At 38.2% G+C, this 57,671-nt stretch carries 46 protein-coding genes (2 of these 46 cut by a window edge); 13 read left to right on the top strand and 33 right to left on the bottom strand.

What is annotated here, in order from left to right; all coding sequences use genetic code 11:
• Positions 1–362: the 3' portion of a Crp/Fnr family transcriptional regulator gene (locus DN064_RS04670; RefSeq protein ID WP_115461746.1), read on the top strand. Its footprint begins 316 nt before the window's first position; 362 of the gene's 678 nt are visible here — the last part of the coding sequence; the start codon falls outside the window, past its left edge; its stop codon occupies positions 360–362.
• A gap of 110 nt (positions 363–472) precedes the next feature.
• Here DN064_RS04670 and DN064_RS04665 read toward each other — a convergent pair whose 3' ends face one another.
• Together DN064_RS04665 and DN064_RS04660 are read right to left on the bottom strand one after the other, a co-directional pair.
• Positions 473–1,066, bottom strand: coding sequence for a hypothetical protein (locus DN064_RS04665; protein WP_115461469.1), 594 nt, complete (start codon positions 1,064–1,066; stop codon positions 473–475).
• A 129-nt stretch (positions 1,067–1,195) separates the two neighbouring features.
• Positions 1,196–4,390 (bottom strand): VPS10 domain-containing protein, encoded by a 3,195-nt coding sequence (locus DN064_RS04660; protein WP_115461468.1) that lies wholly within the window; start codon positions 4,388–4,390, stop codon positions 1,196–1,198.
• Positions 4,391–4,502: 112 nt separating this feature from the next.
• Here DN064_RS04660 and DN064_RS04655 point away from each other — a divergent pair, with 112 nt between their 5' ends.
• Both DN064_RS04655 and DN064_RS04650 read left to right on the top strand, forming a co-directional pair.
• A complete protein-coding gene (locus tag DN064_RS04655) occupies positions 4,503–5,633 on the top strand; it encodes a vWA domain-containing protein (RefSeq protein ID WP_115461467.1) in 1,131 nt (376 codons plus the stop codon).
• 2 nt (positions 5,634–5,635) lie between these two features.
• Complete coding sequence (locus DN064_RS04650) at positions 5,636–7,099, top strand: MoxR family ATPase (protein ID WP_115461466.1); 1,464 nt, start codon at positions 5,636–5,638, stop codon at positions 7,097–7,099.
• Here DN064_RS04650 and DN064_RS04645 read toward each other — a convergent pair.
• From DN064_RS04645 to DN064_RS04615, 7 genes are all read right to left on the bottom strand, one after another.
• On the bottom strand, positions 7,086–7,772 hold the full coding sequence (locus tag DN064_RS04645; protein WP_262509038.1) for a DUF2490 domain-containing protein: 687 nt from the start codon (positions 7,770–7,772) through the stop codon (positions 7,086–7,088). The two genes, DN064_RS04650 and DN064_RS04645, sit on opposite strands and share 14 nt — an antisense overlap.
• Before the next feature lie 143 nt (positions 7,773–7,915).
• The gene (locus tag DN064_RS04640; protein ID WP_115461464.1) at positions 7,916–9,427 is read right to left on the bottom strand and encodes an arylsulfatase; all 1,512 of its coding nucleotides are present in this window, start codon (positions 9,425–9,427) and stop codon (positions 7,916–7,918) included.
• A gap of 117 nt (positions 9,428–9,544) precedes the next feature.
• Complete coding sequence (locus DN064_RS04635) at positions 9,545–10,120, bottom strand: YdeI/OmpD-associated family protein (RefSeq protein ID WP_198659404.1); 576 nt, start codon at positions 10,118–10,120, stop codon at positions 9,545–9,547.
• Positions 10,110–11,744, bottom strand: a complete 1,635-nt coding sequence (locus DN064_RS04630) for a M1 family metallopeptidase (RefSeq protein WP_115461463.1) — start codon at positions 11,742–11,744, stop codon at positions 10,110–10,112. Before DN064_RS04630 ends, DN064_RS04635 begins: the two co-directional genes overlap by 11 nt.
• Before the next feature lie 3 nt (positions 11,745–11,747).
• Complete coding sequence (locus tag DN064_RS04625; RefSeq protein ID WP_115461462.1) at positions 11,748–13,091, bottom strand: M28 family peptidase; 1,344 nt, start codon at positions 13,089–13,091, stop codon at positions 11,748–11,750.
• Positions 13,092–13,154: 63 nt separating this feature from the next.
• Positions 13,155–13,778: a TMEM175 family protein gene (locus tag DN064_RS04620; RefSeq protein ID WP_115461461.1), complete on the bottom strand. Its 624-nt coding sequence runs from the start codon at positions 13,776–13,778 to the stop codon at positions 13,155–13,157.
• An 8-nt stretch (positions 13,779–13,786) separates the two neighbouring features.
• Complete coding sequence (locus tag DN064_RS04615) at positions 13,787–15,988, bottom strand: bifunctional alpha,alpha-trehalose-phosphate synthase (UDP-forming)/trehalose-phosphatase (protein ID WP_115461744.1); 2,202 nt, start codon at positions 15,986–15,988, stop codon at positions 13,787–13,789.
• Between the two features lie 75 nt (positions 15,989–16,063).
• On the opposite strand from DN064_RS04615, the gene DN064_RS04610 reads away from it, so the two are divergent.
• Positions 16,064–17,863 (top strand): glycoside hydrolase family 15 protein, encoded by a 1,800-nt coding sequence (locus tag DN064_RS04610; protein ID WP_115461460.1) that lies wholly within the window; start codon positions 16,064–16,066, stop codon positions 17,861–17,863.
• 2 nt (positions 17,864–17,865) lie between these two features.
• Here DN064_RS04610 and DN064_RS04605 read toward each other — a convergent pair whose 3' ends face one another.
• A complete protein-coding gene (locus DN064_RS04605) occupies positions 17,866–18,615 on the bottom strand; it encodes a sugar-binding protein (protein WP_115461459.1) in 750 nt (249 codons plus the stop codon).
• Positions 18,612–19,076, bottom strand: a complete 465-nt coding sequence (locus tag DN064_RS04600; RefSeq protein WP_115461458.1) for a DUF6265 family protein — start codon at positions 19,074–19,076, stop codon at positions 18,612–18,614. The genes DN064_RS04605 and DN064_RS04600 overlap by 4 nt, the downstream gene beginning before the upstream one ends.
• Positions 19,077–19,361: 285 nt before the next feature.
• On the opposite strand from DN064_RS04600, the gene DN064_RS04595 reads away from it, so the two are divergent.
• Positions 19,362–19,709 carry a hypothetical protein gene (locus DN064_RS04595; protein WP_157962232.1) on the top strand — a complete coding sequence of 116 codons (348 nt, stop codon included), beginning with the start codon at positions 19,362–19,364 and terminating at the stop codon, positions 19,707–19,709.
• A 97-nt stretch (positions 19,710–19,806) separates the two neighbouring features.
• Positions 19,807–20,904 (top strand): acyloxyacyl hydrolase, encoded by a 1,098-nt coding sequence (locus DN064_RS04590; protein WP_115461456.1) that lies wholly within the window; start codon positions 19,807–19,809, stop codon positions 20,902–20,904.
• Positions 20,905–20,908: 4 nt separating this feature from the next.
• On the opposite strand, the gene DN064_RS14310 is transcribed toward DN064_RS04590, so the two are convergent.
• From DN064_RS14310 to DN064_RS04550, 9 genes are all read right to left on the bottom strand, one after another.
• Entirely contained in the window at positions 20,909–21,037 is a 129-nt protein-coding gene (locus DN064_RS14310) for a hypothetical protein (RefSeq protein ID WP_262509014.1), read from the bottom strand.
• Between the two features lie 167 nt (positions 21,038–21,204).
• Positions 21,205–21,342, bottom strand: coding sequence for a T9SS type A sorting domain-containing protein (locus DN064_RS14350; RefSeq protein ID WP_115461743.1), 138 nt, complete (start codon positions 21,340–21,342; stop codon positions 21,205–21,207).
• A gap of 154 nt (positions 21,343–21,496) precedes the next feature.
• Positions 21,497–22,180: a DUF4476 domain-containing protein gene (locus DN064_RS04580; protein ID WP_115461455.1), complete on the bottom strand. Its 684-nt coding sequence runs from the start codon at positions 22,178–22,180 to the stop codon at positions 21,497–21,499.
• 378 nt (positions 22,181–22,558) lie between these two features.
• Complete coding sequence (locus DN064_RS04575) at positions 22,559–23,752, bottom strand: nuclear transport factor 2 family protein (RefSeq protein WP_115461454.1); 1,194 nt, start codon at positions 23,750–23,752, stop codon at positions 22,559–22,561.
• 88 nt (positions 23,753–23,840) lie between these two features.
• Complete coding sequence (locus DN064_RS04570) at positions 23,841–25,643, bottom strand: acyl-CoA dehydrogenase family protein (RefSeq protein WP_115461453.1); 1,803 nt, start codon at positions 25,641–25,643, stop codon at positions 23,841–23,843.
• A 20-nt stretch (positions 25,644–25,663) separates the two neighbouring features.
• On the bottom strand, positions 25,664–26,854 hold the full coding sequence (locus DN064_RS04565; protein WP_115461452.1) for an acetyl-CoA C-acyltransferase: 1,191 nt from the start codon (positions 26,852–26,854) through the stop codon (positions 25,664–25,666).
• 4 nt (positions 26,855–26,858) lie between these two features.
• Positions 26,859–29,267, bottom strand: coding sequence for a 3-hydroxyacyl-CoA dehydrogenase/enoyl-CoA hydratase family protein (locus DN064_RS04560; RefSeq protein WP_115461451.1), 2,409 nt, complete (start codon positions 29,265–29,267; stop codon positions 26,859–26,861).
• Positions 29,267–29,722, bottom strand: coding sequence for a MarR family winged helix-turn-helix transcriptional regulator (locus tag DN064_RS04555; RefSeq protein WP_115461450.1), 456 nt, complete (start codon positions 29,720–29,722; stop codon positions 29,267–29,269). Before DN064_RS04555 ends, DN064_RS04560 begins: the two co-directional genes overlap by 1 nt.
• A 136-nt stretch (positions 29,723–29,858) precedes the next feature.
• Positions 29,859–31,631 carry an AMP-dependent synthetase/ligase gene (locus DN064_RS04550; protein WP_115461449.1) on the bottom strand — a complete coding sequence of 591 codons (1,773 nt, stop codon included), beginning with the start codon at positions 31,629–31,631 and terminating at the stop codon, positions 29,859–29,861.
• Positions 31,632–31,967: 336 nt separating this feature from the next.
• Between DN064_RS04550 and pflB the strand changes: the two genes are divergently transcribed.
• The 3 genes from pflB to DN064_RS04535 all read left to right on the top strand — a co-directional run bounded on the left by pflB (position 31,968) and on the right by DN064_RS04535 (position 36,292).
• Positions 31,968–34,193 carry a formate C-acetyltransferase gene (gene pflB, locus DN064_RS04545; protein WP_115461448.1) on the top strand — a complete coding sequence of 742 codons (2,226 nt, stop codon included), beginning with the start codon at positions 31,968–31,970 and terminating at the stop codon, positions 34,191–34,193.
• A gap of 40 nt (positions 34,194–34,233) precedes the next feature.
• A complete protein-coding gene (gene pflA / locus DN064_RS04540; protein WP_232827384.1) occupies positions 34,234–35,007 on the top strand; it encodes a pyruvate formate-lyase-activating protein in 774 nt (257 codons plus the stop codon).
• A 73-nt stretch (positions 35,008–35,080) separates the two neighbouring features.
• Positions 35,081–36,292 carry an L-lactate MFS transporter gene (locus DN064_RS04535; protein ID WP_317047360.1) on the top strand — a complete coding sequence of 404 codons (1,212 nt, stop codon included), beginning with the start codon at positions 35,081–35,083 and terminating at the stop codon, positions 36,290–36,292.
• Positions 36,293–36,306: 14 nt separating this feature from the next.
• Here DN064_RS04535 and DN064_RS04530 read toward each other — a convergent pair whose 3' ends face one another.
• The 5 genes from DN064_RS04530 to DN064_RS04510 form a co-directional block, all read right to left on the bottom strand.
• Positions 36,307–37,101: a universal stress protein gene (locus DN064_RS04530; protein ID WP_115461447.1), complete on the bottom strand. Its 795-nt coding sequence runs from the start codon at positions 37,099–37,101 to the stop codon at positions 36,307–36,309.
• Positions 37,102–37,335: 234 nt separating this feature from the next.
• On the bottom strand, positions 37,336–40,998 hold the full coding sequence (purL, locus tag DN064_RS04525; RefSeq protein ID WP_115461446.1) for a phosphoribosylformylglycinamidine synthase: 3,663 nt from the start codon (positions 40,996–40,998) through the stop codon (positions 37,336–37,338).
• Between the two features lie 111 nt (positions 40,999–41,109).
• A complete protein-coding gene (locus DN064_RS04520; protein ID WP_115461445.1) occupies positions 41,110–41,973 on the bottom strand; it encodes a fructosamine kinase family protein in 864 nt (287 codons plus the stop codon).
• A 3-nt stretch (positions 41,974–41,976) separates the two neighbouring features.
• Positions 41,977–43,845, bottom strand: a complete 1,869-nt coding sequence (locus DN064_RS04515) for an endonuclease (protein WP_115461444.1) — start codon at positions 43,843–43,845, stop codon at positions 41,977–41,979.
• Entirely contained in the window at positions 43,838–45,058 is a 1,221-nt protein-coding gene (locus tag DN064_RS04510) for an RsmB/NOP family class I SAM-dependent RNA methyltransferase (protein WP_115461443.1), read from the bottom strand. Before DN064_RS04510 ends, DN064_RS04515 begins: the two co-directional genes overlap by 8 nt.
• Before the next feature lie 173 nt (positions 45,059–45,231).
• On the opposite strand from DN064_RS04510, the gene DN064_RS04505 reads away from it, so the two are divergent.
• The gene (locus DN064_RS04505) at positions 45,232–46,248 is read left to right on the top strand and encodes a beta propeller repeat protein (RefSeq protein WP_232827382.1); all 1,017 of its coding nucleotides are present in this window, start codon (positions 45,232–45,234) and stop codon (positions 46,246–46,248) included.
• Positions 46,249–46,252: 4 nt separating this feature from the next.
• On the opposite strand, the gene DN064_RS04500 is transcribed toward DN064_RS04505, so the two are convergent.
• The 7 genes from DN064_RS04500 to DN064_RS04470 all read right to left on the bottom strand — a co-directional run bounded on the left by DN064_RS04500 (position 46,253) and on the right by DN064_RS04470 (position 53,215).
• Positions 46,253–46,708, bottom strand: coding sequence for a Spy/CpxP family protein refolding chaperone (locus DN064_RS04500; protein WP_157962231.1), 456 nt, complete (start codon positions 46,706–46,708; stop codon positions 46,253–46,255).
• Positions 46,709–46,715: 7 nt separating this feature from the next.
• Positions 46,716–47,213 (bottom strand): hypothetical protein, encoded by a 498-nt coding sequence (locus DN064_RS04495; protein ID WP_115461440.1) that lies wholly within the window; start codon positions 47,211–47,213, stop codon positions 46,716–46,718.
• A gap of 31 nt (positions 47,214–47,244) precedes the next feature.
• Complete coding sequence (locus DN064_RS04490; protein ID WP_115461439.1) at positions 47,245–47,787, bottom strand: RNA polymerase sigma factor; 543 nt, start codon at positions 47,785–47,787, stop codon at positions 47,245–47,247.
• A 293-nt stretch (positions 47,788–48,080) separates the two neighbouring features.
• Complete coding sequence (locus DN064_RS04485) at positions 48,081–49,904, bottom strand: ABC transporter ATP-binding protein (protein ID WP_115461438.1); 1,824 nt, start codon at positions 49,902–49,904, stop codon at positions 48,081–48,083.
• Between the two features lie 3 nt (positions 49,905–49,907).
• The gene (locus DN064_RS04480; RefSeq protein ID WP_115461437.1) at positions 49,908–51,626 is read right to left on the bottom strand and encodes a phospho-sugar mutase; all 1,719 of its coding nucleotides are present in this window, start codon (positions 51,624–51,626) and stop codon (positions 49,908–49,910) included.
• 74 nt (positions 51,627–51,700) lie between these two features.
• Complete coding sequence (locus tag DN064_RS04475) at positions 51,701–52,648, bottom strand: glycosyltransferase family 2 protein (protein WP_115461436.1); 948 nt, start codon at positions 52,646–52,648, stop codon at positions 51,701–51,703.
• A 51-nt stretch (positions 52,649–52,699) separates the two neighbouring features.
• Positions 52,700–53,215, bottom strand: coding sequence for a DUF4199 domain-containing protein (locus DN064_RS04470; protein ID WP_115461435.1), 516 nt, complete (start codon positions 53,213–53,215; stop codon positions 52,700–52,702).
• Positions 53,216–53,377: 162 nt separating this feature from the next.
• On the opposite strand from DN064_RS04470, the gene DN064_RS04465 reads away from it, so the two are divergent.
• Both DN064_RS04465 and DN064_RS04460 read left to right on the top strand, forming a co-directional pair.
• A complete protein-coding gene (locus tag DN064_RS04465; RefSeq protein ID WP_115461434.1) occupies positions 53,378–53,629 on the top strand; it encodes a type B 50S ribosomal protein L31 in 252 nt (83 codons plus the stop codon).
• Between the two features lie 76 nt (positions 53,630–53,705).
• Entirely contained in the window at positions 53,706–54,884 is a 1,179-nt protein-coding gene (locus tag DN064_RS04460) for a GlmU family protein (protein ID WP_115461433.1), read from the top strand.
• On the opposite strand, the gene DN064_RS04455 is transcribed toward DN064_RS04460, so the two are convergent.
• The gene (locus tag DN064_RS04455) at positions 54,881–56,506 is read right to left on the bottom strand and encodes an ABC transporter substrate-binding protein (RefSeq protein WP_115461432.1); all 1,626 of its coding nucleotides are present in this window, start codon (positions 56,504–56,506) and stop codon (positions 54,881–54,883) included. The two genes, DN064_RS04460 and DN064_RS04455, sit on opposite strands and share 4 nt — an antisense overlap.
• Before the next feature lie 45 nt (positions 56,507–56,551).
• Here DN064_RS04455 and mtaB point away from each other — a divergent pair, with 45 nt between their 5' ends.
• On the top strand, positions 56,552–57,671 hold the 5' portion of the coding sequence (gene mtaB, locus DN064_RS04450; protein ID WP_115461431.1) for a tRNA (N(6)-L-threonylcarbamoyladenosine(37)-C(2))-methylthiotransferase MtaB. It continues 230 nt past the right edge of the window; 1,120 of the gene's 1,350 nt are visible here — the first part of the coding sequence; the start codon lies at positions 56,552–56,554; the stop codon falls past the right edge of the window.

Here is a 57,671-nt window from a genome sequence, read left to right as displayed (position 1 = left end):
GTTTTATTCCTAGGAGTGAGATCATGCAAGATCTCAAAAAGAACCCCAACTTTACTATGGATGTTCTTAAGCGCATGGCTGAAGATTTGTTGGCTTCAGATGACAATATTGTCAACATGGCTCAGAAATCTGTTAGGAGACGTATGTCTGAAACCTTAATGTACATTCACGATGAATTTGGAACAGATGAGGATGGATTTTTAACTATTGTTATGAGTCGTGAGGATTATGCGAGTATCGTTGGAACCGCTACGGAGTCTGCCATTAGAATCTTATCGCAATTCAAAAAAGAGGGCATCATCTCGACCAAAGGAAAACGTATTAAAATTGAGGATTACAATAGCCTCAAGTGGATGGAATAATATTTTCTGAAAATTCTTAAATAGGATTTAAATCATTCTGTTGTTCAAAAGGATAAAAAACGCTTGTTTTATTTGAGAAATTCCTGTTAGTTTCTTTAAGTTTTTAAATACTACAGTTTTTCAAATACATACGCAAAAGTATAATCGTCAACAAAAACTGCCCCTGTAGAAAATACCATCCTGTCTTCTGTAAGTTCTGATAATTGATACGATGTCCTGGAAGTAATAGTTAAATTATCTGCTTCCTCATATCTGGAATACTCTAGAATAAGAGTTACTTCAACAACTTCTTCGTCGTTTAAAAGGTAAGGTACATAGAGCAGCTGTGCATTGAAACTCTCTGAATCGCTTATTTCGTTAAAGCATGGGGATTCTCCCAAACTAATAATAACAGGTTCTATACTTTCATTCGTGGCTGATGCTGTAAAAGTATAAACGTCATCTGATACACATGAACTATTTGGAAGTGAGGGGTAATCTTCATAACCTGAAGGAACTATAACTTCAGTGAAACGCCACGATTTTTCATCACCTCCATGCATTTTAATTAATTCGTCAGCTTTAAAATCGGAGATAATAATTCTTTGTAGATCATTATCATTTCTATCACAGCCAGTGATACTTGTAATTGAAATGACGAAAATTAAAAGTGTTTTGAATTTAAGGCAGTATTTGACTGCCAATTTTGATGTGATTGTTTGCATTTTTTGATTGATTTTTGATGCGGTAAAAATAGCAATAGTATGCTGAATGTATACAAAGAATAATTAGAAAATTCTCAAGCAAAAAAAGCGAATCTCGTGATTCGCTTTTTATTTTTAAATTCTAATTAGTTAATCCAGACTAAAGGACTTTATCTCCTTAAAAGGATCTGGTTTGACGTCTTTCATTGATGATTGGTAAGTTGCCCAGTCTTCTCTGAAAAACGCATTGACTTCACCTAATGCTTTAGCCATGGCATCCTTGGCATGCTTAATTAATGTAGTCTCGGTACTTGTGATACCTGTTTGACTATTATAGACATAATTATTAGCTAGGCCAAGTCTTTGCATCACTGTTACTTCAGGATTTCTAGTGATTCCCTGACGATCATCTGGTGTTCCAAGAAACTTGTTAACTAGACTATCAATTGATTTTTGGATTTCCTTCGAAGATTTAATCTGCTCTTTGAAAGCCTTTTTATCTAGTTTCGCCAACTGAGTCTGATAGCCTTTAGCAACAGTCTTACTTTCCAAAAGCTGTTTCACGGCATCGGCAGCAGTTTGCTGCATTTTCTCTAATTGCTTAGCTGTAGCATAAACTTCATCAATATTTTTTTGAGAAACCTCAAGTCTTGGATCCGAGGCAACTGTTATGTTGGTTTCGGAGGTCTTATCACCATAATGTAAAACCGCGCGATAAGTGCCAGGCTTAACACTAACTCCTCCTGGTTCACGGTTTCTGTTTCTAGTGCGACGGGACGGATAATCTACCCCAGCTTCATCCATATACCAGGTCCAGTTGTGTAGACCGTTTTCCTTTGGAACTGTACGTTTTAGGGTTCTAATGAGTCGGTCTCCGTCATAGATTTTTAAGTGAAGCGAATCCCAATTGACTTTTTTCTCAGTTTCTTCTTCTGAAGCTTCCTTTTGTACATCATCATTGGATGTATCCTGTTCCATTTTATTAAATAGATAGCTAAATCGCGCACCCCCAGGTCTGTTTTCTCCATGGTACATTGCGTCTGCTCCAAATCTGCTTCCCGTAGGTTGCTGATAAGCGGCTTGATATCCTGTTGGTGGATCAAATAGCGTAATGTTTTCATCCATAACAGATTTGTCCTTTGCCATAGCTCTTAAAGGTCTAATATCGTCCAGAACCCAAGCTGCTCTTCCAAATGTCCCAATAACCAAGTCATGCTCTCTTGGATGAATCACCAAATCCTTTACGGAAGTAGTTGGGAATCCTTCGGTCCACTTAGTCCAATTCTCTCCTGCATTTAAAGAGACATATAAACCATCATCCGTTCCTAAAAACAATAGGTTTGGTTCTACTAAATCTTCTACAATAGCAAGAGTGTAGCTTTTAACATCAGTTTCATCTACAATCCGTTCCCAGGATTTCCCGTAGTTTTTGGTCCTGTAGGCATAAGGAGTGTAGTTATAACGTCTGTAATCATTAGCAATTAACAGCGCTTCTCCTTTGTTTTTATTAGAGGCTTTAATTTGCGTGATCCAGCTTCCTTCTGGCAATCCTTTTAGGTTCTTTGATACGTCGGTCCAATTGGCACCTCCATCAGTAGTGTAATGTACGCGTCCATCATCAGATCCTGCCCAGAGCATATCTTGTTCTAATGGTGAAGGTTCGATTACCAGAATACTACAGTGGTTTTCCGCCCCAGTAGCATCCATTGTTAACCCACCACTCTCAGATTGTTTTTGTTTCTCCGGATCGTTAGTTGTTAGATCTTGGGAAATCACGGTCCAGGTTTCTCCTTTGTCAGTCGATTTATGAACAAATTGACTTCCAAAGTAAATGGTGCTGGTATCAAAAGGATCAATATTGATAGCTGAATTCCAGTTGAAGCGCAAGCGTACCTCAGGATCAGGATGGGTAGGTCTAACTCCAAAATTATTTCCTGTTTGCCAGTCGTAACGACTTACGTATCCCTGCTGGCTCATCGACCAGCCGTATCGGGAGTCCACTGGGTCTGGAACCACGTCGAATCCATCACCAAAGCTAATTTCTTGCCAGTAGCTATTTCTTATGCCTTGAGCACGCCACACATAGGCTGGGCCTCTCCACGATCCATTATCCTGCATGCCGCCATACACATTGTACGGGAATTCATTATCTACCGCTATATGATAAAACTGCGCCACTGGCAAGTTGCCAATAAAACGCCATGTTTTTCCACCATCTCGTGTCATGTTCATTCCACCGTCATTACCATCGATCATAAAACTACCATCCTCAGGATGTATCCACCAGGCATGATGATCTGGATGAACACCATTATTAGCACCATAGGCAGGCATTAATTGACTAAAGTTTTTTCCTCCATCTTCAGATACATTGACATAGGTAAAAATCGAATACACTCTATTTTCATTTTGGGGATCTACATAGATCTCTGAGTAATAGAACGGACGGTTACCAATGTCGTTTTTATTATTGATCATCTTCCAAGTGAAGCCACCATCGGTACTTTTATAAAGGGCATTCTTTTTTGATTCGACAAGGGCATAAACAACGTTTGTTTTTCCTGGCGCAATTGCCACACCAATTCGTCCTAAGTTACCTTTAGGAAAGCCATCGTCACTTCCAATTTTTTTCCAGGTTTGTCCACCATCATGGGTCATATGTAACCCAGAACCTTCTCCACCAGAATTAAAGAACCATGGATCGCGTTTATGTTCCCACATGGCAACGAAGAGTTTATTAGGATTGTTAGGGTCCATAACCATATCCGCAACACCTGTTTTATTGTTGGCAAAAAGGATCTTATTCCAGGTTTTGCCACCATCGGTGGTTTTGAAAACACCACGTTCTTCATGTTCTCCCCAGGGAGATCCAATGGCTCCAACATATACAACCTCTGGATTGGTAGGGTCCACAATGATTCTATGGATGTGTCTTGTTTCTTCAAGTCCCATCAAGTTCCAAGTTTTTCCACCATCAAGAGATTTATAAACACCATAACCTCCATTTAAGGAGTTTCTTGGGTTCCCTTCACCTGTACCAACCCATATAACAGACGGATTGGATTGCTGGATGTCAACGGCACCTATTGAAGCGGTTGCTTCATTGTCAAATATAGGTTCCCACTTGATACCACCTGAGGTAGATTTCCAAAGTCCTCCTGATGCGGTTCCTACGAACATGACATCGGGGTTTGATAGTTGTACATCAATTGCGGTCACACGGCCAGACATACCGCCAGGACCTATATTTCTAGGGGTCTTGTTTTTGACCATGTCCATCGAGAATTCCTGAGCGGGAACAAGGGTTATACAGAATAGTATAACCAAACTAAATAATCGTTTCATTGTTTTGGGTTAGTTAAGTAAAGTTTAAAAATAATCAATTACCAATAGGGTTTTCTAAAAGGGATGTTAATGCTTTTAGTGACACATTAAAAAGCAGTATTTTTATACGGCTATGAAAAGAACTACAAGGAAATCGGGATTTGTTTTTACGACTTATGAGGCCCCCAATCAATCCCCTTTTGATAAATTATTTGAGATTTTCAAGGAATTGATTACTTATACCTCTGGTGATTTTGATGAGGCTATCGATTGGCTGAGGCAGTTGGATGAGGAATATAAATTAACCACACCTGATTACACCATTGATGATTTTATTGAAGACCTTAAAAACAAGGGCTATATCCGTGAAGAAATTGATCCTGATGGAGAAGGAGGTGGCAATATTTCAATAACAGCTAAAACAGAACGTGCGATCAGGCAGCAAGCATTGGATCATATTTTTGGTAAAATCAAGCGGAGTGGAGCAGGTAATCATAAAAGCAAAGGGGTTGGTATAGGTGACGAGCATACAGGGGAGTTTAGAGCTTACCAGTTTGGTGATGCCTTGGAAAAGGTCTCTATGACCGAGAGCTTACGAAATGCCCAGATTAATCATGGAGTCGGTGAATTTAATCTAACTGAGGACGATCTTGTGGTAGAAGAAACACTCCATAAGAGCCAAATGAGCACGGTGCTCATGATCGATATTAGCCATAGTATGATACTTTATGGTGAAGATCGTATCACTCCTGCTAAAAAAGTGGCCATGGCCCTTGCGGAACTTATAACAACTAGATATCCTAAGGATACTTTGGATATTTTGGTGTTTGGGAATGACGCCTGGCCCATAGCGATTAAAGACTTACCATACTTGAAAGTAGGGCCGTATCACACCAATACGGTCGCTGGTTTACAATTGGCGATGGACATGTTGCGTAGAAAGCGAAACACCAATAAGCAAATATTTATGATTACGGATGGGAAGCCTAGCTGTTTGCGAATGCCAGACGGGCATTATTATAAGAACAGCATGGGGCTAGACCCTTACATAACCAATAAGTGTTATGCTATGGCCCAACAGGCAAGGCGACTTCATATCCCAATCACGACTTTTATGATTGCGGAAGACCCGTATCTTATGAAGTTCGTAAGAGAATTTACCCAGGCAAATAGAGGCAAAGCCTTTTATACTGGCTTAAAGGGACTAGGTGAAATGATTTTTGAAGATTACGATAATAATAGAAAAAGAAGAATAAAAGGATAATGATGAACATGACAGATATAACCACACTAGGAGCCCTAAAAAAGGCTGGTTACCATACTAAATCTATAAAAGATGAATTGAGAGATAACCTTATTAAAAATATAAAGAAAGGAACCCCATCATTTAATGGGATTCACGGCTATGAAAATACTGTCATCCCTGAATTGGAGCGGGCCATTTTATCCAGACATAACATTAATTTATTGGGATTAAGAGGGCAAGCTAAAACAAGATTGGCTAGAATGATGGTGAATTTATTGGATGAATATATCCCTGTAGTTGAAGGATCCGAGATTAATGATGATCCATTGGACCCAATATCTCGATTTGCTCAAGAACTTATCAAGGAAAAAGGTGATGATACTCCAATTTCCTGGGTGCATCGCGATGCCCGTTTTGCTGAAAAATTAGCCACCCCTGATGTCACTGTGGCGGATATTATTGGGGATGTAGATCCCATAAAAGCGGCCAACCTTAAGTTAAGTTATGCAGACGATCGCGTTATTCATTATGGAATGATTCCAAGAGCGAATCGTTGCATTTTTGTTATTAATGAGCTACCTGATCTTCAAGCCAGAATTCAAGTGGCACTATTCAATATTTTACAAGAAGGGGATATTCAGATAAGAGGATTTAAGCTAAGATTGCCTTTAGATATGCAATTTGTGTTTACTGCCAACCCAGAAGATTATACCAATAGGGGAAGTATTGTAACTCCTTTAAAAGACAGAATTGGTTCGCAGATTTTGACACATTACCCCGCCAACATCGAAACAGCCCGTACCATTACATCTCAAGAGGCTAATCTTGACGAGCGCCAGGCTGAGCAGATTTACGTTCCGGAATTGGCTAAAGACTTATTGGAGCAAATTAGTTTTGAGGCAAGAGACAGTGAATTTGTTGATGTAAAAAGTGGTGTGAGTGCCAGGATGAGTATAACAGCATATGAGAATCTATTAAGTACAGCTGAACGAAGAGCACTTTTGGCAGGAGATGAGTCAACCACAGTCCGATTGTCAGATTTTATTGGGGTGATACCTGCTATTACTGGAAAGGTTGAACTGGTTTATGAAGGAGAGCAAGAAGGGGCTGATTTTGTGGCGCAAACCTTAATGGATAATGCTATTAAGACTCTATTCCCGCAGTATTTCCCAAAGATTGAAAAGCTTGAAAAACAAGGAGAGGAAACGCCTTATGATGATTTGATCTCCTGGTTTTTTAATAGGGATGGTTTTGAGCTACTTGATGCCGATAATGATGCTATTTATCAATCTAAATTAGATGAGGCTACACCTTTAGATGTACTTATCAATGACTATCAACCAGACATAGATCCACGAGATGTATATTTTGAAAAGGAATTTATTCTTTGGGGTTTGGTTCAGTATAAAAAGCTTAGCAAGTATCGCTACAACGAGGGCATGCAGTTTCAGGATCCTTATGGCAGTTTTATTAAAGGGATTTAAAAACCCTTATTCTAAATAGGTGGTCTACCACACTTAGAGAACTTAAAGAAAATAAATCTGAAGATTGGAGGATGTAGTGCACTTCTATTCTTAAACCTTGATTAATTTGATACCCTATAGCGGTATCCCATCGGAAATTGTTAGCACGTAATTCTCCTGATTCTTTTCCTAATGGTATAAATGGTTCGAGGCTCATGAAGCCATTCCAGTTTTTAGCCCCACCAAGGCTAAAATTATCGGTTTTGACTCCAAGCAGGTAACGGCCTCTTACACTAAAACTATTGGGAATCCCTTCGGTATAATTAAAAAAACGCTGTTCAATTCTCACACGATGCTGGAAATTGAAAAACCCAATTTTTGGCCAGTTAATGTTAGCATCCTGATAAATTCTAAACTCCCAGGTATTAAAGGCCTGACGGCTGAAGGTGCTGAAGGTCCCCAGTCCAAATGTGAAGCTATAAATAGGGGATAGCTCATAATTAATATTAGGACGGATATAGAACTGCCACCAATTGTTATTACTGAGAGAAGATCGCAACCCAAAATCACCACCAATAGACCATTTATCGGCGAAGGACTCGGTTAGTGTCATGTCACCCCACAACTCGGTTTGATTTAAGTTAAGGTTATTAGAATTTTGACAAGTGCTTTCTGTTAGCCAAGCCAAAATCACTAAAGAGAACCATAATCTTAAGTTAGGATGAAACACTTAGATAAAGTAAAAATTTAATTGGTAGTTAACGCAAGTTACATCACTTTTATATTGGTTCGAAGTAAAAAAAATACCGGAAATAAATTCCGGTATTTTAAACGATTTTAATTGCCTGGCCGTTTGCCCAAGGCCTGAACTACTTTGTCAATTCCTAATGAGCCTCCTTGAACAGGAGGGAATTCCTCAAATGTTTTAAGGAAGTTAGCAACATAGGCTTGTGCTGGAACAAATAACCACATATTATCTCCATACCATTTGGTATACAAGGCTGATTTCCAGGATACTTCAAATGGATCCGCTCTAAGATTTATGACTATTGGCCAAGAAGGAACTTTTCTATAAGCTTCGTTAATGGCTCCTTCCATGATGGCGAAATGCACTTTCCAATTGTTATATCGTAAGGCATTTAGATTTCCACCTGCATCAAAATAGAAGATTTCCTTGCGTGGGGCTTCGTCGGTCTCTCCTTTCCAAAAAGGCAACATGTTATAACCATCGAGGTGTACCTTAAAATTCTTACCATTAGCTGAGTAGCCTGATAATAACTGTTCTTTTACATCAGAAACACCCGCCGCAGCAAGTAAGGTGGGCATCATATCTTCATGAGAATATATGTTATTATCTACAGTTCCGGGCTCAATGACTCCTGGCCATCGAATGGCACAAGGTGCTCTAAAACCGCCTTCCCATGTGGTGCCTTTTTCTCCTGCAAAAGGTGTAGTTCCACCATCAGGCCAGGTAAATTTTTCTGCGCCGTTGTCGGTGGAGTACATAATAATGGTGTTGTCAATAATACCTAGCTCTTCCAGTTTGGCAAGTACTCGACCAATTTCTTTATCATGCTCTACCATACCATCAGGATAAAGTCCAATACCAGTTACTCCTTGACTTTCTTCTTTCAAATGCGTCCACACATGCATTCTAGTTGCACTTAACCAGACAAAAAATGGTTTGCCTTGTGCATGGGCATTTTCAATAAAATTGATGGCAGCATCTGTAAATTCTTGATCGGCTGTTTCCATTCGTTTTTTAGTTAATGGGCCAGTATCTTCAATTTTTCCATCAGCATAAGAGTGCAGTACCCCACGAGGTCCAAATTTTTCTCTGAATTCAGGATCTTTGGGATAGTAATAAGTCTCTGGTTCTTCCTCAGCATTTAGATGGTACAAATTTCCAAAAAACTCATCAAAACCATGGTTAGTTGGAAGGTGCTCATCGCGATCACCTAAATGATTCTTACCAAACTGTCCAGAGGTATATCCTTGATTCTTTAATAATTCGGCAATGGTAGGTTGGTTGTCTTGAATGCCTTGTTTGGCGCCAGGCATACCAATTGTAAGCAATCCAGTTCTAAAGGGGTGCTGGCCCAAAATAAATGCAGCGCGACCAGCGGTACAGGATTGTTGTGAATACCAGTCGGTATACATAGCACCTTCTTTGGCAATACGGTCAATGTTTGGTGTTTTATAGCCCATCATCCCGTGGTTATAGGCACTTATATTATTCCATCCAATATCATCACCCCAAATGACAAGAATGTTAGGTTTATTATTTTGTGCTAATACTCCAAAACCCATACAAAGGAGTATTAAAAGACTGATTGAATAGCGTTTCATTTAATGCTGTTTATAGTTACTTGGTTGAAGATAAAAAAAATAACTAACTAAAACGAAATGAATTAAATACGACACTCTTGAAATAGGACAGCGATGTTTAAGTCCATTAGTTTTAGGTTATCGACTTTTAATATTTGCTTTGCATAATCTTATTATCTCGGCGATTCGTTTGGATTTGGTTTCAGGACGCTTTGCACTGTGTAGCCATGATAAGTAACTTTTACGATAGCCCCTTGAGAAGTTTTGATAGTTTTCAAATGCTAAAGGGTTGGTATCGAAGGCCTCCTGTAAATCTTTAGGAATGATGCCATTTTCAACATCATCCATGAATATCCAGGTACCGGTAGTCTTAGCAAGATTGATCATCTTATACCCTGATTCCTGAATTAGACCTAAAGCTTCCAAATCTTTTATATAGGACTTATTAAGCTTAGACCAGTTGCTTTTTGGATTACGGGGCGAAAAGTATTGGATCCGTTTACCATGGCCCATACTTTTCACCGTGGAATCGATCCATCCAAAACACAAAGCCACTTTAACCGCTTCTTCCCATCTCATGGTTGGGCGCTTGGTTTCTAGTTTATAAAAAACCAAGTATACAGCCTTATATTGATCGTGATTTGTTAATAACCAATCATACCAATCTGCATCACGTTCAAAATATAACTCTGGAATGTCCAAGCTAAAATTCATTTACCTGTATGTAGTAGTCTCTCTTAACTTCAAAAGACTTGCTGTTTATTGTTAAGGTTTGCCAATTATTGGTCGGGAAGATCCATTGCAATTTTCCATCAATGGTTACTTCAATAGGCATGTCAAACCCATCAACAATATTAGTATACTTGTATTGCAATTTGTCACCATCCATTTTGTATTCCAGTGTGGGAATTCGCGTATCTCTTAAGTATTGGTTAAAAAATGCTGACAGGTCTTTACCACTTTTTTCACTAATAAAATCTTCTATCTGTTGTGTGCTAACCGTTTGATGATAAAACGTTTCATTAATGCCTCTCAAAATATTGCGCCATTTTTCATCATCATCTATTAGCTGCCTTAAGGTGTGTATCATATTAGCGCCTTTATAATACATGTCTCCCGAGCCTTCATTATTAACATCATATTGCCCAATAATTGGTTTATCATTTCTAATATTAGCGCGCGTTCCAATGACATAATCTGCCGAGGCTTCTTTGCCATAATGGTAATCAAGAAATAAGTTCTCTGAATAGGCGGTAAAGCTCTCATGAATCCACATGTCTGCTATATCTCGGTTGGTAATATTATTAGCAAACCATTCATGACCAGCCTCATGTATGATAATGAAATCAAATTTTAAGCCCCAGCCTGTACCAGATAAATCATTTCCTAAATAACCTTTCAAGTATTTATTACCATAGGTGACAGAACTTTGGTGCTCCATTCCTAAATAAGGAACTTCCACCAGTTTAAAACTATCTTCGTAAAATGGATAGGGACCGAACCAGTGCTCAAAGGCCTTCATCATTTTAGGTGTATCTTTAAAGTGTTCTTTGGCCTTATCGAGATTGTAGGACAAGACATAATAATCCAAATCTAATTTCCCTTTTTCACCGTCGTATACTTCCGAAAAATTCACGTAGTCTCCAATATTGATGTTGACACCATAGTTATTGATGGGGTTAGATACAAACCAATGTGATGTTACCGTATTAGTACCTTCTTCAATAGCTCTTAAACGACCATTAGAGATATTACTGAGACCTTTGGGGTTGGTAACTGAAATAAGCATGCTATCAACTTCATCATACATATGGTCTTTATTCGGCCACCATACAGACGCCCCTAATCCCTGGCATGATGTAGCAATAAAATGCTTGCCATTTTTATCTTTTTTCCAGGATAAACCTCCATCCCATGGAGCTCGAACAGCAACTTTTGGATGTCCCTGGTAATGCACTGTTATGGCGTTAAGGTCACCTATATTCTGTACTTCATTTAACTGAATAAAATGGGCATTTCCGTCATGAATTACCTCCAACTCCTTATTATTCTGAGTTACTTTATCAATACGCATTGGGGCCTGCAAATCAATTTGCATGATTTGAAATGGCTCCAATACTCTATATTGAATGGTGTTCTTACCACTTATAAAACGCTCGTCTGGTTTCACCTCGATATCCAGATGATAATAAGTAAGATCCCACCATTCGCGCTCTGGTGTAATACTTCCTCGTAAGGTATCTTGACGTGTAAAACTTGTTTTTTCGCTGGCGACCGTTTGAGAATAACTGCTAATTGACATCAAAAACGTAAATGCAATTGTGAGTCCCTTTTTCATAACTTATCTAACTATACTGTTTGGAAACACCACAGGGCTTTCATGACCATCTTCTCCAACAGAGGTCACACCAAATAGGAAATTATCAATTACAATGCCTTCCAAAGTAAATTCGTTACTAGTCACATATCTGCTGTGATCCCAGGTAGGCGACGTAGTGTCGCGCCAGTAGATTTTATATCCCTTGGCACCTTCAACAGCATCCCATTGTAATCTAGCCGAAGCTTCTACAATACCACCGATACCTACTTTTTTAGGTGCTGGTGGTGCAGAGGCAATGTTAGCCATTACAATGGCGTTAACTGCCGTTAATTTTTTGCAATAGGGGAAATCTACATGTTCAAATGTATCCCCGTATGCAATACCGTTTTCAACCCTAATATCCTGATGTTGTTGAGTGTAGTTTTCATGTGCTTCCATAATGCGGATCCCTGCAAATCCTTGATCATTAAACGGTCGATGATGTCCTCCACGACCAAAGCGATCTAAACGATACACCATTACAGGGTTCATTTCAGGCATGTAGGTTTTAGTGGTGGTATAGACGTAGCGTGCTAGTTGCCTGGAAATACCATCTACTTCTCCGCCATAAAAGCGACGTCCTCTTGCCTGACGGGCTAACTGCTGTGGATCGTTGACATCTGTTGTTATGGGTTCTGAAAAAATGCGGAAGGTTCGGTTATCAATAACACCGTCAACTCCCGAGATATTCCCTATCATATCATTGTTAAGTACTCCAACGATTTCCCAATTGTTGTCCTTGGCGTACTTGGCTAGACCTTGTCCTCCAAATAGTCCTTGTTCCTCACCAGAAAGACCCACATAGACGATACTACTTTCAAATTGGTATTTAGACAAGACCCTGGCAGCTTCCATAGCTCCAGCCATACCGGTAGCATTGTCATTGGCACCTGGTGAATCTGAGGTAAAATCATTAGGGTCAGAGACTCTAGAGTCGATGTCTCCGCTCATAATAATATACCTGTTCGGATATTTGGTACCACGCTGAATGGCAACCACATTAACCACATTAACATCTTTGGTTATTCTTTGATTGGTTCTTTTTTCAAAAAAATTATTCTGAAAGAATACCTCAAGGCAACCATTACAGTCAGCCGAAATATTGTCAAACTGCGATTTAATCCAACGTCTGGCAGCACCAATTCCTCTGGTGTTAGAAACAGTATCGCTAAGAGTATGCCTGGTGCCAAAATCGACTAAAGTTTTGACGTCATTCCTTAATCGTTCTTCGGAAATGTTATCGATGATATCATAAATTTTTGAATCGGTTTGAGAATAAGAGAGTGTCATGCACATGACAATCATGACGGGCATTAAGAATTTCATTGGATCGGTTTTAAGCTTTAAAAATACTCCAATGCCATTAAAAGGATTTAAAAAATATGTTAATTAGGGAAAGACCTCAGGGTGATTTTTTCTGAAAACAACACCATTAAAATAGCAGGAAAGACCTAAAGTGGCATACATGAACCCTGGTAATCCGATACCAATCCCTACTTTAAAATAGGCAGTAATTAAAGAAGCTAGACCGGTAATGGCAAAAATCCCAAAATGGTAGCAGTAAAACAAGAGTTGTAGTCTATTGGCATTAGATGTGTCTTTTTGGTAAGCGCGCCAATACATAAAACTGTAGGCGGTAAATATTAGTAAAAATCCAAAACCATAAATAATGAAGAGTTGCGCTAGATCATTGAAGGACAAAGCCTTTTGCATTACAATTGAGTTAGCGAGTGTTTTTAAGGGAAACAGGTAAAACAATACAGTAAAAAGTAATAGTGTATTGGCTCCAATAATCCAATTATCAACATACTTTGTGCGCTGGAAAAAGTTGTAATGTACTTTCCACAATAGCATCATTACAAAAAAGGCAATTCCAAAACTAATAAAAAAGGATAGTTGAATGTCTAATTTGCTCAAATCCAGAGCCGTTCCTAAATCCACTACCATCAAGGTAGCTGCAAAAGCAAATACGCCATCGCTTAAAGCTGCAACTCTATTTCTGGAATGCTTCATAAACCTTTTTAATAGGCAAGTTTTTGCATTAATTCTCTAACTCGTTTAGGGTCCTTGATTTGATATTTAGCCTTGGTTTTGGTGTACCCAACCTTTATGGTATAGGCGTGTTTTGGGGCCTCCTCAAACATGTATTCATCGGTCCAGTCATCACCCACAACCAATACAAAGTCATAGTTGTCTCTAACGAGAACTCGATTAACGGCACGTCCTTTATTGACGTTACTACTTTTTATTTCAATTACCTTATTACCCTTAAGGACAGATAGATCATTGTTGGCCACCATACTTGTTAATACGGTATTAAGTTCAATGGTTCTGGTCTGTGCTAATTCCGGGTCTGCGGTTCTATAATGCCATGCTAAGGAGAAGTTTTTAGGTTCGATAAAGGTTCCCGGGGTTCTATCCACAAAAGTTTCAAGGATAGGACGAATGCTCTTCATCCAATCTGTCTTTAATCGTTCAAGTGCTTGCCATTTCTGGTTTTTACAAATCCAAACACCGTGGTCAGTTATCAATGTATAATCCTTATTTCCAAACCATTTTTCAAAGGTTTCACGGTCGCGTCCACTGATTAAAACTACCTCTGTATTAGGTTGGGCGTTTAAGCGATCCAGAAGATCATATAACTCTTTATCTGGTTTGGCATCCTGAGGATTAGCTTTAAAACCCACCAAGGTGCCATCATAATCTAAAAACAACAAACGTTTTTGCGCATTTTTATAATCGGTCTCTAAGGCTTCTTCATGTCTAGGACTTAGTTTTTTAGCAACAATAACTTCCTGCATATCATTAGTAGTTGCCAAAGCAGACAAAAACTCACTAGCCCATTTTTCTACATTATAGCGACTAAGACGTTTTTGAAGATGCTTCATTCTTGTGTACTGTTCCTCAGGAGGCATGAGCAAAGCTTGCTTTAAACTTGAGGCAAAATCTTCATAGCTGTTAGGGTTAATAATAATGGCCTCATTCATCTCCTTAGACGCACCCGCCATTTCACTTAAGACTAGAACCCCATCACGGTTGGTTCTTGTGGCTACATATTCTTTAGCAACCAAGTTCATACCATCTCTAACGGGGGTGATTAAAGCAATATGGCAAGTGGTGTAAAGGTCTATAAGTCCTTCAAACGGCAGGGATCGGTAAAAGTACCAAATGGGTGTCCAGCTCACGGTGGCAAACTTGCCATTAACACGACCCACCAATTCATCTGTTTCGCGCTTTAGTTTTTTATACTGTGGAACATCTGATCGTGATGGTACGGCCAACATTATTAATCGTACTTTTTCCTTAAACTCGGGATAGCGTTCCAGAAAGTACTCAAAGGCTTTTATCCTATTAGGGATCCCCTTAGTATAATCCATTCGATCAATGGACAGGATGAGTTTGGTGTCATCAGATAAGTGCTCATTGAGTCGCTTTTGTAAATCTGAGATATTAGCACCTGTCTTATTATGGGTCTTGGCTGCATTATAAAATTTATCATAATCGATTCCCATTGGAAAAGAGTCTACCTTAATAATGCGGTCCAAGTGCGAAATCTCGTTGAAGTTGACATCCAGTCGAAGAATCCTTTTGACAGAACTTAAAAAATGGCGTTCGTAATCGTAGGTGTGAAAACCAATTAGGTTTGATCCTAAGACACCTTCTAATAATTCTACACGCCATGGGAAGGTTCTAAAAATTTCATAGGAAGGAAATGGAATGTGCAAAAAGAAACCGATGGTTACTTCAGGTTTAATGGCTCGGATCATTTGAGGTACCAGCATGAGTTGGTAATCATGCACCCATACAGTATCACCGTCATTTAGGTTCGCAATAACGGTATCTGCAAATTTTTGGTTGGCTCGCACGTACGCTTCCCATTCTGTTTGTTCAAAAGCGGTGTACTCCATGAAATAGTGGAACAATGGCCATAGGGCTTTGTTACTGAAGCCTAGATAATAATCATTGATATCGTCTTCAGTTAAATGAACTGTTACACATTTCTCTGCTTTAATCTTAGCCTCTATATCCTTCTTTTCATCACCTTCAAGCTCGTTTTCGGTAATACCAGACCATCCTATCCAAATACCGTTGCCATCCTGGTGCACCGATTTCATTCCCGTAGCTAATCCTCCAACACTTGGGACAACTTTAAACTCATTATTCTCTTTTGATATTTGTAGTGGTAATCGGTTGGAAACTATTATAGTTTTATTTAAATCCATTAATTGGCTGGGTACTAAGATTTTCGTTAATTTAAAGAAAATTGCAGGCTTAGCCATATTCAACAGAAAGAAATAATGAATAATTTACATTACGGTATTATTGGTAATTGCCAGAGTGCTGCTTTGGTATCTAAAACAGGCTCGATAGACTGGTGCTGTTTACCAAAATTTGATTCAGCTTCGGTATTTGCCAAACTTTTAGATGAAGAGATTGGTGGACATTTTGGTTTTATTGTCGACGAGAGTTACAAAATATCTCAGCGTTATTTAGATGATACAGCCATTCTTATTACCAGATTTAGTAACGGATTGGATGCTTTTGAAGTGCATGATTTTATGCCCAGGTATTATATGGCTGATAAGAAATATCACAAGCCACCAGAGGTTATTAGATCTATTAGGCATTGTTCTGGTAAGCCTAGCTTTAAAGTTGATTATCAACCTAAATTAGAATATGCTAAAGGCATAACCACTAGCTACCTGAAACACGATTTTATTGTTAGTATTAATGATGAGGAAACCTATGACACCTTATTCCTGTACTCAAGTTTGGACCATGAATCAATAGTTAAAGCAAAAGAGGTTGTTATAACTCAAGATCAGTTTCTTTGGTTTGGGTACAACGAGAAATTGGTGATTCCTGATGCTAAGGAGGTACAATTGGAATACGAACGTACTAAAGTGTATTGGCTTAATTGGATGGAGCGAACGTCGGCTTTTGAACAATACAACAATTACATATCAAGAAGTGCCATTACCCTTAAGCTTTTAAGCTATGACAAAACAGGGGCGGTTTTAGCGGCTGCTACAACAAGTTTACCTGAGACTATTGGTGAAGTTAGGAATTGGGATTATCGCTTCTGTTGGATTCGTGATGCCTCTATGGTGATAAAGGTAATGACCCAATTAGGGCATAAGAATATTGGAAAGCGCTATTTAAATTTCATTATTGATTTAATGCCTGATAAAGATGAGAAGCTTCAGATCATGTATGGCATTGGACGCGAAAAGAAATTAACCGAATTGTCACTGGATCATTTGTCCGGTTATCAGGGATCCAAACCTGTTAGAATTGGAAACGCTGCTTATAAACAAAAACAAAATGATATTTATGGCATTCTTATGGACGTCGTATATCAGCTTCTTTTGAATTTTAAGAGCGATGTTGACAATCGTGAAGAACTATGGACCATTACCAAGGGAATCGTTTGGGTGGTTGGTAAACACTGGCAAGAACCAGACAAGGGTATTTGGGAATTTAGAGAAGGCGATCAACACTTCACCTTTTCTAAGGTGCTGTGTTGGGTGGCCGTGGATAAGGCTATTAAAGTGGCAGAATTATTAGGAAAAACAACCAAATTGGCTCGTTGGCAGTTACTAGAGGAGGCCATAAGAGAGGATATTATGGCCCATGCCTGGAATGAGGAAGTACAGGCCTTTACGCAGTCTTATGGTTCCAAAGATTTGGATGCCTCGGTTTTACTCATGGAATCTTATGGGTTTATTGAAGCTAGAAACCCCAAATTTATAAGCACAGTAAAAGCAGTTGAACGCGAGCTATGCAATGATGGCTTATTATACCGTTATAAAAATCAGGACGATTTTGGACTTCCATCTTCATCCTTTACTATTTGTACGTTTTGGTTTATTAACAGCCTATATAAAATAGGAGAGGAGGAACGCGCACAACAGATGTTTGATCAGTTACTATCTTATAGTAATCATCTTGGGTTGTTTAGTGAGGACATCGATTTTAAAACTAAACGATTGCTTGGAAACTTTCCTCAGGCCTATTCACATTTAGCCTTAATAGAAACAGCAATAAATATGTCTAAAGGGGTGCGAAAGCAAAAACTGAAAAGTGTCATCCGATAGGGTTATTCTTTTAAAATTAAAGTGCCAAAGACACTAGCATCTTTCCATCCCAGGTCTTGTTTAAATCCAGGGTGGTTGGAAGAGCCAATAAAATTTTCGCGATGTTCACTGGAGTCATTATCACAGTAGGCTAGTGCAAAACCCATTTTTTTTCCAGCTGACAATTGCTGAGGTTGTTGCTCAGAATCGTCTACATAGGTATCGTCATACAATAGAATTTTCACTTCCCAATAAGTAATGTTGCCGGTGCTTACCCGTTCTGAAAGAACATGAGAATTATAAAGTTTACCAGTTTGATTGGGAGTCACGTCCACGACATTTCCTTTTAAGTCTACATGATAGGCAAAGGCCGAATGATTGAATTGATGATCGCCTCCGCTATTGTTTTCATCAATAAATATTTCCAAACAATCTTCGTCCCACCATTTGGTGAGGGGGTCTTCATAGTTATCTAGAAGTATATCATCGGTAATTTCAGCAAGGAGATATAATCCTGAAGGGTCCCAAACCAACTTATATCTTCCTGAAAAGTCATCTGGGGAGTAGGCATCTCCCAACCATAGTTGATCAATAGGATGCCATTCTTGTTCTTCCCAAACGGATTCGTTAGCTATACCATCAATTATGATTTCTTCGTTGGTTTTATGGACTTCCTTAATATCATAATCCTTCTTCTTATTATTTTGTGACCAGGCCAAAACGGATAATAAGGACAGCCACACAGTGCTTACTAGTTTTGAATACCTTTTCATTGCCTCGTATATTCGAATTTTAGTTCCTCAATTTCTCCGTTATCATTTTTTACATCAACATAAACATTCATTTTGCTCTCACCAATGCGCTCGAAAATCATGCCTTCAAAAACAGCTTTGTCTTTAGTGATATATTCCAAAGGGAAATCAACCGTTTCATCTTTGGTCTCCCAACCTTTCAGGTTGGCCTTAAAGTGCTTGAGTTGTAACAATAGCGTGTTACCAACCTCTCTAATAATTTCAATTTCATAGAAGCCAACTTGGCCTTCAACAACTAGCTTAAAGGTTGCCATCATGGAACCCCCAGAAGGTTCGCTCCAAATTTCTTCTACCTGCCCTCCAAAAGCCTCACCATGCCATGTACCCGCGATCCAGGCTATATTGTCCAGCTTGGCTTCTAATTGGTTTTCCTGGGATAAGACTAAGGTTGGCAGAAGGCATAATAGTAACAGATACCGCATTTGATTTTGATTTAAATTGGTTAGTCTTTATAACTGAAGGTTAATATACTACTTACACGATTAAATACACCAAGAAGCAATTAGAATTGGGGTTTTAAGAAATCATAATAAGTCTAATTAATGATTTGACAATGTTATCCTTATTGTTAATATTTCTTTTGATATCTAATTGTTATCTTATTATGTGAAAACCGTTTTTTTCGCAATCTTTGACAAATTCTATTGAGTTGCGCTTACCTACAGTAGAGCCAACTTTGAGTTATGAGGAACCATATGGCCCCAAAAATGAAAATTACATTCCTAGTTACCCTCTTCTGTTTAATTGGTCTGAGTAGTTTTTCGCAAGAAATTACGCGACTGGACAGTGGTATTGAAAGCTTTGTTGATGAAGAATATTTTATAAGAATATTTTCAAAAGAAGATCTTGTATCCTATGAAATATGGGATCTTACAAGAGATAAGCGCAGGTTCTCTTACGTTATCAATGCCCCTAAAGGGTCCAAGGTGACCAATTATATTATCATCAATCCCACACGGTTAAAAGAGGGTGACTATATGATTAAACTTATTAGACAAAACGATGTTAAAAAAATCTGGTTCAACCTACCCAAGTTTAAAGATAGAACCAAATAACTTGATGTAAAATAATGAGGTGCCCTTGAGGCACTTTTTTTTATACGTCCTCATACCGTAACTTTAATATTGAAAAAGAAATCTCCTTCAAATTGCTATGAAGATTTATTTCTGGGGTTTTTATCTGTGTTTTTTATGGTCAATAGGAGTGCATTCTCAAGTGGATTCCACCTTCGTTGAATCAAAACCAACAGTTCTAGGCGCAAGCCTTGATTATGGATACATCTTACAACATGCGCCCACCTTGAGAGAATTAGGGGCCACCTATCCTTCAGCCATTAGTGTGGAATGGTCCAAACTTTTGTTGACTCAAAATGCCTGGGATTTTTGCAATTGTTTTCCACGTGTGGGGGTTGATCTTGCCTATTGGAATTTTGGCAGTCTTGATGTTCTTGGGAATGGTATTTTGGCCATGGGCTATGTTGAACCCACATTTAGAACTTTAAAACGGGCTAATATCTTTGTGAAGGCAGGGCTTGGCGGGGCTTATCTCACTAATCCTTATGATGCAGAGAATAATCCTTTAAACGAATCTTATAGTACCAATTTAAGTTTTGCCATCGTTTTAGGCCTAGGAATGAATTACCGCTTGACGGATGCCTGGAACTTGCGTTTTGGAGTTAAATATAATCATACTTCTAATGGAGGCATTAGCACCCCGAACAAGGGGCTTAATTTCCCCTCGTTGAATATGGGGGTTACCAAAAGCTTGGTTGATGTGCATTATCCAGAATTGGACCGCATGGGAAAACGTCTTCCTCCAGAAGAAAAGACACGAATTTCAGTGGCGGTGTTTACGGGATGGAGCAATGCCGCAGTAGGAGATAAGGACAAGTTTTTTGTTTTTGGATTTATGGGTGAATATGCCCGCTGGATTGGAGGGCGCAGTGCGTTAACTGCAGGTACAGAGCTAATTTTTGACTATTCTCGAAAAGAGCAAATTGAATTGGATGGGGCTAATGCTAACTTTTTTCAAGGTGGCATTTTAGCAGGTCATGTTTTTTGGTGGGGAAAAGTATCTTTTAGTCAGCAATTAGGGGTGTACTATTATAATCAGTATCGTATTACGGATGATGTGTATCAGCGCTATGGATTAACTTATAATTTTAATAAACACCTATTTGCAGGATTTAATCTAAAGGCCCACAGGCATGTAGCCGATTTTTTTGACCTTAGAGTAGGGTATACGTTTTAGGCTTTTAATTATCCAGTTCCAGTATAATTTCTTCAATTAGCAAATTACATAGCTTTAATTGTTCGTCAAGAGTTGTTTGTCCGACTTTAATATTAGACATGTAAAATCGCAATTCCTCGATCAATTTGCTCATAATCTGTTTTTTTACCTTGAGCTGTAACAGTAAAGTTTGGCAAAATCATTAGAAAGAGGGCTATGGGCAGTTTGAGTAGTTGTATAAACTTAAGAATCAATGTTTGTTATGACCTGAAATATACCAGCCTCAAGCTTTTTTATAGTAGCGTCAATTTTTCAAAAGATTTAGTTTTTAGCAAACTTAAGTGCTTTTGAATGGCCTAGTTTAATAATGTACATGCCCTCGGTGAGTCGACTTACATCGATTTTTTCATCATCAATAACCTGACCGGATTGAACGGCTGTCCCAATTGAGTTGTAAATGGTATCAGGACAACGTTTAAAAACATAGTCTAATACAGGCTAGATAGGCGGTATTATTTGACTGTTAATTCAAGTGGATTACAAAAAAAAGAAGTTAAAACCTGTTGTTTAAAATAAATTAGGTGACTTTATTGTAGTTATTTGAACGTATTTGTTAGTCTCTACTCACTAAAAATTGATCCAAATCACGCTGTGTACTTTTGAAGGTTAATAAGTCTTTGAATTCGTAAAAGCGTTGTGGTTGATCTGTATAATCAAACATAAATTTTATCAGTTCAAGTTTGTAATTATCCAAACTAAAAATTGTGCAAAGCTCTTTCATTTGTTCAATAGTTAGGCACCTCTGTTGAATATGATTCTTGGCCATTTCAATTTGTTTGTCATTGAAAATTTGATCTTTAATACTGGATTTAATGTAATCGAACTCATTGGTATTTGTGCTACAGACGGGCTCAATATGTATAGGTTCTTGATTTCCTTGAGTAAAGTGGTATAGTCTTATAGCCCAAGAAAATCGCGCAAAGCAATCATAAACCAAAAAGAAATTTTCCTTATCAATGACGTTTGGATATGCTCGTACTCCTATAGAAAATTTATTCTGATCACCATGGATGTAACGCAGTATAGTTGTCAATTGCGCCGACGATAGTAATTCCATAGACACATAATTTAGTGCAGCATTGAAACGATTCACTTCATTGCCGGTGGATTGTATGTTGTTGATATAGTCGTTGTAGGAATTACTATTGCCAACTCGACGATTTTGTCCAAGGCTTTCATTGACGTTACTTAAATTAAAAAGCAAGAATAGGATAATAGGAATTTTAGTTTTCATCATGGTCAAAGTTTTAATAAAAAGGGAAAAATCAACAAATGTGCCAAAATCTTAATTTGTAAATATAGTTGAAATAGCTGCCCTGAAAAGATAGACCACTAGAATACGAAATCTAATGCCTACTTTTCATTGTAATGGGGGATACGTATATCTATGGCAAAGGATACCTTTTGTCTACCTCTCTTAATTTATCCCAAATTTCAAAGAAATCTAATTTCCTCGTATTCGAAACAAGGTTTATGCAAGAATTTTATTGGCATTGTTTTTATAGAGCTCAATACCGAATAGGATTTTATAGGACAAGCTAAAGAGGGATTATAATTTGATTGCTGGCTTTCTAATAGTCTTAAATTAATTACACCAGATAGAAATGATAAGGGTTTATTCTCTTATAAACGTTACACGAGATATTAATCCATTGGTGACCTCATAAATTGCAACAGCATAAAAAACATTGCCATTGGCGGTTACTTTCTCCTTATCAATCACCTTGTTACCAATAACCGTTCTATTCACGATTTCTGCGTTTAAATCTTTGATAGAAGCAAACATGGATCCATATTGTTGTCGCATGGGAGCCTTGCCTTCAGACATAAGCGTATTTGGAAATCGAAATAGTTTAATATCATCTGAGTAGGTGGCCATAAAAGCCTCAATATCCCCAGAATTGTACGCCTCCAGTTGTTGTTGCACAATGACCTCTGGTGATACCTGTTCAATTTCTGATACAACACTTAATAAGGTGCCAGTCTCATTAACCGCTACACGAGTGATATTTTGAAGGTCTGGATCGTCAAAGGTCTTTAACACCGACCAGTCTTTGTCCTTTTTAGGGTCAATCTTGTAAATGGTATTGCCCTTGGCCATTAGAATAGTTCCGTTAATCAACCAACACATGTCTTCTGCTTCAGGCACCGTTTCTGCAATTGTGGTGATTTTTTGACTATCCAGATTTAAGGATTTGATTTGCCAGGGCGTTGCTTTTTTACTAATATAACTAAAGGTATTAACCGTGTTTGGAATGCTATGCAAGGACCGCCCTATGGTATTATCAACGCTTAGGTTGACTCCTTTTTTTAGATCACTTACCACTAGGGTCGCAGGTTCTCCAAGCACAAAAGATGCTATGGTATGATCGTTAATCCAGGTGTGGTAACCAATCACCAGTTTGTCAACCAGTAAGGTATCCTTACCAGTGTCCATATCATATCTGTAAAGTCGTTGTAGTCCTGTTGTGTCTAATCGGATGGCTGAAACAGCATTTTGCCCAGGTATTTTGGTAGGGGAGTATTCGCTTCCATGTCCAGTATCATTGATGTAAGACATTTTTCCATCGCGAATGTTATAGGCCGCTATATCGGTTTGACCACTGCGTGTAGAGGCAAAGACTACCATGTTGTCATTAAAGAAGTAGGGCTGATTATCGTAACCGGGATTATTGGAAATATTACGCTGATTAGATAATGCTACCCCAGATTCCGTGGTTGTAAGATCAAACACATACACTTCTGTATCGGGCTGAGCAATAATCAGATAACTTATAAAGAGGAGGGCAAGCGTGTAGACTTGTTTCATTGTGAGAGTTTTATGTTCTTTAAATATAGATAAATAAAAAAGCCAATTCAAACGAATTGGCTTTCTCAATCATATTAAAACCTAAAATTTAAAAACAGTACTCATTCTCTGCCTTCACTTTTTCGGCAATGGTATTTCTTAAATCTACCACATTCGGATAGTTAGCGTATTTGGTAAAACGCTTAAGACCCATAAGCATCATGCGTTGCTCATCTCCTTCAGCAAATGAAATAATGCCTTCCATTCCGTTTTTCTTGACGATTTCAACAGCATTGAATAAGTATAATTTAGCCATGGCAATCTGCTCTTTCTGAGCTTCTTCACCAAAGCGCTTGGCATTTTTCTCAGCTCTAAGAATTGCTGATTCTGCCATGTATATTTCAATTAAAATATTGGAAGCTGCCATTAACAGTTGTTGGTGCTGCTCTAATTCTGGTCCAAATTTTTGAACTGCAGAACCAGCCACCATTAAGAATACTTTCTTCAACTTGGCAATCATTTCCTTTTCTTCTGAAAACAACTCAGAGTAATCTGGCGTATCAAAAGATGGAATACCCATAAGCTCATCGGCGACAGCCATTGCTGGGCCTAATAAGTCTACATGACCTTTCATGGCTTTTTTAACGAGCATTCCAACAGATAACATTCTGTTGATCTCATTGGTGCCTTCATAGATTCTGGCAATTCTAGCATCTCTCCAGGCTGCTTCCATCGGTGTTTCCTCAGAGAAGCCCATTCCACCAAAGATCTGGATACCTTCATCTGCACAGTTTTGTACATCTTCAGATACTGCTACTTTAAGAATAGAGCATTCGATAGCATATTCTTCAACACCTTTAAGCTCAGCTTCCTGATGGGTGTTGCCAGCTTCCATTCTTAAGGCTATTCTATCCTCAATATCCTTGGCAGCTCTGTAAGACGCTGATTCACCAGCATAAGCACTGGCAGACATCTCAGCTAATTTCGCTTTAATGGCACCAAAGTCTGCGATAGGAGTTTTAAACTGCTTACGCTCGTTAGCGTATTTAACCGCATGCGTCGTAATACGTCTTTGAGAATCTAAACAGGCTGCTGCTAGTTTGATTCTACCCACATTTAAGGCATTCATGGCGATTTTAAATCCTTCACCACGACCGGCTAGCATGTTTTCTACTGGAACCATAGTATCATTAAAGAATACCTGACGTGTAGAACTAGCCCTAATTCCTAATTTATGCTCCTCTTCACCTAGAGTTATTCCATTTTCCGGATTGTTTTCAACGATAAATCCAGTGATATTTTTGTCGTCCTCAATTCTGGCAAAAACAATGAATAACTTACAGAAACCTGCATTGGAAATCCACATTTTTTGTCCATTAATCTTGTAGTGTTTGCCATCTTCAGTAAGCTCTGCAGTTGTTTTACCTGAGTTGGCATCCGATCCAGCACCTGGCTCTGTTAAACAGTAGGCACCAAACCATTCTCCTGTAGCCAATTGAGGCACATATTTTTGTTTTTGTTCTTCTGTACCATAAAGGGTAATTGGCATGGTACCAATTCCTGTATGTGCACCAAAAGCGGTACTAAAGGAACCTGTTCCTGAAGAGATATAGTCACATACCAGCATGGTAGAGACAAAGCCCATTTCCAGCCCCCCGTAAGCTTCTGGAACGGCTACACCTAAAAAGCCTAATTCACCTGCCTTACGCATGCATTCTTCCGTGAAGGCATAGTCCTTCTTTTCAAATCGTTCTCTGTGCGCAATGATCTCACGGTCGTTAAATTCCTTTACCGCCTCCTTCATCATTTGCTGTTCTTCTGTGAAATCTTCTGGGGTAAAAACATCATCACAGTTTGTTTCTTTAACTAAAAACTGTCCCCCTCTCAATAATTCCTTTTCAATTGTTTCCATTATAGTTTGTTTAATATGATTTAATTTAAAAATTCAAATATGCCTGCTGCACCTTGTCCTGTACCAACACACATGGTCACCATGCCGTGTTTACCTTGCATGGTCTGCTTGCGCATTTCATCAAATAGTTGTACTGATAACTTAGCTCCGGTACATCCCAGAGGGTGACCTAGAGCAATGGCTCCTCCATTAACATTAATGATGTCTGGGTTTAAGCCCAATTCTCTAATAACGGCTAATGATTGTGAAGCGAATGCCTCATTAAGTTCAATCAATTGAATATCTGATTGTGACAATCCAGCCTGCTTAAGAGCCTTCGGAACAGCTGCTACAGGGCCAATTCCCATGATCCTTGGTGGTACACCGGCGGCGGCATAACTTACCAAACGTGCTATTGGTTCAAGGTTTAATTCTTTTACCATATCCTCGCTCATCACCAAAACAAAGGCTGCCCCATCACTAGTTTGAGAGGAGTTACCGGCTGTAACCGATCCTCCTTGAGCAAACACTGGTCTTAATTTGGCCAATGCCTCCTTACTGGTACCGCGTCTTGGGCCTTCATCCTTGTTGACACTGTAGTTGCGTGTTGCTTTTTTACCATTGCCATCTACAAAGATCTCTTCCACATCAATTGGAACAATTTGTTCTTTAAATCGATCTTCATCCAAAGCCTTAAGTGCCTTCATGTGAGAGTGGTAAGCAAACTCATCTTGATCTTCTCTGGACACCTTGTATTTGTTTGCTACGGCTTCAGCGGTGTTACCCATGCCCCAGTAGTAATCTTCATGACCTGAGTTAACAATGTCATAATTAAGTTCTGGTTTGAATCCGGTCATTGGAACAGAGCTCATGCTTTCGGCCCCACCGGCAATAATACAATCAGCCATTCCTGATTGGATTTTCGCCACAGCCATAGCAATAGTTTCTAAACCCGAGGAACAAAACCGGTTTACGGTAACCCCGGGAACATCTACGGTATTTAATCCAATAAGTGAAATAATACGAGCCATATTAAGGCCTTGTGATCCTTCTGGCATGGCATTACCAACAATGACATCATCAATTCGATTGACATCAAAATCTGGAAGCTTGCCCATCATGTATTGAATGGTCTCGGCAGCCAGCTCGTCTGCTCTTTTAAATCTAAACCCTCCTTTTTTGGATTTTCCAACGGCGGTTCTGTATCCTTTAACAATATATGCTGTTTTCATTTACTTAGTTTCTTAATGGTTTACCTGTTTTTAACATGTGCTGGATGCGTTCTAAGGTCTTACGTTCTGTACATAAGCTTAAGAAGGCTTCTCTTTCAAGATCTAAGAGGTATTGCTCAGTTACTAAAGTTGGTTCTGAAAGATCACCACCCGCCATAACGTAAGCCAGTTTATTAGCAATCTTTTGATCGTGCTCACTGATGTAATGACTAGCTTCCATAGAGTCTGTTCCAACTAAGAACATCCCAAGGGCCTGTTTTCCTAAGACCTTTACATCTTTTCGTTTAACAGGTTGCGTATAACCTGCATCTGCCATCAGACGTGCATGCGATTTTGCGGTAGCAATTTGTCGGTCTTTATTGACCACAACAACATCTTTACCATGTTGAAGTACACCCATATCAAATGCTTCGTAGGCTGAGGTAGCTACTTTAGCCATACCAACCGTTAAAAAGTATTCCTGAAGTACATTAAGTTCCACATCCCCTTTATTAAAGGTATCTGATGCTCTTAATGCCATTTCCTTGGATCCGGCTCCACCTGGAATAACTCCAACCCCAAATTCTACCAAGCCAATATAAGTTTCAGCTGCTGCCACCACTTTATCCGCGTGCATGGATAATTCACAGGCTCCTCCTAAGGACATGCCATGCGGTGCCACCACAGTTGGAATGGATGAATAACGCATTCTCATCACCGTATCCTGGAAATATTTAATAGCCATGTTAAGCTCATCGTATTCCTGTTCAACGGCCATCATAAAGATCATTCCAATGTTAGCACCAACTGAAAAATTAGCCCCTTGATTTCCAACCACAAGACCATCAAAGTCCTTTTCTGCTATATCAACTGCTTTGTTTAACCCAGCCAATACATCGCCTCCAATAGTGTTCATTTTAGACTGGAACTCGCAATTAAGTATGCCATCCCCTAGATCTTCAATTACCACTCCTGAATTCTTAAATACTTCACTGGATTTTCTAATGTTATCAAGAATTATGAATGATTCCTGCCCAGGTTTTTTAACTTGAGACTGAGCTACAACATCGTAATAATAGGTAGCACCATCCTTAACAGTGTAGAAAGCACTTTCTTCTTTTTCTAGCATTTCAGTCACCCAGGAAGCAGGCTCATGACCTTCTGCTTTCATCAGTTCAATACCTTCTTTGATGCCCACAGCATCCCATATTTCAAATGGCCCATTTTCCCATCCAAATCCAGCTTTCATGGCATCATCAATACGGTAAAGTTCATCGGAAATCTCAGGTATTCTGTTTTGCACATAGGCAAACATGGCCCCAAAGTTCTTTCTATAAAATTCACCAGCCTTGTCTTTTCCGCCAACAAGAATCTTAAACCTATCAATTGGCTTATCTATGGTTTTGGTTAACTCTAAGGTGGCGAACTTCGCCTTTTTAGAAGGACGGTATTCCATGGTGTCCAGGTCTAAGGCCAGAATTTCCTTTTTGCCATCGGCATTAACCGACTTCTTGTAGAATCCTTGACCTGTTTTTGACCCCAACCACTTGTTGTCCATCATGGTACTGATGAAATCAGGAAGTTTAAACAGATCGTGAGCTTCATCATCAGGGCAATTATCATAAATGCCGTTGGCCACATGGACAAGCGTATCCAAGCCTACCACATCAACCGTTCTAAAAGTGGCCGATTTAGGACGTCCAATAACAGGACCAGTTAGTTTATCAACCTCTTCAACCGTGAGGCCTAGAGACTTCACCTGATGAAAGAGACTTTGTATTCCAAAAATTCCAATTCTATTTCCGATAAATGCAGGAGTATCTTTGGCTAGTACAGAGGTTTTTCCAAGGAACTTTTCGCCATATTCCATTAAGAAGTCTGTGATTTCCGGTTTACAATCCGGTCCTGGAACCACCTCAAATAGTTTTAAATAACGCGGAGGGTTAAAGAAGTGCGTCACGGCGAAGTGCTTTCTAAAGTCTTCCGAACGTCCTTCATTCATAAACTTGATGGGGATACCCGATGTGTTCGACGAAATAATAGTCCCAGGAGTTCGGTATTGTTCCAGCTTTTCAAATACCTGTTGTTTGATATCCAAACGCTCCACCACAACTTCCATGATCCAGTCAACCTCCTTGACCTTAGCTATATCATCTTCTAAGTTTCCAGTGGTGATTCTGTTCGCAAACTTTTTGTGATAAATAGGAGAGGGCTTAGATTTTAAGGAAGCCGTTAGAGCATCGTTTACCAGTCTGTTTCTAACCACTTTATCTTCCAGACTTAGTCCTTTAGCTTTCTCTTTGTCGTTTAATTCGCGAGGTACAATGTCCAGAAGAAGGACATCTACGCCAATATTGGCAAAATGACAAGCGATTCCGCTTCCCATTATTCCCGAACCAATAATTGCTACTTTTTTTATGCGTCGTTTACTCATTATTTTAAACTCGGTTCTTTTTGGTTATATATTTTTTTATTGGATATCATATTGTTGATGACTTCAGCCACCTCGTAGAAGTGGTTGAGTTTTTCGTCAGAAATATTAGCCCGTATAGCGTCATTAAATATGATCACGCGTTCGCGTGAATAGTCGCGTTTTTCTCTTCCAAAATCGGTTAGATGTATGAGGACCCCACGTCCATCTTCAGGATTGGGTTTTCTAACAATAAGACCTTTTTCCTCCATGGTTTTTAGGGTTCTGGAAAGGCTAGTGGCTTCCATGCCCATCTTAGGACCCAAAGAGGTTGAAGGGGTTCCGTTTTCTGGATCAATACTCAACAAAGCGAAACCTGTGGCCATGGTAGTCTCAAATTTTGCAGCCTCTTCGTTATACATCTTATTTACTGCTAACCATGTGGTTCTCAGTATATAATCTATTGTTTTGTCTTTCATTTGGAAAAATTGGTTCGTAAAGATAATAAAAAATACTATGCACGCATAGTAAATTGAAAAAAATTATGCATGCATAGGAAAATGACCGCAGATAAAAAAAGTACCTTGGTGAGGTACTTTCTAAAAATCAATTTTTTTATGATCTGTAAATGCTTTCGTAGAGGTCATCATACTTTTTACGGATGACACTTCGTTTCATTTTCATGGTAGGGGTAAGGTGTCCATCATCGATAGTCCAGGCTTCTTTGGTCAATTCAAACTTTTTTATGCGTTCCCACTTACCAAAGTTTTGGTTGTATTTATCCACTTCTTTTTGAATGCGAGCAATGACAATGTCTGAACTTGAAATCTCTGCTTCAGACTTTCCAAAAACGTAACCCTTATGATCCATCCAGTCCCTAATAAACTCGAAATTAGGTTGAATTAAAGCTGCTGGCATTTTTTCACCTTCACCTACAACCATTACCTGTTCAATAAATAACGATTGCTTAAGGTCGTTTTCCAAAAGCGTTGGAATGATATATTTACCTCCCGATGTTTTAAACATTTCTTTTTTGCGCCCCGTGATTTTTAAGAAGCCATCTGAATCTATTTCTCCTTTATCTCCAGTGTGGAAATAGTCATCAGTCATGACTGACGCTGTTTTATCGGGATCTTTATAGTAGCCTTGCATCACGTTAGGACCTTTAATGAGTATTTCACCATCATCTGCAATTTTTACTTCTACGTTGTTTATTGGTTTCCCAACTGTTCCTACTTTATAATGCGCATCGCGATACATACCCACGGAAACCACCGGAGATGTTTCTGTTAATCCATAGCCTTCCATTACTTGCATACCACCAGCACTAAAAATCCTTGCCAGTCGTGGTTGTAAAGCAGCACTACCTGATACCATGGTGGTTAATTCACCTCCAAGGGCTTCTCGCCACTTACTAAAAATGAGTTTATTGGCTATTTTCAACTTAAATTCATACCAAGCACCATTAGCTCCATAAGGTTCCCAAATCTCACCAAGCTCCACAGCCCAATAAAATAGTTTGTACTTTATTCCTGTTAATTCATCGGCCTTCAACATAATTTTATCAAAAACCTTTTCCAAAAGTCTCGGTACCACACTCATGAGGTGTGGCTTAATTTCTTTGGCATTATCACCTATTTTATCCAGTCCTTCGGCAAAATAAATGCTAGTACCAGCATATTGATAAATGTAGATCAAGACCCTCTCGAAAATATGGCATATAGGGAGGAAACTTAAGACTCTTGTGTTGCCATCAATTTTAGGCAGTCTAAAAGAACTATCTAGTGCATTGCTGGTTATATTCCAATGTGAAAGCATCACCCCTTTTGGCCGTCCAGTCGTACCAGAGGTATATATGATAGTTGCAAGGTCTTCTGGTTTAACAGCTGCTTTGCATTGTTCAACTTCCTCCTGGTTACTTTCATCTTTACCTAATTCAAACAACTCAGAATAGTGTTTGCAACCTTCAATATGATCAAATGAATAAACTTCCTTTAATTGTGTCTCATCTTGGATGGCTCTTACCTTATCCAATACTTCTGCATCTGAAACGAAACAATACACAGATTCACTGTGGTTTAAGACATATTTGTAATCCTCCGACGATATGGTAGGGTAAATAGGAATGTTTTGTGCTCCCACTTGTAATACCCCAATATCCATAATATTCCATTCCGTTCGATTGGTTGATGAAATCACAGCAATTTTATCATCCTTTTTCACTCCCATTCGCAATAAAGCTCTAGAAATGGCATTGGCCTTATCTATATATGCCTGAGTGGACATGGGAACCCATTCCCCATTGTATTTAGTTACCAATGCGGAGTTATTTGGCTTATTTTCAAGCTGGTAATATGGGAAATCGAAAAGTCTGGAAACTTTAGTCATAATAATATTTGCAATAATTCGGTTCGAATTTTACGAAAATAGAAAAATTAACAGTTTTATTTAGAGAAGTTAAAAATAAGTCTATGGTTTTTAACAAAAATTTAGAGCAACTGATCTAAAACAATCATGGCTCAAATAAAAATTAAAAAAACTTCATTCAAAGGTGTTTTTTAGACTTCCTTTTTTCAAACGTTTTCGTAGCGTATTACGCGTTATAACTGGACTTAATTAAAATGGAACATGACAATTATCAGTAATAAAAATTGCCTTTGAGTCTAATTTTGTATACAGAAACTAAAGCAACTAGAAAGCGGTTGCATCATAATACATTGAATCATGAAAGTAAAAGAATTAATTGAAGGGCCTTGGACGCAATCTGTTAACGTTAGAGATTTTGTTCAAAGGAATGTTACTCCCTATCATGGTACAAGTGATTTCCTTGAAGGTCCAACCGAACGCACAAAGGCCCTTTGGGAGATTTGTAAGAATGCTATGCTAGAAGAACGCGCCAATAACGGGGTGCGCAGTATAGATACCGATACAATTTCTACAATTGATGCCTTTGGTCCTGGTTATATTGACAAGGACAATGAGGTTATAGTGGGTTTACAAACTGATGAATTATTAAAACGTGCCATAAAACCATTTGGTGGTTTTAAGGTAGTGCAAAAGGCCTTGTCCGAGCATGGTTTAGAAGCGAACCCAAAGTTTACAGAACTGTTTTCAAAATATGTCAAAACTCATAACGATGGTGTGTTTGACGCTTATACCAAAGAAATAAAGAAATACCGCTCTTTAGGTATTCTTACCGGTTTACCAGACAATTACGCAAGAGGGCGAATTATAGGTGACTACAGACGGGTTGCTCTTTATGGAATTGATTTCTTAATAGAACAAAAACGTCAAGACCTAGACGCCATTCATGGTCCAATGCGAGATGAGGTCATTAGACTACGGGAAGAAGTTTCAGAGCAGATTAAGGCTTTGAAGGCGATTAAAAACTTAGGTTCTAAATATGATTTGGACTTAGGCCGTCCTGCAGAGACAGCGTGTGAAGCTGTTCAATGGTCTTATATGGCTTATCTAGCGGCTGTAAAAGAACAAGATGGTGCTGCTATGTCTTTGGGTAATGTTTCTTCATTCCTGGACATTTTTATAGAGCGAGATCTTCTGGATGGTATCATTACTGAATCTGAAGCTCAAGAATATATAGATCAGTTTGTGATGAAACTGAGAGTTGTTCGCCATTTACGAATGACAGCCTATGACGAAATATTTGCTGGTGATCCAACCTGGGTTACAGAAGCTATTGGCGGTATGTTTAAAGATGGAAGAACTAAGGTGACCAAAACCTCATTCCGTTTCTTACATACCCTCTATAACTTAGGCCCCTCACCAGAACCAAATATGACTGTCTTATGGTCTGATGCCCTTCCAGAAAATTTTAAAAAGTTCTGTGCTAAGGTGGCTATTGAAACCTCATCGATTCAATTTGAGAATGATACTTTAATGCTAAAAAGCAGAGGATCTGATGATTACGGTATTGCCTGTTGTGTTTCTCATCAGGATTTAGGCAAATCAATTCAATTCTTTGGGGCCAGAACCAACCTCGCAAAAACCCTGCTATTAGCTATTAATGGTGGTCGTTGTGAGTTGACAGGAACTCAAATTTTTGAAGGTGTCCCTGAATACAAAGATGAATATCTGGACTTTGAGACGGTAATGACCAACTTTAGAATTGCAATGCAAGAGATTGCAAGAGTATACAGTGATTCTATGAATATTATTCATTACATGCATGACAAGTACTATTACGAGAAAGCTCAGATGGCTTTAATAGATACCAACCCGCATGTTAATATTGCCTATGGAATTGCTGGTCTATCCATTGTGGCGGATTCATTGTCTGCAATTAAGTACGCGAAAGTGAAGCCTATTCGTAATGAAGATGGCTTAACCGTTGATTTTAAAATTGAAGGCGATTTTCCTAAGTACGGTAATGATGATGATAGAGTGGATGTGTTAGCCGCGCAAGCCGTTGCAGATTTTAATTATGAGTTACAACAATTCCCAGTCTATAAAAATGCAGAACCCTCATTATCTGTATTGACCATTACATCTAATGTTGTTTATGGTAAAAAAACTGGAGCAACTCCTGATGGTAGACCAAAAGGAATTCCATTTGCACCAGGTGCTAATCCAATGCATGGACGTGACGAAAACGGGGCCATTGCTTCATTGAACTCCGTAGCTAAGATAAATTACGAAGATGCTCAGGATGGTATATCAAATACCTTTTCAATAGTGCCCAAGTCTTTAGGAGCTGACAATGAAACAAGAGTTGAGAATTTAGTGTCCATTCTTGATGGTTACTTTTCAAATAATGCACAGCACGTTAATATTAATGTGCTGGATAAAGACACACTTCTTGACGCCATGGCAAATCCAGAAAACTATCCGCAATTAACGATCAGGGTATCCGGTTACGCGGTGAATTTTGTGAGATTAACACGAGAACAACAATTGGAAGTGATTTCAAGATCATTCCATGACTCAATGTAATTAGTTTGTATAAAGCACCTGAGGGTAGATTGATCTTCAGGTGCTTTTATCTAAAATTGAAGCTATTAAGACTCCAGATAACATATTGAGAGTACACTCTATTGAAACTTTTGGGACTCATGATGGGCCAGGAGTTCGATGTGTGGTATTTCTGCAAGGCTGCAAATTAAAATGTCAGTATTGTCATAACCCTGATACTATAGCCATTGAAGGCGGTAAGGCGTATTCAGTAGATGATTTATATGAGATCATTGTAAAGGCAAAACCTTATTTTGGAAAAAATGGTGGCGTTACTATTTCCGGTGGAGAACCATTACTGCAAGCCAAGGCTTTAATCCCATTTTTTAAAAAACTCAAAGCCGATGGCATTCATACTGCTCTTGATACTAATGGCAGGATACTTAATCATTTCGCTATGGAGTTACTGGACGAGTTAACAGATTTGGTTATGCTTGATATCAAACATATGACGGAAGAGGGATATCAGGAGATAACCGGACAAAAGAATAAGCAAACCACTTTTAATCTGGCAGAATACCGCGAGAAATCCAACAAACCTATGTGGTTGCGATATGTGTTAATTCCTGAATTAACGGATAAAACGGAACTGTTGGAATCTATGGGGGCCTATTTTAAAGACTATACGAGTATAGAACGATTAGAATTACAACCTTATCATAAGCTGGGTGTACATAAATGGAAGGCCTTAGGGTGGGACTATCCACTTGAATCAGCTCGAGAAAATACAGACCAAGAACTTGAATCAGCAGTGGCTGTTTTGAAACCGTATTTCAAGCAGGTATCTGTTAATTAAGAAACTCAACTAATTAGTTTAAACCATGAAAAATATTACATTAAAAAATCGGTGGCTTATTGCATAATCTGCCATTGGAATTCATATATCAATAGGATCGGTCTATGCCTATTCTGTTATTACCAATCCGGTTAAAGATGTATTTGATGTGGAAGGAAGTACCATCAAATGGGCCTTTAAATTAGCTATCCTTTTTTTAGGTTTGTCGGCAGCATTTCTTGGGCCATGGGTTGAAAAGGTTGGGCCAAAGATTAGTGGTACAACCGCAGGTCTTTTTTATGGGATTGGAATTATTGGTTCTGGACTTGCAGTGCACCTGGAGTCTTTGGTTTTGTTCTATGCATGCTATGGTGTTATTGGAGGTATCGGCTTGGGGTTGGGTTATATTACTCCAGTAAGTACATTGGTCAAGTGGTTTCCGGACAAACGAGGTTTGGCAACGGGCATGGCTATTATGGGTTTTGGGTTTTCTGCCTTGATTTTTGGACCTGTTATGCAGAGCTTATTTGAATCTGTAGGTATTATTAATGCCTTCTATATATTAGGTGTGGTTTATTTGGTTTTAATATTAACCTCGGCCAGATACATAGAACGTCCACCAGAGGGTTATAGACCTAAAGGCTTTAATCCCGAGAATTCGTCTATGGTAAAGGCCGATTTATGCAATATTACAGCTAAGGAGGCACTTAACAATAAACGCTTTTATTTCATTTGGATCATGATGTTTATCAACATTACATGCGGTATTGCAATAATTGCTGCGACAAGTCCAATGATGCAGGAGAAGCTGCTTTATACTCCAATGCAGGCGGCGGCCATAGTTGGGTTAATTGGGGTTTTTAATGGGTTAGGACGTATTTTATGGTCTGGACTGTCGGATTATCTCGGCCGACCTAATACGTATGTCATTTTCTTTACGTTTCAAGTACTGGCATTTTATTTCTTACCTCAAATAAATTCTGAATTAATATTCTTGATAATACTTTTTACAGTCATCACTATGTATGGGGGTGGATTTGCAACGTTACCCGCATTTCTAGGAGACTTGTTTGGCACCAAACAATTTGGTGCTATTCATGGTTTGGTCCTAGCTGGTTGGGCCCTTGCAGGTATCGTGGGACCCACAATTTATGATGTTGTTAAAAATACCACGGGGTCATTAGATGTTACACTAAAAGTTTTTTCAGGCTTATTCCTGATTGCCTTAGCGGTTTCACTGCTGATGAAACGATCTGTTAATTTGGAGTATAACCAATCTAAAAATAAACCTGCACTACAAACTTAGAATAAGCGGCTAGACTAACTCTGAATTATTAATAAAGGAATTGGACTATTAAATGTTTGTTTTAAGGTAACGCTATTGCTGAAAAGACGGTGTAGAAAATCTTTCTTAGTTTTTAGCAAACACAGCAAATCCGTATCGTTATTTTGAATATGAACATTTAACTGCTGATTTAGATCTCCGCTTGCAGATTTAATGGTGTAGGAAGGCTTAAGTTCTTTAAGAGTGTCTTTTACAATTTCCTTTTGGGCTCCGTTATTATCTGATATATGCAGAACTTCTAACGAACTCTTGTGTTGTTGTTGGAGACTTGTCAACAGATTCAAATTAACATTATCTGAAAGAGGTTGATCCCCTATGGCTAAAACAAGATAGTCCAAAACTTTAAACTCATAATCTAACGGAACAACAATTACAGGTGCCATTGTTTTTGATACCACCCCACCAGCTATACTACCCATAAAAACTTCTTTTATACCACTAACTCCTTTGGTACCCATAACAATTAAATCATAGTTACCTGAGTCACCCATTTTTGAAATGGTGTCAACAGCATAGTTTTTTGAAAGTCTTGGTTTTAATTTGACTTCTGGATACTTGATATTGATCTCATCGATTAACTCATTCATTTGTTTATCTGCAGTTTCAACAAGGATATCATCAAACGATTTCATGGTTAATGCTGTAGCCTCGACACCATAAATATGAAGAATGGTAATCTCTATTGCCTCACCACCAAATAGATCTATTGCATAATAAAGAGCATTTACTGAAGTTTTTGAGAAATCAACGGGAACTAGAATATTGACCATAAGATTTATATTTATTTCATGAAGTTTACCTTCAAGAAAATTATTAGTAAAATCTTCCTTGATCTATGGCAATTTATTTTCTAGGGGTCACCTTCTAAGATACGAAAAAAGTCCCAACATATCAAGCTTAAAGCCAAAAATCAGACACTAAACTTCGCAGTTTTGTGTTCTTTTTACCTCAACTGATAGATGAAATCTAAAACCTCAAATTAAGATAATATTAAGGCCAATGGGTTATTGTTTTTCAATCCATATACGGGCATTGACAAATGCTTCTAACCAAGGTGATACCTCATCTGCTCGGTCTTCAGGATAGTTAGCCCAATTCCATTGGAATGTGGAACGTTCTATATGCGGCATGGTTACTAAATGACGGCCTGAAGCATCACACATCATAGCAGTATTAAAATCAGAACCATTCGGATTCGATGGATAACCTTCATAACCATATTTGGCAACTATCTCATAGTTACTTTCGTCGTACGGAAGTCTAAATTTTCCTTCCCCATGTGATATCCATACACCCAAATTAGAGCCTGCTAAACTTGATAACATGACCGATTTATTATCTTGAATTTTGACAGATGTAAAACTACTCTCGTGTTTATGAGAATCATTATAAGTCATTCGACCATGAACCTCATGATCAGGATTAATAAGGTCTAATTCCATCCATAATTGGCAGCCATTACAGATCCCTACAGATAAAGTGTCCTTTCTATCAAAGAAGTTTTTAATAGCCTGTCTAGCCCTGTCGTTGTATTTGATAGCCCCAGCCCAGCCTTTGGCGGAACCTAAAACATCAGAGTTACTAAAACCACCAACAGCTCCTAAAAACTGGATGTCTTCCAAAGTTTCTCTCCCAGAAATAAGGTCGGTCATATGAACATCCTTAACATCGAATCCTGCCAAATACATGGCATTTGCCATTTCACGTTCTGAGTTACTTCCTTTTTCTCTTAAGATCGCTGCTTTAGGTCTAGGTTTACCAGGATCAATATCTGGCAACTTACCCGTAAAATGTTTCGGGAACTCATAGCTTAGTGCTTGATTCTTGTAGTTGATATAGCGGTCCTCTGCTAAACCATTGGCGGTTTGCTTTTGATCCAGTAGATAGGATGTTCTGTACCAAACATCTCTCAACCTTGAAACGGTGAGTGTGTAAACTTCAGGCCCATTGATGATACTTAAAACATCAGATGAAGTGACCTTTCCGATCTTATTAAAATCAATCCCAGCATTTTTCAGCTTACTCTCAACGCTTTCATCAGCAGCTTGAATCACGATACCAGCGTTCTCAGCAAATAGCATTTTAATACTGTCCTTTTCACCTATATCCGATAAGTCTAATTCGGCACCAAGATTATTTTCCGCAAAACACATTTCCAAAAGGGTAGTAATAAGTCCACCAGAAGCCACGTCATGCCCAGCTACAATTCTATCGTTTTTAATTAGGTCTTGAACAGTATTAAACACGTTCTTGACATAATTGGCATCCTTAACGGTTGGAGCTTCAGCTCCAATTCTATTACGAACTTGTGCAAAGGAACTTCCCCCTAACTTAAAATCGTCTTGAGATATATTGATATAGTATATGAATCCTTTGTTCTTCTTTAAGACGGGTTCTACAACTCTAGTAATATCATTACAATTTCCAGCTGCAGAAATAATGACCGTTCCAGGTGCTATAACATCACCGTCAGGATATTTTTGTTTCATCGATAAAGAATCCTTACCAGTTGGAACATTAATTCCAAGATCAATACTAAATTCTGAAACAGCTTTTACGGCATCATATAATCGGGCATCTTCACCTGGATTTTTGCAAGGCCACATCCAGTTAGCTGATAATGAAATGCTTTGTAAACCATCTTTTAATGGCGCCCAGATAATATTGGTGAGTGACTCAGTTATAGAATTTCTACTTCCTGCCACTGGATCAATTAATCCAGACACTGGCGAGTGTCCAATAGAGGTTGCAATACCTTCTTTCCCTTTAAAATCAAGTGCCATTACACCTACATTATTTAGGGGTATCTGAAGGGATCCAACACATTGTTGTTTGGCCACTTTACCACCAACACAACGGTCTACTTTATTAGTTAACCAATCTTTACAGGCCACCGCCTCTAATTGTAAAACCTGGTCTAAATAACTGATAAAATCATTTGGTGTGTAATCAACATCCCTGTAAACCTTGTTAAGTCTCGAGTCACTCATAACAGTCTTTGGTGAACTTCCAAACATGTCTGAAAGTGCCAAATCCATAGGCTTTGCCCCATTAAAACTCGATTCAAATGTAAAACGATGCTCACCTGTTACATCGCCAACATTGTAGATTGGGGAGCGTTCTCGATCCGCAATTTTATGAAGCGTCTTAAGATGTTCGTCTGATATTACCAGACCCATACGTTCCTGGGATTCGTTCCCAATGATTTCTTTAGCGGATAGGGTAGGATCACCAATTGGAAGTTTATCCAGGTCGATGTGTCCACCAGTATCTTCTACCAATTCCGATAAGCAATTGAGATGACCACCAGCACCGTGGTCATGAATGGAGACAATGTGATTCTCTTCACTTTCAACCATTCCTCTTATAGCATTAGCAGCACGTTTCTGCATTTCAGGATTGGATCTCTGAACTGCATTCAATTCAATTCTCGAATCAAACTCGCCGGTATCCGCAGAAGAAACTGCGGCTCCTCCCATTCCAATGCGATAGTTGTCACCTCCAAGAATTACAATTTTATCTCCTTTTTTAGGCACGTCTTTTAGGGCTTGGTCTGCTTTACCATAGCCGATACCTCCAGCCAACATAATAACTTTATCAAAGCCGAGTTTCTCAGCTTCTTCTTTGTGCTCAAAGGTTAAAACAGAACCAGAAATTAAGGGTTGTCCAAATTTATTTCCAAAATCTGATGCCCCATTACTGGCTTTGATCAATATATCCATGGGTGTTTGATACAGCCATTGGCGTTCTTTAAAACCGTTCTCCCAAGGGCGGTTTTCTTCTAGTCTTGAGTAGGAAGTCATGTAAACCGCTGTACCTGCTAATGGTAAGGCTCCTTTTCCTCCGGCTAAACGGTCTCTTATTTCACCACCAGACCCTGTTGCCGCTCCATTAAAAGGTTCTACAGTAGTAGGGAAGTTGTGGGTTTCAGCTTTAATTGAAATAACAGATTCAAAATCCTGGGTTTGATAAAAATCCGGAATATCTGCCCGTTTAGGGGCGAACTGTTCTACCACAGGACCTTTAATAAAAGCTACATTGTCCTTGTAAGCAGAGACAATATCATTTGGATTTTGCTTGGAAGTCTCTTTAATTAATTTAAATAGAGAAGTTGGTTGTTCTTCTCCGTCAATCACAAAAGTGCCATTAAAGATTTTATGGCGACAATGCTCTGAATTAACTTGTGAAAAACCAAACACTTCCGAATCGGTAAGTGGGCGACCAATTCGTTCTGATACTTCGTTTAAATAGTTGATTTCTTCTTCACTTAATGCCAGTCCTTCTTGTTCGTTATACGAAGCGATATCAGTAATGTCTTTAATCGTTTCGGGTTCTACATTGATGGTGAATATTTCCTGATTAAGGCCATTAAATTTCTCAGAAATCATAGGGTCGAAACCCTTGAAATCAGCAGCAATTGCTTCAAACTCTTCAATTCGTACAATACCTTGGATTCCCATATTCTGGGTGATCTCAACGGCATTGGTACTCCATGGTGTTACCATGGCTGCTCTTGGACCAACAAAAAAAGCATCAATCGATGCTTGTTCTAATTTAGGTTGGTTGCCAAACAACCAGCTAAGTTTTGATATGGTTTCTGAACTTAATTCTTGTGTGGTTTCAACTGCAAATATCTTAGTATCTGCTTTGCCAAAAAACTGAATCATTACTGACTGAACTTAGTGAGAATTAGTAAAACGCAAATTTACGCTTTTTATCTCATAAATTCTATTCATTTTGTTGCTGGTAAATGAAGTTATTCACCAACTAGTTGACAATTAAAAATACTTAATAAGGGAACGTTTAACGGCAGGATAATAAGACCTTCCAAACATATTTAAGTGCACTAATAAATAATACAATTGGTACAGTTCTATTCGTTCTTCCAGTTGTTCTACTTTAGGTGTCCAGTAAAAATAACTGTCATAAAAGTCTTTAGTAAAACCACCAAATAACTGACTCATGGCAATGTCCACAAATTTATCTCCATAATAAACTGCTGGGTCAATTAAATAGGGCTTACCATCACATTGAATTAAATAATTGCCACCCCAAAGATCACCATGCAACAGACTAGGCTTATTTACTACGATAACATCGTTTATTCTATTATTCATTAGATTCAGAGATGGAATTTCTGATGGCTTCAACAATCCTAAACTTGTTGCCATACTCAGTTGAGGTTGGAGCCGCTGTTGGACATAAAAGGAGACCCAATTAGAAGTTTGATTGTTAAGCTGTTTTAGAGAGCCTATGAAATTAGCAGTATTCAATCCGTATTGGGAGTCACTTGATTGATGCATTTGGGCGAGTTCCTTCCCTAGCGCTGTCATATCCATTGAGTCTGTGTTCTTGGAAGGTATAAAGTCCATGATGATAGCACTGATTTGGTTGTCATGATAGATACTTTTAACGTTTGGGACCGCAATGGATTTGGTCTCTGCAATCAACTCTAGACCCTGTTGTTCTTTTTGGAACATTTCAAGGGCCGTACTTTTAGAATTGCACTTGACAAAATACTCTTGAGAATTATGGAGGCTTATTTGATAAGCACTGGAAATGTCACCACCTGAAACAGGAGTTATTCTAGTGATGCTGCTTTTTATGCGGTCCTCAATATATTTTTGTAAGGACTTTTGCATGATCTAGCGGGTGACTATTAGTCGTTTCATCACTTTTCTAGTTCCAACAGAGAGTTGAACTAGATATACACCAGGTTTAATCTTTGGTAGATTAATAATACCATTGTTCGTCTTTCCTGAAATTTGTTGCTGTCCAAGCAAATTATAAACTTTAAAGGACACTATTTCAAAAGAGTTGACATACACCTGATTTGAATTCTTTAGAGGGTTGGGGAATAATTTAATATCAGATTTATCTATTTCGGTTATTCCCAATGACTGATTGTGTTTACCAAGGTCGTCAAATGTATTTTGAGCATATTGATCCCATTCAGCATTCACATCAAAAGTAGTAGTGGGATTAGCAACACTTTCTTTTCGCCTGTAAGTGGCATTTTCAAACGAATTGTCGCCAGTGAAATTTCCAAAAATATCAATCAATTCGCCATTCTTAAAAAGTCCCACAGGGTCATCCCCATTGAAAGACATGGCATCCCCGCTTGATAATTGATCTGCAAGCGCAGTTAAATTTGAATCTGCATTACCTCGGGTGACCACATGAACATCACCACTTACAATACTTCCAGAAAGTTGAAGTGCCTCTCCCCAGCTCCCATTACTATTGACATCTCTGGCGATGGTATAATTGGATAAGGAGACTGTGGCTCCTGTGAAGTTTGCTATTTCAATGGCCTTATTATTACCACTTCCTTCGACATATTCTGAAATGAATATCTCGTCTGAAGTTTCGCTCCCAGTTAAGGTTGATTCACAAACTTCGTTGCTACTAGCGGACATATTAAGAGCTTCGTCCTTGGCAAAAACGGTAAAACAGAAGCTAGTATTTATGGCCAAACCAGAAACAACAATTTGAGTATTACTTGTTGTAGAATTATAGACATCATCAACGTAAACATCATAGGTTTCTACAGCTATGTTATCAGTTGATGCCGTCCAACTTAAGGCAATACTGCTAATGGTAGGGCTAGAAGCCATTAGGTTAGTAGGAGCAGTTGGGGCTTCGGTATCGGCCTCAGGATCCCAAATTAAATTGGCATACTCGGGATGGTCTACAAATGGATTGGCGTTATCTTGAAAATTATAAGCAGCATTATTTCGTTCACGTTCACGCTCATCTACAGGATCCACATTATAATGCCAATCTAATAAAAGCTCAATAGCCCAGGTGGTAAAAACCTGATCATTACTTCCATTAAACATTTCGAAACTAGTGTATCCGTCAACGGTATCTTCGTATCTAACCGCAAAATATAACAGAGCTCTAGCGATATCCCCTTTAAATTCATCTATAGGTTCAAAAACCACACCGTTATAGCCACCAACAGCACTAGAACCGCGCTTAGATCCATTAAGTGACGTGAAATCAGGAACATCAACTATTCCAAAAACAAGTGATCCTCGAAAGTTGTTAACTCTTCCATCAGTTGGAATAACATGGTGTATATCGCTTTGCATGGGAAAGGCACTGCCAAAAGAAGATTGTGGTACCAAATGTTCGCGATTATAGCAATCTCCTTCGGCATTCTGGTTACCACATTGGTTATTGCCATGTGTGTAATTATAGGGGTCTGACCCCGTTGGATTCTCCGAATAGAAGTCTAATATGGATCCATCATTTTCATAGGTATTGGCACCTGATACAAAAACATCTGAATGGGTGTCGATGTAACCGTTGGATCCAGAAATACCATTACCGTCATAGAGTTGGTCATAAGTTCTTGATATATGACCATTGGATACAATATTTTTTAATTCGGTCTTAAGTTCGTAACCCGTTAAGCCGTTTGCTGAATTGTAATAATTGGATGGAATTTGGGATAAAGCTAAACTTGTAATGAACAAGAAGCTTATGAGTAATGTTGGTTTAAGCATTAGTGCTTTTTTGTAGTTGCGCCATATAGAATCCGTCAAAACCCGATTCTGAAGCAAGTATTTTTTTATCTTTTACAAACTTAAAATCTTTTCCTGAATCTGATTTTAGGAAGTTTGAAATCTGCTCCTGATTTTCTGAAGGAAGTACAGAACAAGTGGCATATACCATGATTCCTCCTGGTTTAACCATCTTGGAGTAGTCGTTCAAGATTTGTGCTTGGGTCTGTTTAATATCTTCAATAAACTTAGTTTCTAGTTTCCATTTAGAATCCGGATTTCGTTTTAATACTCCCAATCCAGAACAGGGTGCATCAATTAATAATCGGTCTGCTTTATTGTGCAGTTTTTTGATGGGTTTAGTCGAATCTATGACTTTAAGTTCAATATTGTGAACTCCATTTCTTCTGGCACGTACCTTGAGCTTTTTTAATTTACTTTCATAAATGTCCATAGCCACTATCTGTCCCTTGTTTTGCATTAAGGAGGCAATGTGCAAGGTCTTACCACCGGCACCGGCGCAGGCATCTACAACTTTCATACCTGGCTGAACTTTTAGATATTCAGCTACTAATTGCGAAGAGGCATCCTGGACTTCAAACCAGCCATTTTTGAATGCTTCGGTTTTAAATACATTGGCTTTTTCGTTAAGAACCAATGCATCCTTATAACCATCGATAGAATGCGTAGGTATATCTTCAGATTCCAACTGCTTTTGTAAATCTGACTTTGTGATTTTTAAGGTATTTGTCCTTAAAACAACATCGGCCTTTTGATTTTGAGCTGCTAGTTCTTTGGTCCAGACCGGTTCGCTTAATTCCTTTAAACCTAATTCATCCATCCAATCAGGAATAGATTCACGGTATTTTCTGGTTTTTGATAGCTCATCAAAGCGTCCTTTGATTTTTCTGGTTGGTGTACTCTGAAAATACTTCCAATCGGGTAGTTTAATACCTTTAAGAGTAGCCCAAACAGCAAATAAGCGCCACAAATTATCCCTGTCAAAAGGTTCTTTTACTTCAGCAATTTCGGCGTAAAGACGTTTATATCTAACAATACTATAAACGGTATCTGCAATAAAACCTCGATCTCTACTTCCCCAGCGCTTATCCCGCTTTAGAAGTTGTTGAACTACTTTATCGGCATAGTTCTTATCATTAAAAATGGAGTGTAAACCATCAATGACTGCATAACATAAATTTCTGTGAAGTCGCATATAGTATGTGCTTAAGCGAATAAGGAAGTGCAAAGATAGATTTAAAAATGTAGTACTTGTTATCAAAACTACTTATTCGTTTATTTGACAAAAAAAAGATGATGTCTAAAATTTGGTCCTGTTGCTTGCTACTAGTTTTTTGTTGGTCCTGTTCAACTGGGGTTAAAAAACGAGTGAATCCTCTTTCTGAGGTAGCCGTATATCCTGTATTGGAAGATTCTACATTAAGCATTAGAGCTTTGGAAGTAGGTGAGGAGTATTTATTCTATGGTAGCAAGGACCATATTGGAAAGTTTGCCTTAGATGAGCAATTGGTTGTAAATCTGGATCAATTTAAAATTGACAACGGTAAGGAGTACTTTAAATATGTCTTAACAGAAGAAGATACACCGTTACATTTTAGAGCAATTGCCGAAATAAATGGGGATTTTTTAGCCGTCTCTATTGGTAATCCTGCTAAGGTCTATAGACTACCAAGAAAAGGAAAAAATCCGCAATTGGTTTATGAAGAGCGACACGAATCTGTTTTTTATGATGCTATAAAATTTTGGAATTCCAAAGAAGGATTGGCTATCGGTGATCCAACAGATGGCTGCATGAGTATTATAATTACCCGCGATGGCGGTAAATCTTGGGCGAAAGTTTCCTGTGCTGATATACCAGAGGCTGTGGATGGGGAGGCGGCCTTTGCCGCTAGTGATACCAATATTGCTATAATGGGCGATAAGACCTGGGTGGCGACAGGCGGTATGGCCAGTCGAGTATTGTATTCTCCAGATAAAGGAGTATCATGGGAGGTGTATGCCACTCCTGTTGTTCAAGGACAACCAACAACTGGACTGTACTCCATAGATTTTTATGATGACCAATTGGGATATGGCATAGGAGGTGATTACACCAAAGCGGATAGCAATACAGCAAATAAAATAAGAACTGTTAATGGAGGCAAGACCTGGACCTTAAGTGCCGATTCTCAAACACCAGGTTATAGAAGTTGTGTCCAATATATTCCTGAATCAAATGGGAAGGAACTGGTGGCTGTAGGTTTTAAGGGAATAGATTACAGTAATGACTCGGGACAGTCATGGACACATTTGAGTGACGAAGGATTTTATACCATCCGATTTGTTAACGATACCATTGCATATGCTGCTGGTAATGGTAGAATTAGTCAGCTAGTTTTTCGCTAATCCATTAGTCCTTATTGCCGTTTCTACGTTGCCGCATTTCTTTAAGACGTTCAAATAATTTTTTATTGAACTCGTCATCAGCGGCTTTAAGTTTTAGAATTTTCTGAGGTGGTAATACGCCTTTTAAATCAGAAATTAGGTTAAGACGCAACTGATGCAACTCTGTTTCGGCAGTGATCATATTGTCTATCAGTTTAACCGCTTCTTCATCAGATAGGGATTCGCTATTGCGCATGGCTTTACGGACAGGTCGAAGTTGTTTATTTTTCACAGATTCTGTATCAGCTTCATAAGCGTTAAATACAGGCCAAAATGCTTGAGCTTCTTCTGTTGTTAGTTGAAGTTGGGCCGTAATAAAGGCTATTTTCTGAGCTTTGATTCGTTCGCGCATCTTATCATTTTGAGAATGCGATACATTCAAGCTGATAATGGCGATTATAAAGAATACTAGGTATTTCATGGGTATTTTATTGGATGATGATGGTTTCGATATCTGCATTTTCAAGCAGATACGATTCCAATTCAAGATCATCTATTTCTGGTTCAAATTTTATATCGTCAATGCTCATTAGTTCTGACTCTATGAGCAATTCGGCTAGTTCGTAGCTGTCCATTGAATTGGTTTCAAAGTAACTTTCAACCATATCAATGCTAATCTCGTCTGTCGAGGCATTATAATTATAGATAGTGAAAAACAAGAGTAAGGCTGCCGCAATACCTGAGATGTAATAAAAGGTTCTGCGGAGACCGATTGATCTAACTTTTATATCACTTGAATCTTCAATTTTAGACAGAATATCATCATCGACATCACTGAAATAAGATTTAGGGACCTTAAATCCTGCAGTCTTAGGCAAATTTTCCGATGCTAATTGAGACAGAACACCATCTTCTACCTGGTCAAAATAACCCTTAGGCACCTTGTATCCTGTTGTTTTATCGTGATGTAACCTTTTGTTTTTCATTAGTTATTAGACCTTAATTTACTAAAATGGTTTAATGCCCTTTTAAAATGCTTTCTATTTTTTTGACGGCTATATGGTAAGAAGCTTTCAATGCTCCTTCACTTGTTTCCAATATCTCGGACATTTCTTTGTACTTGATATCATCAAAATATTTCATATTAAATACAAGCTGCTGTTTTTGAGGAAGGGTAGCTATGGCTTTCTGTAATTTCAACTGTATCTCATCACCATCAAAATAGCTATCTGCTTTAAGGTTATTTATAGTCGTCTGTTGATATTCCTCACTTGTGATCTGTAGGAACTTCGCGTTCTTATTTAGTTGGTTGATGGCTTCGTTAGTAGCTATTCTATATAACCAGGAATACAATTTACTATCTCCTTTAAAGTTGTGGATACTCTTAAATACTTTAATAAAGGTATTTTGAAGCGCATCATCTGCATCGTCATGCTTAATAACAATTTTACGTATGTGCCAATACAACCGTTCTTTATACATAGTCATGAGTTCCCTAAATGCGGAATCTCTGGTTGTTGCGTCCGTAAGACGCTGAATTAGAAGGTTTTCGTTGGTCAAACTCAATTGTTTGTATTTAAGACCTTGAAAACTAATAAAAGTTTAATTAATCATATTTTACAATAAAAATGTAAAATGTTGAAAATCAGTATTATATAATAAATAACATCGATTAAAAGCAAAAAAACACGATAAAAAGCATATTTTTCTTGTTTTAATGTAAATTATGCTGTATGTTTACACCTGCTTAACCTGTTAACTTTATTACCAGTGTCCCCAAATCTGGTAATATTCTCGAAAGGATGTATTGGTCATACATCCTTTCATCTTTTATAATCCATGTGGTTTTTTATTTAATCGAAACTTTGCATCTCCACTAAGCGGTGATAGGTTCCCTGCTTGCCCATTAATTCTTTGTGGGTACCTTGCTCTACAATACGTCCTTTTTCGAGAACGATGATTTGATCTGCATTTTTAATAGTTGACAATCTGTGGGCAATTACAATTGAAGTTCTGTTTTTCATCATATTCTCCAAGGCTAGTTGCACCAAGCGTTCACTTTCTGTATCCAAGGCCGAAGTGGCTTCATCTAAAACCATCAGTGGTGGGTTTTTTAGAACAGCTCTCGCAATACTTAGGCGCTGTTTTTGACCTCCCGAAAGCTTACTGCCGGAATCTCCAATATTGGTTTCAAGCCTCTTTGGTAGTTGATCCACAAATTCCCAAGCATTGGCTACCTTAAGTGCATCTATCAACTCATCTTCTGTCGCATCTGGCTTCCCAATTCGAAGGTTGCCCGCTACCGTATCATTGAATAATATCGAATCTTGAGTTACCAATCCAATAAGTTGCCTTAGAGCGGATTTCTGTAACTCTTTAATATTGGTGCCATCCAATAGAATTTCACCTTTATTGACATCATAAAAGCGCATGACTAAATTAGCTATGGTGCTTTTACCACTTCCTGACTGTCCTACTAAAGCTACACTTTTTCCCTTTTCAACCGTTAGCGAAAAATCCTTTAGGACAAACTCATTTTCATATTTGAATGAAATATTTTTTAACTGAAGTTTTTGGTTAAAATCAAATTTGGTTTCTGCCGAATGAATATCTGCCAGGTTAGACTCAGTATTTAGTACTTCTAATACGCGTTCTGCTGCAGCATTTCCTTTTTTAATGCTGTAACTCGCTTTACTTATAGCTTTAGCCGGTGTTAGGATATTATAGGCAAGACCCATATAGGCAATAAATTCACTACCGCCCAATTGACCATCAATTAAAACCATTTTACCTCCATACCATAAAAGTATTGCAATAACGGTAATACCTAGAAACTCACTCGTTGGAGAAGCTAAGTTTTGTCTGTTTAAAAGCGAATTGGAATACCTGTAAAAACGGTCTGTAGAGTCACTAAATTTCTTAAAGAAAATACCCTCAGCGTTAAATGCTTTTATCACCTTTAAACCACCGAGCGTTTCCTCAATAATGGATAAAAAGGTTCCTTGTTCCTGCTGTACCTTATCAGATTGTTTTTTAAGGCTCTTACCAATACTGGATATTAGAAACCCAGCAATAGGGATAAAAATGAAGACAAACAGCGTTAATTTGGCACTGATCAAAAGCATCATCCCGATGGTGAAAATTATGGTAAGAGGTTCTCGAACGATTAGTTCCAATATTGATAAGAACGAGCCTTGAATTTCCTGAACATCTGTAGAAATTCTGGCAATTGTATCTCCTTTACGCTTTTCGGAATAAAACGCAATAGGTAATTCCTCTATTTTTTCATAGATGGCATTGCGTAAATCTTTTAAAACACCATTTCTTAAAAATGTTATGAAGAACATGGCTAAATAATTAAAGACGTTCTTCAAGAAAAAGAGTAAAATAACCAAACTAATTACAATGATCAGCGCTGCTGAAGCATCAGATGTTGCATTGGCTTGGATTTGGTATGCCATATAATCCTTGAAGAAGTCCAGCAACTTTGTAAATCCCTCATATTTTGGAACTTCTGTAACCACACGCTCTTTGTTAAATAACACATCGAGCATAGGTATAAGTGCAATAAAAGATAAGGCACTGAATAATGCATAAAATATGTTACAAACAATATTTAGCAGGGCAAAATTGGAATAGGGCTTAGCAAAACCAAGTATCTGCTTAAAGTAATTCATAAACTATAAATTCATATCCTTAAGGATAGCTTCAATTTTAGCATCCAATAACTGCTCCGTTGTAGTTAAATCGGACATTTTGTCTAAATGCGTATTAACACTGATATAGAACTTAATCTTTGGCTCTGTGCCACTTGGTCTAAGTGCAATTTTACTACCGTCTTCAGTGTAATATATAAGAACATTAGATTTTGGAATGTTGGTTGGAATCACAGATCCGTCTAATGTATTTGTAATCGTAGATTCCTGATAATCTTCAATTCTAATTACTTTAGAATTATTGAAATAGGTCTTTGGGTTTTCACGGGCCTCAATCATCATTTGCTTAATTTCTTCTGCTCCTTCAATTCCCTTCTTAGTGAGACTTACAAGCCTTTCTTTGTAAAAACCATGTTCCAAGTAGAGTTTCACTAGTTCTTCGTAGAAGGAGCTTCCGTTGGCCTTTGCAAATGCGGCAATTTCACACGCCAACAGTGCTGAGGTTACGGCATCCTTATCTCTAACGAAATCACCAACCATAAACCCAAAACTTTCTTCACCTCCACCTATAAAATCTAGCTCTGGGAAATCAAGGATCATTTTAGCAATCCACTTAAATCCTGTAAGGCCAATTTTTATTTCGGTATTATAGGATGCAGCTAAAACACTCATCATTGGGGTGGATACTATAGTCGATCCTACAAACTCATTTCCTTTCAGTTGACCTTGATCCTTCCAGTTTTTCAATAGGAAGTTAGTCATAACAATCATAGTTTGATTACCATTAAGCAATACCAACCCATTATTGAAATCTCTCACCGCAATTCCTAATCGATCACTATCAGGGTCGGTACCAATAACAATATCTGCACCGTTAGCATCAGCTAGTTCCAAGGCCATTTTAAGGGCTGCTGGTTCTTCTGGGTTAGGAGAGGCTACAGTAGGGAAATCACCATCAGGTTCAGCCTGCTCCTTTACAATGCTTACATTGGTATAACCTGCCTTTTTTAAGGTTGGTGGAATGGTGGTAATGGAGGTGCCATGTAATGACGTGAAAACAATCCCTAAATCTTCTCTGGCCTCAACAGGTAAATTAATACTACCATTTTTAACGGAGGCATCAATAAAAACCTGATCCACATCATCGCCGATCATTTGAATAAGGTCAGTATTCCCTTCAAATAATATTTGAGAATAGTCGACGCTGTTAATTTCTTGGATAATCTCACCATCTTGAGGTGGTACTAATTGTCCGCCATCCTGCCAATACACTTTATAACCATTGTATTCAGGAGGGTTATGAGAGGCGGTAAGAACAATACCGCAATTGCAGTTGAGATGTTTGAGCGTAAAGGATAGTTCTGGCGTAGGTCTTAAATCCTCAAAAAGAAATGCTTTTATTCCATTGGCCGAAAATACATTAGCTACTACTTTAGCCAGGCTTTGACTATTATGACGACAATCATAGGCAATGGCCACTTTTATGTCCTCCCCTGGAAAAACTCGTTTAAGATATTGACTTAGTCCTTGGGTATTTTTACCAAGTGTATATTTATTAATACGATTAGTGCCAACACCCATAACACCTCGCATCCCACCGGTTCCAAAGGCCAAATCTTGATAAAAACTTTCTTCGAGTGTCTTTGGATCGTTAGCCTGAAGTGATTTAATAGTATTTTGAGTATCTGCATCAAATGTTGGACTCAGCCATGAGTCAACCTTCTTCTGAATATCTGGGTTCATAAATTGGATTGAGTTATTTAACAGGGTACAAAAATAGTTATTTAGATAGCTGCGAATGCCAAATGTGTCAACAACTAAAGGTTAATTTTTGATTCAACCTCATAGAGCTTTTCAGATTTAGATGAACGTAATATTAATTCACCTAAAAACCCAGCCACAAAAAATAAGGCTCCTAAAATCATCGTTGTTAAGGCTAGATAAAACTGTGGGCGCTCTGTTATAAGTCGGCCTTTTGGATTAAGGAACAATTTGTCAACTCCTAAATAAACCGAAAAACCGAAGCCTAAAATGAGCATCAATACGCCAATCGCCCCAAAAAAGTGCATGGGACGTTTACCAAATCTTGATAAGAACGAAATGGTCATTAAATCAAGAAATCCGTTTATAAATCTATCCATACCAAATTTTGTTTTTCCATATTTTCTAGCTTGATGCTTCACTATTTTTTCAGAAATATTACCGTATCCAGCATTTTTGGCTAATACTGGAATGTAGCGGTGCATTTCTCCGTATACGTCAATTGATTTGACTACCTCATTTTTGTAAGCTTTGAGACCGCAATTAAAGTCATGTAATTTTAACTGTGAGGTACGTCTTGCAGCCCAATTGAATAGTTTAGATGGGAGGTTTTTGGAGAGCACCGAATCGTAGCGTTTCTTTTTCCACCCCGATACCAGATCATACCCATCAGATGTGATCATTTGAAATAGTTCAGGTATTTCTTCAGGATTATCTTGAAGATCTGCATCCATAGTAATAATTACGTCACCGCCAACCTCATAAAAGCCGGCATGTAACGCTTGAGACTTGCCATAATTCTTGCGGAACTTTATACCTTTTACTTCAGGATGTTGTTCGGCTAATGTGCTTATTATAGACCAGGAACTGTCATTGCTTCCATCATCTATAAATAAGATCTCATAAGAAAAATGATTGGACTGCATCACAGATGCAATCCAATCGTACAATTCTTTTATTGATTCTTCCTCGTTAAGTAACGGTATAACTACCGATATATCCATATGTTATTTTAACACTTATGTGTCAAAATTAGTAATTTTTATTGAGCTGAATTATTTGTTCGAGCGCATTACAAGACCTCCTATGAGAGAATAAATAAGACCAAAGAGCGCACTCATGGCAATCCAGAAGGTATTTGCGACCCAAGGATTGGTAAACATTTCAACAAATTTCATTTGCTGTTCTACTGCTTCTGCAGGAATATCACCTCTCTCAAGCATTTTTTCTCTTGAAATTTCAACCATTTGGTCCATAAAACCAGGATCAATCACGTATACAAATATTAAGCCGTAAACCACATAAACAAGCGCACTAACAATTGCTACTGCAAGCCCTACCTTTATGGCGAATCCTATTGTGAGCTCATTGGCATTAGCCTTTTTAAATTTGCTGATGGTGTAAAAAATAACTATTGGAAATAGAATGTAATAGATAACGTTAGGCCATTGTACCCCGTCGTAAACTAGTCCGGATACATATAAGGCAACATTAATAAGGATCATCGCCAGGCCAAGATAGATTCCATTATTTAATGCAAATTTACCTGGGGTTGGTTTTAGTTCTTCCATGATTTAGTGTTTAGATTTTAAATGATTCACTTGTTAGTACTTCAAGTTACAAATAAGTTACATATATTAAGAGCAATTATTTCTTATAAAAAGATTGTAGGTTTTAGAAAAATACTTAAATTTGCACCTCGAAAAATTCGAAATATTTAAAAGACTAAGGAGATGAAAAAAGATATCCATCCAAAGAATTATAGAATCGTTGCTTTTAAAGATATGTCTAATAATGATGTATTCTTGGCAAAGTCTACAGCTGACACTAGTGAAACGATTGATGTAGAAGGTGTTGAGTATCCATTAGTGAAATTGGAAATCTCTAGAACGTCTCATCCTTACTATACTGGTAAAGCCAAATTGGTAGATACAGCCGGACGTGTAGATAAGTTCAAAAACAAATACGCGAAGTTTAGAAAATAATTCTTCCAACGATATTAGTTTAAAAGCCTTTCAATTACTGAAGGGCTTTTTTATTTTTACACAAATACATTGATCCATGAACTATATCCTCTTTGATGGTCCATATCGCAGTAATTTGCTGCCCTTTACTTACACCAAACCTGTTGCAGACCTTAGGATTGGCATATTAACTATCAGGGAGAAATGGCAACGTCATTTGGAAGTTACCATAACTACAGTTACCGAAGATTATTTATCCGATAAGTATCCTATGGTTGAGATGGAGCTAAATGTAATGATCAATGCCTCTTTCTTACCCTCGACATCTTTGGTTAATCTCATAAAGTCATTACAGCCAAATGAGGCTATTTTTGAAGGAGACGACGTTGTGGCCTTTTGCATTGAAGAAGGTAGAGAGCCCGATGATTTTTCTGGTTTTAAGTCTGTTGAATTTGACGAAGATCTTTTGAAAATAGAACATACCTGGGATTTATTTAAATTGAATGGTCCAGCTATTGAGGCTGATTTTAATTTAGTGACCAAGGGAAGATCATCTCAATCCATTTCCAAAACGGTCAATGTTTTTGGTGAGCACCCTGTTTTTATTGAAGAAGGTGCGCAACTCGAGTTTGTGACCTTAAATACAAATAATGGCCCAATTTACATTGGAAATAATGCTGAATTAATGGAAGGCTCCATAATTCGAGGGCCATTTGCATTATGCGACCATGCCACTGTTAAATTAGGGGCTAAAATTTATGGGCCAACAACCATAGGCCCACATAGTAAGGTTGGCGGGGAAGTCAATAACTCAATATTAATGGGTTATTCCAATAAAGGTCATGATGGGTTCTTAGGAAATTCAGTCCTGGGTGAATGGTGTAATATTGGTGCGGATTCTAATACATCTAATTTAAAGAACAACTACGCTGAAGTTAGATTATGGGATTATCAAACAGAGGGGTTTGCTAGAACGGGATTACAGTTTTGCGGCCTAATGATGGGGGACCATAGTAAATGTGGTATTAATACCATGTTCAATACTGGAACTGTTGTTGGAGTCAGTGCTAATATTTTTGGTAGTGGTTTTCCAAGAAATTTTGTTCCAAGTTTTTCCTGGGGTGGTAGTAAAGGTTTTGTAACCTATAAAACCAATAAAGCCTTTGAGGTGGCAGAAAAGGTCATGGAAAGACGCCAAGTAATATTGTCGGAACAGGACAAGGCCATTCTTTCTCATGTTTTTGATGAATCTTCGAAATTCAGAAAAGCAGATTAGTCGGTTTTCTTAACTGCTTTCAGTTCCAATAGATTAATCGGGTTAATTCCTAAACCAGAAACATTTTTTCTACTAAAACGCACTACCTCGTCATAATATAAGGGAATAACCGGGTAAGTGCTCAATGCAATAGAATCCATTTTTGAATAGAGCATGGTTCGTTCTTTGGGATCACTAATTACATAAGATTCCTCATAGAGTTGGTCAAAAGTTGCATTTGAATAATGCGAGTAATTGGGACCATTTGGGGCAAAGTTATTTCTGTAAAATAATGATAAATAGTTTTCTGCATCTGGATAATCTGCAACCCAACTTGCCCTAAAAAATGGCAATTTCCCATTAGCTTTAGCCTCTTTCAAACTTGAGGCGGGCAGGACCTCAATAGCTATTTCTAAGCCAAGTTTTTCAATTTCACGTTGAATAAATTCGCAGAAACTCAAATAATTACTTGTGGTAGATAGGGTTATCTTGGGTCGATTAATACCTGATTCAGCTTTAAATTCATCAATGAGTGATTTTGCTAGTTCAGGATTGTATTCAAATGAATCAGACGGTCTATACCCTGGTAGACCCTCCGGAATAAAACCTCCATTAGCAGCTATTCCAATACCATTGCGTAAATAGGTAATCATCTTTTCACGATCAAATCCAATACTAATAGCTTTCCTCAACTTTGGTGATAAAACTTCTGCCTCTTTAGTATCCATAAAAAAGGACAAGTATTCGGTATTTAAATAGGGCCCCCTTATCATACGAGATGTTTTCTGGTACTTGGGTTTTAAATGTCCATCACCAGTAAGTATTTCGTCCTTATAAGAAGCATCTAGACCGGATACAAAATCAATATTTCCCTGTGCAAATTGAAGGAACTCACTTTGTTTATCAGGAAGGAATGTAATAGCTACAGCCTCTAGATATGGTAGTGTTTGACCAAGAGAGTCCTTTTCAAAATACTGGAGGTTCTTTCTAAAGACGAGTTTGGTGTTTTCTTCCCACCGTTTGAACTTAAAAGGCCCAGTTCCTATAGGATTAGAACGAAAATCCGAACCATAATATGATACAATCTCGGGTGGAATTACAGAACAATACTTCATAGTTAATAATCCTAAAAAGGCAGGAAAAGGTTGTTTTAACCGTATTTGAAAGGTGCTATCGTTAACCGTTCTAAATGATGCGACTTTTTGAAAAACCCAACTTCCAGGCGAAGCAACATTAGGGTCCAGTATGCGATTAAAACTATATTCAACATCCGATGCTACGACTTTTCTCGTGGAATCTGGACCAAACAGAGCATGCTTATGGAAAACAACATCGGATCTCAGATTAAAGGTATAGACTTTAGCATTGTCTGAAATGGTCCAGGTCTTAGCAATGGCTGGTTGAACATTTAATTGGTTGTCCATTTGTACTAGACCATTGAATAGTTGATGCACCCCCCAAATATCAGCAAGATCCTTAGAAAACGCAGGGTCTAAAGAATTAATATTTTTATGTTCGTTGTAGCGGAATACATCACGGTCTCCATATGTGGTTTGTTTTTTCGAGCATCCATACGTAAGAACCAGAACTACATGAATGCCAATGAGTTGGATATAAGGTCTTCTAAAATGGAGTTTTACCATCTGATCAAATAGTTGTAAATTTGCCGACTCTGTAAAAGTACGAGAATGGTCTCAAGCAAAAAAGTCGCTTTTTATACACTTGGATGTAAACTTAATTTTTCCGAAACATCCACCATTGCTCGTGGTTTCAAGAACCAAGGCTATGAGAGGGTGGACTTCAATGAGGCTGCTGATATTTATGTGATTAATACCTGTTCTGTAACTGAGAATGCTGACAAACGTTTTAAATCTATTGTCAAACAGGCTCTTAAATCAAATGATGAGGCTTTTATTGCTGCTATTGGGTGTTATGCTCAGTTGAAGCCAAAGGAATTGGCAGCCGTTGATGGAGTAGACCTTGTACTTGGAGCAACTGAAAAATTTAAGGTAGATTATTACATCAATTCGTTATTAGACAATCCGGATAGAACTGGTAGCCTGGGTCAGATTCATTCTTGTGAAATCTCTGAAGCTGATTTTTATGTAGGTAGTTATTCCATAGGTGACCGCACGCGCGCATTTTTGAAAGTGCAGGACGGTTGCGATTATAAATGCACTTATTGTACCATTCCACTGGCACGAGGCATTTCAAGAAGTGATACTATGGAAAATGTGATTGCCAACGCTCAAAAAATTTCAAGTAAAGGTATTAAGGAAATTGTACTGACAGGTGTTAATATTGGTGACTATGGTAAAGGGGAATTTGGTAATAAGCGTCATGAACATACCTTTTTAGATCTTATCAGAAAATTGGATGAAGTTGATGGAATTGAGCGCTTAAGAATATCGTCAATTGAACCTAATTTATTAAAGGATGATGCTATTGAACTTGTTTCACAATCGCGTGCCTTTGTGCCTCATTTCCATATTCCACTACAAAGCGGCAGTAATATACTTCTTAAAAAAATGAAGCGCAGATACATGCGTGAACTGTACGAGGATCGAGTTGCAAAAATTAAGGAACTCATGCCCCATGCCTGTATTGGTGTTGATGTTATTGTTGGATTCCCAGGTGAAACCGATGAGTTGTTTTTGGAGACCTATGAATTTCTAAACGCATTAGATATTTCATATTTACACGTGTTTACTTATTCTGAAAGGGATAATACTGAGGCTGCAGAGATGGAAGGTGTTGTTCCTAAAGCGATTCGCACCAAAAGAAGTAAAATGCTTCGAGGGTTATCAG

Origin of the sequence: Winogradskyella aurantiaca (genome assembly GCF_003362725.1) — a bacterium.
GTDB classification, from domain to species: Bacteria; Bacteroidota; Bacteroidia; order Flavobacteriales; family Flavobacteriaceae; genus Winogradskyella_A; species Winogradskyella_A aurantiaca.
This window is presented reverse-complemented; position numbering and strand designations above follow the sequence as displayed.

Bases quoted from the DNA above. Each gene is read 5' to 3' on its own strand.
- DN064_RS04455 (WP_115461432.1), bottom strand. From the start codon at position 56,506: ATGGTAAAACTCCATTTTAGAAGACCTTATATCCAACTCATTGGCATT.
- DN064_RS04555 (WP_115461450.1), bottom strand. From the start codon at position 29,722: ATGAAAGACAAAACAATAGATTATATACTGAGAACCACATGGTTAGCA.
- DN064_RS04570 (WP_115461453.1), bottom strand. From the start codon at position 25,643: ATGGAAACAATTGAAAAGGAATTATTGAGAGGGGGACAGTTTTTAGTT.
- DN064_RS04655 (WP_115461467.1), top strand. From the start codon at position 4,503: ATGAAAAGAACTACAAGGAAATCGGGATTTGTTTTTACGACTTATGAG.
- pflB (WP_115461448.1), top strand. From the start codon at position 31,968: ATGAAAGTAAAAGAATTAATTGAAGGGCCTTGGACGCAATCTGTTAAC.
- DN064_RS04480 (WP_115461437.1), bottom strand. From the start codon at position 51,626: ATGAACCCAGATATTCAGAAGAAGGTTGACTCATGGCTGAGTCCAACA.
- DN064_RS04605 (WP_115461459.1), bottom strand. From the start codon at position 18,615: ATGAAAAGGTATTCAAAACTAGTAAGCACTGTGTGGCTGTCCTTATTA.
- DN064_RS04470 (WP_115461435.1), bottom strand. From the start codon at position 53,215: ATGGAAGAACTAAAACCAACCCCAGGTAAATTTGCATTAAATAATGGA.
- DN064_RS04475 (WP_115461436.1), bottom strand. From the start codon at position 52,648: ATGGATATATCGGTAGTTATACCGTTACTTAACGAGGAAGAATCAATA.
- DN064_RS04625 (WP_115461462.1), bottom strand. From the start codon at position 13,091: ATGAAATTCTTAATGCCCGTCATGATTGTCATGTGCATGACACTCTCT.
- DN064_RS04620 (WP_115461461.1), bottom strand. From the start codon at position 13,778: ATGAAGCATTCCAGAAATAGAGTTGCAGCTTTAAGCGATGGCGTATTT.
- DN064_RS04530 (WP_115461447.1), bottom strand. From the start codon at position 37,101: ATGGTCAATATTCTAGTTCCCGTTGATTTCTCAAAAACTTCAGTAAAT.
- DN064_RS04580 (WP_115461455.1), bottom strand. From the start codon at position 22,180: ATGATGAAAACTAAAATTCCTATTATCCTATTCTTGCTTTTTAATTTA.
- DN064_RS04485 (WP_115461438.1), bottom strand. From the start codon at position 49,904: ATGAATTACTTTAAGCAGATACTTGGTTTTGCTAAGCCCTATTCCAAT.
- DN064_RS04575 (WP_115461454.1), bottom strand. From the start codon at position 23,752: ATGAAACAAGTCTACACGCTTGCCCTCCTCTTTATAAGTTATCTGATT.
- DN064_RS04560 (WP_115461451.1), bottom strand. From the start codon at position 29,267: ATGAGTAAACGACGCATAAAAAAAGTAGCAATTATTGGTTCGGGAATA.
- DN064_RS04665 (WP_115461469.1), bottom strand. From the start codon at position 1,066: ATGCAAACAATCACATCAAAATTGGCAGTCAAATACTGCCTTAAATTC.
- DN064_RS04615 (WP_115461744.1), bottom strand. From the start codon at position 15,988: ATGGATTTAAATAAAACTATAATAGTTTCCAACCGATTACCACTACAA.
- DN064_RS04650 (WP_115461466.1), top strand. From the start codon at position 5,636: ATGAACATGACAGATATAACCACACTAGGAGCCCTAAAAAAGGCTGGT.
- DN064_RS14310 (WP_262509014.1), bottom strand. From the start codon at position 21,037: ATGAGCAAATTGATCGAGGAATTGCGATTTTACATGTCTAATATTAAA.
- DN064_RS04595 (WP_157962232.1), top strand. From the start codon at position 19,362: ATGAAAATTACATTCCTAGTTACCCTCTTCTGTTTAATTGGTCTGAGT.
- DN064_RS04500 (WP_157962231.1), bottom strand. From the start codon at position 46,708: ATGAAATACCTAGTATTCTTTATAATCGCCATTATCAGCTTGAATGTA.
- DN064_RS04610 (WP_115461460.1), top strand. From the start codon at position 16,064: ATGAATAATTTACATTACGGTATTATTGGTAATTGCCAGAGTGCTGCT.
- DN064_RS04550 (WP_115461449.1), bottom strand. From the start codon at position 31,631: ATGACTAAAGTTTCCAGACTTTTCGATTTCCCATATTACCAGCTTGAA.
- DN064_RS04630 (WP_115461463.1), bottom strand. From the start codon at position 11,744: ATGAAAAAGGGACTCACAATTGCATTTACGTTTTTGATGTCAATTAGC.
- DN064_RS04460 (WP_115461433.1), top strand. From the start codon at position 53,706: ATGAACTATATCCTCTTTGATGGTCCATATCGCAGTAATTTGCTGCCC.
- purL (WP_115461446.1), bottom strand. From the start codon at position 40,998: ATGATTCAGTTTTTTGGCAAAGCAGATACTAAGATATTTGCAGTTGAA.
- DN064_RS04520 (WP_115461445.1), bottom strand. From the start codon at position 41,973: ATGCAAAAGTCCTTACAAAAATATATTGAGGACCGCATAAAAAGCAGC.
- DN064_RS04635 (WP_198659404.1), bottom strand. From the start codon at position 10,120: ATGAATTTTAGCTTGGACATTCCAGAGTTATATTTTGAACGTGATGCA.
- DN064_RS04660 (WP_115461468.1), bottom strand. From the start codon at position 4,390: ATGAAACGATTATTTAGTTTGGTTATACTATTCTGTATAACCCTTGTT.
- DN064_RS04510 (WP_115461443.1), bottom strand. From the start codon at position 45,058: ATGCGACTTCACAGAAATTTATGTTATGCAGTCATTGATGGTTTACAC.
- DN064_RS04465 (WP_115461434.1), top strand. From the start codon at position 53,378: ATGAAAAAAGATATCCATCCAAAGAATTATAGAATCGTTGCTTTTAAA.
- DN064_RS04565 (WP_115461452.1), bottom strand. From the start codon at position 26,854: ATGAAAACAGCATATATTGTTAAAGGATACAGAACCGCCGTTGGAAAA.
- DN064_RS04515 (WP_115461444.1), bottom strand. From the start codon at position 43,845: ATGCTTAAACCAACATTACTCATAAGCTTCTTGTTCATTACAAGTTTA.
- DN064_RS04640 (WP_115461464.1), bottom strand. From the start codon at position 9,427: ATGAAACGCTATTCAATCAGTCTTTTAATACTCCTTTGTATGGGTTTT.
- DN064_RS04600 (WP_115461458.1), bottom strand. From the start codon at position 19,076: ATGCGGTATCTGTTACTATTATGCCTTCTGCCAACCTTAGTCTTATCC.
- DN064_RS04495 (WP_115461440.1), bottom strand. From the start codon at position 47,213: ATGAAAAACAAAAGGTTACATCACGATAAAACAACAGGATACAAGGTG.
- DN064_RS04590 (WP_115461456.1), top strand. From the start codon at position 19,807: ATGAAGATTTATTTCTGGGGTTTTTATCTGTGTTTTTTATGGTCAATA.